This window comes from Pseudomonas sp. LBUM1658, assembly GCF_059716055.1.
The window spans coordinates 4251262-4301425 of sequence record NZ_CP166798.1 but is presented as its reverse complement, the minus strand read 5'-3'; the positions used below and the strand labels follow the sequence as shown (position 1 = coordinate 4301425).

Annotated in this window: 77 protein-coding genes, 1 tRNA gene and 2 pseudogenes (2 of these 80 running past the window's edge); 58 read left to right on the top strand and 22 right to left on the bottom strand. The window is 57.2% G+C overall.

The window, feature by feature from the left end; translation table 11 throughout:
* The 5 genes from ACA064_RS19840 to ACA064_RS19820 form a co-directional block, all read right to left on the bottom strand.
* Positions 1-416 carry the start of a hypothetical protein gene (locus ACA064_RS19840; protein WP_497669638.1) on the bottom strand. Its footprint begins 826 nt before the window's first position, so 416 of the gene's 1242 nt are visible here — the first part of the coding sequence; it begins with the start codon at positions 414-416; the stop codon falls past the left edge of the window.
* A gap of 157 nt (positions 417-573) precedes the next feature.
* Entirely contained in the window at positions 574-774 is a 201-nt protein-coding gene (locus tag ACA064_RS19835; RefSeq protein WP_497669637.1) for a DUF551 domain-containing protein, read from the bottom strand.
* Positions 771-965 (bottom strand): hypothetical protein, encoded by a 195-nt coding sequence (locus ACA064_RS19830; RefSeq protein WP_497669636.1) that lies wholly within the window; start codon positions 963-965, stop codon positions 771-773. The genes ACA064_RS19835 and ACA064_RS19830 overlap by 4 nt, the downstream gene beginning before the upstream one ends.
* Complete coding sequence (locus tag ACA064_RS19825; RefSeq protein WP_497669635.1) at positions 962-1165, bottom strand: hypothetical protein; 204 nt, start codon at positions 1163-1165, stop codon at positions 962-964. The genes ACA064_RS19830 and ACA064_RS19825 overlap by 4 nt, the downstream gene beginning before the upstream one ends.
* Positions 1153-1599 (bottom strand): hypothetical protein, encoded by a 447-nt coding sequence (locus ACA064_RS19820; RefSeq protein WP_497669634.1) that lies wholly within the window; start codon positions 1597-1599, stop codon positions 1153-1155. Before ACA064_RS19820 ends, ACA064_RS19825 begins: the two co-directional genes overlap by 13 nt.
* Before the next feature lie 183 nt (positions 1600-1782).
* On the opposite strand from ACA064_RS19820, the gene ACA064_RS19815 reads away from it, so the two are divergent.
* Positions 1783-2319: a hypothetical protein gene (locus tag ACA064_RS19815; RefSeq protein ID WP_497669633.1), complete on the top strand. Its 537-nt coding sequence runs from the start codon at positions 1783-1785 to the stop codon at positions 2317-2319.
* A 614-nt stretch (positions 2320-2933) separates the two neighbouring features.
* Here ACA064_RS19815 and ACA064_RS19810 read toward each other — a convergent pair.
* On the bottom strand, positions 2934-3236 hold the full coding sequence (locus ACA064_RS19810; RefSeq protein ID WP_497669632.1) for a hypothetical protein: 303 nt from the start codon (positions 3234-3236) through the stop codon (positions 2934-2936).
* Positions 3237-3683: 447 nt separating this feature from the next.
* Here ACA064_RS19810 and ACA064_RS19805 point away from each other — a divergent pair, with 447 nt between their 5' ends.
* The gene (locus ACA064_RS19805; protein ID WP_497674290.1) at positions 3684-4013 is read left to right on the top strand and encodes a DUF1654 domain-containing protein; all 330 of its coding nucleotides are present in this window, start codon (positions 3684-3686) and stop codon (positions 4011-4013) included.
* A gap of 55 nt (positions 4014-4068) precedes the next feature.
* On the opposite strand, the gene ACA064_RS19800 is transcribed toward ACA064_RS19805, so the two are convergent.
* From ACA064_RS19800 to ACA064_RS19790, 3 genes are all read right to left on the bottom strand, one after another.
* Positions 4069-5229: a hypothetical protein gene (locus tag ACA064_RS19800; RefSeq protein ID WP_497669631.1), complete on the bottom strand. Its 1161-nt coding sequence runs from the start codon at positions 5227-5229 to the stop codon at positions 4069-4071.
* Positions 5230-5386: 157 nt separating this feature from the next.
* A complete protein-coding gene (locus tag ACA064_RS19795) occupies positions 5387-5590 on the bottom strand; it encodes a hypothetical protein (RefSeq protein ID WP_497669630.1) in 204 nt (67 codons plus the stop codon).
* 112 nt (positions 5591-5702) lie between these two features.
* Positions 5703-6569: a S24 family peptidase gene (locus ACA064_RS19790; RefSeq protein WP_497669629.1), complete on the bottom strand. Its 867-nt coding sequence runs from the start codon at positions 6567-6569 to the stop codon at positions 5703-5705.
* Positions 6570-6677: 108 nt separating this feature from the next.
* Here ACA064_RS19790 and ACA064_RS19785 point away from each other — a divergent pair, with 108 nt between their 5' ends.
* The 13 genes from ACA064_RS19785 to ACA064_RS19725 all read left to right on the top strand — a co-directional run bounded on the left by ACA064_RS19785 (position 6678) and on the right by ACA064_RS19725 (position 13262).
* Positions 6678-6884, top strand: coding sequence for a Cro/CI family transcriptional regulator (locus ACA064_RS19785; protein ID WP_497669628.1), 207 nt, complete (start codon positions 6678-6680; stop codon positions 6882-6884).
* A gap of 35 nt (positions 6885-6919) precedes the next feature.
* Positions 6920-7123: a hypothetical protein gene (locus tag ACA064_RS19780; RefSeq protein WP_020799051.1), complete on the top strand. Its 204-nt coding sequence runs from the start codon at positions 6920-6922 to the stop codon at positions 7121-7123.
* 21 nt (positions 7124-7144) lie between these two features.
* Complete coding sequence (locus ACA064_RS19775; RefSeq protein WP_497669627.1) at positions 7145-7336, top strand: hypothetical protein; 192 nt, start codon at positions 7145-7147, stop codon at positions 7334-7336.
* Between the two features lie 169 nt (positions 7337-7505).
* Positions 7506-7976 carry a YmfL family putative regulatory protein gene (locus tag ACA064_RS19770; protein WP_497669626.1) on the top strand — a complete coding sequence of 157 codons (471 nt, stop codon included), beginning with the start codon at positions 7506-7508 and terminating at the stop codon, positions 7974-7976.
* 145 nt (positions 7977-8121) lie between these two features.
* The gene (locus tag ACA064_RS19765) at positions 8122-8844 is read left to right on the top strand and encodes a Rha family transcriptional regulator (RefSeq protein ID WP_497669625.1); all 723 of its coding nucleotides are present in this window, start codon (positions 8122-8124) and stop codon (positions 8842-8844) included.
* Position 8845: 1 nt separating this feature from the next.
* Positions 8846-9817: a phage replication protein gene (locus ACA064_RS19760; protein WP_497669624.1), complete on the top strand. Its 972-nt coding sequence runs from the start codon at positions 8846-8848 to the stop codon at positions 9815-9817.
* Positions 9804-10589, top strand: coding sequence for a hypothetical protein (locus ACA064_RS19755; RefSeq protein WP_497669623.1), 786 nt, complete (start codon positions 9804-9806; stop codon positions 10587-10589). Before ACA064_RS19760 ends, ACA064_RS19755 begins: the two co-directional genes overlap by 14 nt.
* A complete protein-coding gene (locus ACA064_RS19750; RefSeq protein WP_497669622.1) occupies positions 10586-11056 on the top strand; it encodes a hypothetical protein in 471 nt (156 codons plus the stop codon). The genes ACA064_RS19755 and ACA064_RS19750 overlap by 4 nt, the downstream gene beginning before the upstream one ends.
* Positions 11053-11628 (top strand): recombination protein NinG, encoded by a 576-nt coding sequence (locus ACA064_RS19745; RefSeq protein WP_497669621.1) that lies wholly within the window; start codon positions 11053-11055, stop codon positions 11626-11628. The genes ACA064_RS19750 and ACA064_RS19745 overlap by 4 nt, the downstream gene beginning before the upstream one ends.
* Positions 11625-12170 (top strand): hypothetical protein, encoded by a 546-nt coding sequence (locus ACA064_RS19740; RefSeq protein WP_497669620.1) that lies wholly within the window; start codon positions 11625-11627, stop codon positions 12168-12170. Before ACA064_RS19745 ends, ACA064_RS19740 begins: the two co-directional genes overlap by 4 nt.
* Before the next feature lie 204 nt (positions 12171-12374).
* A complete protein-coding gene (locus ACA064_RS19735; protein WP_497669619.1) occupies positions 12375-12575 on the top strand; it encodes a hypothetical protein in 201 nt (66 codons plus the stop codon).
* A gap of 26 nt (positions 12576-12601) precedes the next feature.
* Positions 12602-12943, top strand: a complete 342-nt coding sequence (locus tag ACA064_RS19730; protein WP_497669618.1) for a hypothetical protein — start codon at positions 12602-12604, stop codon at positions 12941-12943.
* Between the two features lie 139 nt (positions 12944-13082).
* Positions 13083-13262 carry a hypothetical protein gene (locus ACA064_RS19725; RefSeq protein ID WP_497669617.1) on the top strand — a complete coding sequence of 60 codons (180 nt, stop codon included), beginning with the start codon at positions 13083-13085 and terminating at the stop codon, positions 13260-13262.
* A 262-nt stretch (positions 13263-13524) separates the two neighbouring features.
* On the opposite strand, the gene ACA064_RS19720 is transcribed toward ACA064_RS19725, so the two are convergent.
* Positions 13525-13950, bottom strand: coding sequence for a type II toxin-antitoxin system HicB family antitoxin (locus ACA064_RS19720; RefSeq protein WP_497669616.1), 426 nt, complete (start codon positions 13948-13950; stop codon positions 13525-13527).
* A 49-nt stretch (positions 13951-13999) separates the two neighbouring features.
* Positions 14000-14182: a type II toxin-antitoxin system HicA family toxin gene (locus tag ACA064_RS19715; RefSeq protein ID WP_085637950.1), complete on the bottom strand. Its 183-nt coding sequence runs from the start codon at positions 14180-14182 to the stop codon at positions 14000-14002.
* A 168-nt stretch (positions 14183-14350) separates the two neighbouring features.
* Between ACA064_RS19715 and ACA064_RS19710 the strand changes: the two genes are divergently transcribed.
* The 27 genes from ACA064_RS19710 to ACA064_RS19580 all read left to right on the top strand — a co-directional run bounded on the left by ACA064_RS19710 (position 14351) and on the right by ACA064_RS19580 (position 32427).
* On the top strand, positions 14351-14722 hold the full coding sequence (locus ACA064_RS19710; protein ID WP_497669615.1) for a chemotaxis protein: 372 nt from the start codon (positions 14351-14353) through the stop codon (positions 14720-14722).
* Positions 14722-15039, top strand: a complete 318-nt coding sequence (locus ACA064_RS19705) for a hypothetical protein (protein WP_497669614.1) — start codon at positions 14722-14724, stop codon at positions 15037-15039. Before ACA064_RS19710 ends, ACA064_RS19705 begins: the two co-directional genes overlap by 1 nt.
* The gene (locus ACA064_RS19700) at positions 15036-15536 is read left to right on the top strand and encodes a DUF2514 family protein (RefSeq protein ID WP_497669613.1); all 501 of its coding nucleotides are present in this window, start codon (positions 15036-15038) and stop codon (positions 15534-15536) included. The genes ACA064_RS19705 and ACA064_RS19700 overlap by 4 nt, the downstream gene beginning before the upstream one ends.
* A 59-nt stretch (positions 15537-15595) precedes the next feature.
* Complete coding sequence (locus ACA064_RS19695) at positions 15596-15826, top strand: Acb2/Tad1 domain-containing protein (RefSeq protein ID WP_004573849.1); 231 nt, start codon at positions 15596-15598, stop codon at positions 15824-15826.
* Positions 15826-16014 carry a hypothetical protein gene (locus ACA064_RS19690; protein WP_497669612.1) on the top strand — a complete coding sequence of 63 codons (189 nt, stop codon included), beginning with the start codon at positions 15826-15828 and terminating at the stop codon, positions 16012-16014. The genes ACA064_RS19695 and ACA064_RS19690 overlap by 1 nt, the downstream gene beginning before the upstream one ends.
* 68 nt (positions 16015-16082) lie before the next feature.
* Positions 16083-16316 (top strand): hypothetical protein, encoded by a 234-nt coding sequence (locus tag ACA064_RS19685; protein ID WP_497669611.1) that lies wholly within the window; start codon positions 16083-16085, stop codon positions 16314-16316.
* A gap of 343 nt (positions 16317-16659) precedes the next feature.
* Positions 16660-17283, top strand: a complete 624-nt coding sequence (locus ACA064_RS19680; RefSeq protein WP_497669610.1) for a putative metallopeptidase — start codon at positions 16660-16662, stop codon at positions 17281-17283.
* Between the two features lie 31 nt (positions 17284-17314).
* Positions 17315-17776 (top strand): DUF2280 domain-containing protein, encoded by a 462-nt coding sequence (locus ACA064_RS19675; RefSeq protein ID WP_497669609.1) that lies wholly within the window; start codon positions 17315-17317, stop codon positions 17774-17776.
* Entirely contained in the window at positions 17763-19061 is a 1299-nt protein-coding gene (locus tag ACA064_RS19670) for a terminase large subunit domain-containing protein (RefSeq protein WP_497669608.1), read from the top strand. The genes ACA064_RS19675 and ACA064_RS19670 overlap by 14 nt, the downstream gene beginning before the upstream one ends.
* Entirely contained in the window at positions 19058-20476 is a 1419-nt protein-coding gene (locus ACA064_RS19665) for a DUF4055 domain-containing protein (RefSeq protein WP_497669607.1), read from the top strand. The genes ACA064_RS19670 and ACA064_RS19665 overlap by 4 nt, the downstream gene beginning before the upstream one ends.
* Positions 20451-21536, top strand: coding sequence for a minor capsid protein (locus ACA064_RS19660; protein WP_497669606.1), 1086 nt, complete (start codon positions 20451-20453; stop codon positions 21534-21536). Before ACA064_RS19665 ends, ACA064_RS19660 begins: the two co-directional genes overlap by 26 nt.
* An 81-nt stretch (positions 21537-21617) precedes the next feature.
* The gene (locus ACA064_RS19655) at positions 21618-22346 is read left to right on the top strand and encodes a hypothetical protein (protein WP_497669605.1); all 729 of its coding nucleotides are present in this window, start codon (positions 21618-21620) and stop codon (positions 22344-22346) included.
* Positions 22347-22357: 11 nt separating this feature from the next.
* On the top strand, positions 22358-23299 hold the full coding sequence (locus ACA064_RS19650; protein WP_083333948.1) for a major capsid protein: 942 nt from the start codon (positions 22358-22360) through the stop codon (positions 23297-23299).
* A gap of 51 nt (positions 23300-23350) precedes the next feature.
* A complete protein-coding gene (locus ACA064_RS19645) occupies positions 23351-23608 on the top strand; it encodes a hypothetical protein (protein ID WP_497669604.1) in 258 nt (85 codons plus the stop codon).
* Between the two features lie 3 nt (positions 23609-23611).
* Positions 23612-24112 carry a DnaT-like ssDNA-binding protein gene (locus ACA064_RS19640; protein WP_497669603.1) on the top strand — a complete coding sequence of 167 codons (501 nt, stop codon included), beginning with the start codon at positions 23612-23614 and terminating at the stop codon, positions 24110-24112.
* A 42-nt stretch (positions 24113-24154) separates the two neighbouring features.
* Positions 24155-24379 carry a hypothetical protein gene (locus tag ACA064_RS19635; protein ID WP_497669602.1) on the top strand — a complete coding sequence of 75 codons (225 nt, stop codon included), beginning with the start codon at positions 24155-24157 and terminating at the stop codon, positions 24377-24379.
* A 44-nt stretch (positions 24380-24423) separates the two neighbouring features.
* Complete coding sequence (locus ACA064_RS19630; protein WP_497669601.1) at positions 24424-24792, top strand: hypothetical protein; 369 nt, start codon at positions 24424-24426, stop codon at positions 24790-24792.
* Positions 24789-25445, top strand: coding sequence for a hypothetical protein (locus ACA064_RS19625; RefSeq protein ID WP_497669600.1), 657 nt, complete (start codon positions 24789-24791; stop codon positions 25443-25445). The genes ACA064_RS19630 and ACA064_RS19625 overlap by 4 nt, the downstream gene beginning before the upstream one ends.
* On the top strand, positions 25442-25858 hold the full coding sequence (locus ACA064_RS19620; RefSeq protein WP_497669599.1) for a phage tail terminator-like protein: 417 nt from the start codon (positions 25442-25444) through the stop codon (positions 25856-25858). Before ACA064_RS19625 ends, ACA064_RS19620 begins: the two co-directional genes overlap by 4 nt.
* A 70-nt stretch (positions 25859-25928) precedes the next feature.
* A complete protein-coding gene (locus tag ACA064_RS19615; protein WP_497669598.1) occupies positions 25929-26585 on the top strand; it encodes a phage tail protein in 657 nt (218 codons plus the stop codon).
* Positions 26586-26588: 3 nt separating this feature from the next.
* The gene (locus tag ACA064_RS19610) at positions 26589-26972 is read left to right on the top strand and encodes a phage tail assembly chaperone (protein ID WP_497669597.1); all 384 of its coding nucleotides are present in this window, start codon (positions 26589-26591) and stop codon (positions 26970-26972) included.
* Between the two features lie 62 nt (positions 26973-27034).
* Positions 27035-27295, top strand: coding sequence for a DUF1799 domain-containing protein (locus ACA064_RS19605; RefSeq protein WP_497669596.1), 261 nt, complete (start codon positions 27035-27037; stop codon positions 27293-27295).
* A 27-nt stretch (positions 27296-27322) separates the two neighbouring features.
* Positions 27323-30373, top strand: coding sequence for a phage tail tape measure protein (locus ACA064_RS19600; protein ID WP_497669595.1), 3051 nt, complete (start codon positions 27323-27325; stop codon positions 30371-30373).
* Positions 30374-30376: 3 nt separating this feature from the next.
* Positions 30377-30715 (top strand): phage tail protein, encoded by a 339-nt coding sequence (locus ACA064_RS19595; RefSeq protein ID WP_497669594.1) that lies wholly within the window; start codon positions 30377-30379, stop codon positions 30713-30715.
* 11 nt (positions 30716-30726) lie between these two features.
* The gene (locus ACA064_RS19590) at positions 30727-31479 is read left to right on the top strand and encodes a phage minor tail protein L (protein ID WP_497669593.1); all 753 of its coding nucleotides are present in this window, start codon (positions 30727-30729) and stop codon (positions 31477-31479) included.
* 2 nt (positions 31480-31481) lie between these two features.
* A complete protein-coding gene (locus ACA064_RS19585; protein WP_497669592.1) occupies positions 31482-32246 on the top strand; it encodes a C40 family peptidase in 765 nt (254 codons plus the stop codon).
* A 25-nt stretch (positions 32247-32271) separates the two neighbouring features.
* Positions 32272-32427 (top strand): hypothetical protein, encoded by a 156-nt coding sequence (locus ACA064_RS19580; protein ID WP_497669591.1) that lies wholly within the window; start codon positions 32272-32274, stop codon positions 32425-32427.
* Positions 32428-32748: 321 nt separating this feature from the next.
* Here ACA064_RS19580 and ACA064_RS19575 read toward each other — a convergent pair whose 3' ends face one another.
* Complete coding sequence (locus ACA064_RS19575; protein WP_497669590.1) at positions 32749-32991, bottom strand: hypothetical protein; 243 nt, start codon at positions 32989-32991, stop codon at positions 32749-32751.
* A gap of 128 nt (positions 32992-33119) precedes the next feature.
* Between ACA064_RS19575 and ACA064_RS19570 the strand changes: the two genes are divergently transcribed.
* The 12 genes and pseudogenes from ACA064_RS19570 to ACA064_RS19515 form a co-directional block, all read left to right on the top strand.
* Positions 33120-33470, top strand: a complete 351-nt coding sequence (locus tag ACA064_RS19570; RefSeq protein ID WP_497669589.1) for a hypothetical protein — start codon at positions 33120-33122, stop codon at positions 33468-33470.
* 57 nt (positions 33471-33527) lie between these two features.
* Entirely contained in the window at positions 33528-34139 is a 612-nt protein-coding gene (locus ACA064_RS19565) for a tail assembly protein (protein WP_497669588.1), read from the top strand.
* A gap of 59 nt (positions 34140-34198) precedes the next feature.
* Positions 34199-37822 (top strand): TipJ family phage tail tip protein, encoded by a 3624-nt coding sequence (locus tag ACA064_RS19560; RefSeq protein ID WP_497669587.1) that lies wholly within the window; start codon positions 34199-34201, stop codon positions 37820-37822.
* 8 nt (positions 37823-37830) lie between these two features.
* Positions 37831-38139, top strand: coding sequence for a hypothetical protein (locus ACA064_RS19555; protein ID WP_497674289.1), 309 nt, complete (start codon positions 37831-37833; stop codon positions 38137-38139).
* Positions 38139-38819 (top strand): hypothetical protein, encoded by a 681-nt coding sequence (locus tag ACA064_RS19550; RefSeq protein ID WP_497669586.1) that lies wholly within the window; start codon positions 38139-38141, stop codon positions 38817-38819. The genes ACA064_RS19555 and ACA064_RS19550 overlap by 1 nt, the downstream gene beginning before the upstream one ends.
* Before the next feature lie 65 nt (positions 38820-38884).
* Positions 38885-39367 (top strand): hypothetical protein, encoded by a 483-nt coding sequence (locus tag ACA064_RS19545; RefSeq protein ID WP_497669585.1) that lies wholly within the window; start codon positions 38885-38887, stop codon positions 39365-39367.
* Position 39368: 1 nt separating this feature from the next.
* The gene (locus tag ACA064_RS19540) at positions 39369-40022 is read left to right on the top strand and encodes a tail fiber assembly protein (RefSeq protein ID WP_497669584.1); all 654 of its coding nucleotides are present in this window, start codon (positions 39369-39371) and stop codon (positions 40020-40022) included.
* A gap of 59 nt (positions 40023-40081) precedes the next feature.
* Positions 40082-40507 (top strand): cell wall hydrolase, encoded by a 426-nt coding sequence (locus ACA064_RS19535; RefSeq protein ID WP_497669583.1) that lies wholly within the window; start codon positions 40082-40084, stop codon positions 40505-40507.
* Entirely contained in the window at positions 40504-40758 is a 255-nt protein-coding gene (locus ACA064_RS19530) for a DUF2514 family protein (protein ID WP_497669582.1), read from the top strand. The genes ACA064_RS19535 and ACA064_RS19530 overlap by 4 nt, the downstream gene beginning before the upstream one ends.
* Before the next feature lie 183 nt (positions 40759-40941).
* Positions 40942-41649, top strand: coding sequence for a hypothetical protein (locus ACA064_RS19525; protein WP_497669581.1), 708 nt, complete (start codon positions 40942-40944; stop codon positions 41647-41649).
* 237 nt (positions 41650-41886) lie between these two features.
* A complete protein-coding gene (locus ACA064_RS19520; RefSeq protein WP_497669580.1) occupies positions 41887-42090 on the top strand; it encodes a hypothetical protein in 204 nt (67 codons plus the stop codon).
* 25 nt (positions 42091-42115) lie between these two features.
* A pseudogene (locus tag ACA064_RS19515) lies at positions 42116-42250 on the top strand (lysis protein); the annotation flags it as partial.
* A gap of 16 nt (positions 42251-42266) precedes the next feature.
* Here the strand turns inward: ACA064_RS19515 and ACA064_RS19510 are convergent.
* Together ACA064_RS19510 and ACA064_RS19505 are read right to left on the bottom strand one after the other, a co-directional pair.
* On the bottom strand, positions 42267-43052 hold the full coding sequence (locus ACA064_RS19510; protein ID WP_497669579.1) for a hypothetical protein: 786 nt from the start codon (positions 43050-43052) through the stop codon (positions 42267-42269).
* 62 nt (positions 43053-43114) lie between these two features.
* A pseudogene (locus ACA064_RS19505) lies at positions 43115-43435 on the bottom strand (SOS response-associated peptidase family protein); the annotation flags it as partial.
* Between the two features lie 81 nt (positions 43436-43516).
* Here ACA064_RS19505 and ACA064_RS19500 point away from each other — a divergent pair.
* Entirely contained in the window at positions 43517-43720 is a 204-nt protein-coding gene (locus tag ACA064_RS19500; protein ID WP_497669578.1) for a hypothetical protein, read from the top strand.
* Between the two features lie 147 nt (positions 43721-43867).
* Here ACA064_RS19500 and ACA064_RS19495 read toward each other — a convergent pair whose 3' ends face one another.
* Positions 43868-44107 (bottom strand): hypothetical protein, encoded by a 240-nt coding sequence (locus tag ACA064_RS19495; protein ID WP_497669577.1) that lies wholly within the window; start codon positions 44105-44107, stop codon positions 43868-43870.
* A gap of 253 nt (positions 44108-44360) precedes the next feature.
* Between ACA064_RS19495 and ACA064_RS19490 the strand changes: the two genes are divergently transcribed.
* Complete coding sequence (locus tag ACA064_RS19490; RefSeq protein WP_497669576.1) at positions 44361-44588, top strand: hypothetical protein; 228 nt, start codon at positions 44361-44363, stop codon at positions 44586-44588.
* Positions 44589-44666: 78 nt separating this feature from the next.
* Here ACA064_RS19490 and ACA064_RS19485 read toward each other — a convergent pair whose 3' ends face one another.
* The 3 genes from ACA064_RS19485 to ACA064_RS19475 all read right to left on the bottom strand — a co-directional run bounded on the left by ACA064_RS19485 (position 44667) and on the right by ACA064_RS19475 (position 45761).
* Complete coding sequence (locus ACA064_RS19485) at positions 44667-44954, bottom strand: hypothetical protein (protein WP_497669575.1); 288 nt, start codon at positions 44952-44954, stop codon at positions 44667-44669.
* A 123-nt stretch (positions 44955-45077) separates the two neighbouring features.
* On the bottom strand, positions 45078-45428 hold the full coding sequence (locus ACA064_RS19480) for a hypothetical protein (protein ID WP_497669574.1): 351 nt from the start codon (positions 45426-45428) through the stop codon (positions 45078-45080).
* 245 nt (positions 45429-45673) lie between these two features.
* A tRNA-Ser gene (locus tag ACA064_RS19475) sits at positions 45674-45761 on the bottom strand.
* Positions 45762-45885: 124 nt separating this feature from the next.
* Between ACA064_RS19475 and ACA064_RS19470 the strand changes: the two genes are divergently transcribed.
* On the top strand, positions 45886-46557 hold the full coding sequence (locus ACA064_RS19470) for a Bax inhibitor-1/YccA family protein (RefSeq protein ID WP_489361097.1): 672 nt from the start codon (positions 45886-45888) through the stop codon (positions 46555-46557).
* A gap of 144 nt (positions 46558-46701) precedes the next feature.
* Here ACA064_RS19470 and ACA064_RS19465 read toward each other — a convergent pair whose 3' ends face one another.
* Together ACA064_RS19465 and ACA064_RS19460 are read right to left on the bottom strand one after the other, a co-directional pair.
* On the bottom strand, positions 46702-47094 hold the full coding sequence (locus tag ACA064_RS19465) for a GFA family protein (protein WP_497669573.1): 393 nt from the start codon (positions 47092-47094) through the stop codon (positions 46702-46704).
* Between the two features lie 130 nt (positions 47095-47224).
* Complete coding sequence (locus ACA064_RS19460) at positions 47225-47662, bottom strand: Lrp/AsnC family transcriptional regulator (RefSeq protein ID WP_497669572.1); 438 nt, start codon at positions 47660-47662, stop codon at positions 47225-47227.
* A 132-nt stretch (positions 47663-47794) separates the two neighbouring features.
* Between ACA064_RS19460 and ACA064_RS19455 the strand changes: the two genes are divergently transcribed.
* Complete coding sequence (locus ACA064_RS19455) at positions 47795-48688, top strand: DMT family transporter (protein ID WP_497674288.1); 894 nt, start codon at positions 47795-47797, stop codon at positions 48686-48688.
* 7 nt (positions 48689-48695) lie between these two features.
* On the opposite strand, the gene ACA064_RS19450 is transcribed toward ACA064_RS19455, so the two are convergent.
* Together ACA064_RS19450 and ACA064_RS19445 are read right to left on the bottom strand one after the other, a co-directional pair.
* Positions 48696-49742 (bottom strand): FUSC family protein, encoded by a 1047-nt coding sequence (locus ACA064_RS19450; RefSeq protein WP_497674287.1) that lies wholly within the window; start codon positions 49740-49742, stop codon positions 48696-48698.
* Between the two features lie 64 nt (positions 49743-49806).
* A protein-coding gene (locus tag ACA064_RS19445) for an NADP-dependent glyceraldehyde-3-phosphate dehydrogenase (protein WP_497669571.1) crosses the window boundary here: on the bottom strand, positions 49807-50164 show its 3' end. Its footprint extends 1268 nt past the window's final position; the window shows 358 of its 1626 coding nt (coding positions 1269-1626); the start codon falls outside the window, past its right edge; it ends in the stop codon at positions 49807-49809.

Here is a 50164-nt window from a genome sequence, read left to right as displayed (position 1 = left end):
GCCGGTGTCTCTGCGAATACGGCCAGATCCTTTATGCGCTGGATGCCATCGTTGTGGCCGTCTACGCGTTTGTCTTCGGCTGCCTGCCATTCATTCAGTGGACGGCGAACCTCTTCCTGCCAAGCTTCCAGGGTGTCCCGGACGCGCTTGCGCTCGGCGTCGATCTTCTTCGGGACTTCCTTCAGGTCGGCGACCAGCTTTTTGCCAACATCATCCAGCGCTGTCTTGGAGCGGGCGACCTTGTACGCCATCGAGGCGATCGCCTCGCGACCCTTGCGGGTACTACTGTCCGGCGTGAAGCCGTCGATCTCGGTGCGAATCTGCTGCAGCCAAGGCTCAAGGCCGTTGACTGCGCTGAACACGGCAAGTGCTGTTTCCTGCGGCGGCACGACGGCCAGTTCTGTTTGTGCGGACATGACGATTCCTTCGCCGCGACTCGCGCAGCCTTGAAAGGTGTGGGTTATTGACTGATCTGGCCGGAGTAGGCGCTGGCCAGCATCCAGAGGGTGCAGAGGAGCAAAGTGATGGCCGATCCTCGCCAGGTGTAAATGCGGCGGATGCGCTGGCGGTCAGTCATGCCGGCATTTCCGGGATCGGCAGCCAATGCGTGATCCTGGTGTGGCAGGTGTCGCCGTCGATGTATTCCCATTGCTTAAGCTCGCGATTCTTCCTCACTGCAAAGAATGGCTGGTGACTGGTCTTGCCTACGCGACAGACCAGAACCGTTTTGTTAGGCGCAGGGAGGCTTTCCTTGACGCTTACCCATCCGCTCATGCACGAGCCCTCACCGCGATCCTGCCGCCCTTCATAGTCGCCGCCAAGCGCTGGGGCAGGGCGGAGACCAGGAACTCACGGGGCCGGCCGATCACCTCGTTGAAGGGGAGGCCGAAGCGGATGATTGCGAGCGAACGGTCGATCTCTTCAACCATCTCGTCGATCAAACTTTTTACAGGCGCATTACTCATGCTGAAACTCCCTTCCGGCGCTCGCTGATCTCCAACCTGCGCTTGCAGTAGTGGTTGAACTCGTCGGTAGTAATCTCGCCGGCGGTGAAGAAGCGAACGATCAGGCCCTCGATCAGCACTTCGTTGAGCGCTGGTGAGTCGGGGCTTTCGAGGCCGTCGAGGGCTTCGTCGATGGCGATATGCGGGCTCAAAATCCGCACGTCCGAAGCGCATGATCAAATTCGCGCTTAGCCTCGATGTACTGCTCAACCTTGCTCTCGACCAGCGAATCAGCCAGGTCGTGAATGACCGTGCCTTCTCCGTCATGCGGCCCGAGCGCCGAGACTGCCCACTGGTATAGGTGGTCGTCCGTATGGCCGCGCCGGACGATCTCGATCAGTATCTTCTCGATACCGCACTCTTGGTCGAGCTGGGCTTCCATGTGGGTGACGACGGAGCGGACCAGATCCTTGTGCCTGACCAGTTCGCGCTCACGGCCCCAAGGGTTCGGCGCAAAGGCTGAGCCCTGGTGCATGACATCCTTGATCGCCGCTTGCTTCCACTCTGCGACGTCTTGCTCGTCAACCGGCGCCTCTTCGTCTTCCGGAGGCTGCATGTTGTCGTAGTGTTCTTGGCATTTGCGTAGTGCTGACATGGTCGCCTCCAGATTCGGCGGTTATTGATCCAACAAAACTCGGCTGCACTCATCCATTCCGCTGGTTGCCGCTGGGCGCGGAGGGGAGTGCATGCGGGTAGAGGCGGGGAAGGGTGTTAGATGTAATGAACCACTGACGCTCACGGGCTTCTAAATTAATTCATCCATATTTGGTGAGCGACTGTGTCTAAGATCATTACCGAGAAGGTCAGTACGCATGAGTCTCTCCCAACTGATGCATTACTATTCGGGTCTCCGAAAGACCGCCTCGATTTCTATCGTCGAGAAATTCAGTACGAAACCACTCTGCTATCGAATCGAACAAATGCGAATTTGACGGCGCAATCGTTTTTGGTGATTGCGTTCGCATCCTCAATGGCCAACGTCAACCCGGAATGGGGCAAAATCTTTACCTTGGTTGTACCTTTGTTGATGGCCTTACTCGGGATTGTGAGTTCGCTCAATGCGCGACCAGGGATTCGAGCTGCTTACGCAATAATTGATCACTGGCATTTCAAGCAAAGCCATCTTTTGCGCAGCGAGCCTGTAATGGGGTTCAACTATGATGATTCGCCCCTGTTCTGCGAAGCAGAGTCCAGTCACAAGGGGTATCGAAAATCCCTTCAGTTCTCTATGAGAACCCCGTGGCTTTTTGTGATTTTCTGGGTAGTTCTCGCAAATTTCGGTATTTATATCCAGTTCTCAAATCCCGGTTTTTAAGTCGGGCTCGACGCCTGGTTGATTACCCAGTCGCGAGACTGGCGCGGCACCTGCCAATGCGCTCTTTTCGGTTTGATAGGTAAGGATGCAGGCGCCCGGAGCTGCCCGGGATGCGTCGAGACTGGCCAGCTATGCCCTCGGACTCGCCTGCGGTACGTCGTCGTTTTGGTTGGGCCTACCGGTATTCCGGTTGATGCGCGGTCACATCGTCGGCCCTGCTGTCCGCTGCCTGTCAGGTATTGGGCGCAGCCTTCAGGCTTGCTGCGCCACGCGGGTGGATCGCTTATTGGTGCATGACTGCAAATCCTCCGTGCGGGGTTGATGAATGAGTGCTGGGGGCCGCATTGCGCGGTGCAGAATTCGTCCGCATGGGAGAGTGATCGAAACACCAGGGCGCTACTCCTGCTTGTTTCCCGCCGCGTTTCTGGTATTGGCCGGCAGATCCGGCTCAGGAAATTTACGGGGCTTTGCGATCCTAGCGCTGCAGCCCGCTTGGGCACGCTTCGATCACTCTCCGATGCGTCCTACTGCTGGGGAAGAGCAGGGCTTCGGGCAGTTAACGACAGGCTGTCGTGGCGCTGGTTGTTCAGTTGTTGCTGTGCCATTCAGCGAGATCAGATAACCGCCGTCATGGTCTTGGAACCGTCGCCATGTTCAGTGGTGATCATCATCGGGGCAGATCGGCCGCCGCGCCGAATGTGGGCATTCGCTTGCATAAACACCTGGTTGGGCTCGCCGTCGCCATCAGGCAGCAGGGTGCTGCATACAAGGCCGGAGCAGTCCTCACCATTCGGGCCTTCGCCGTCGTGCGCAATGTCAAAGTTGGCCATCATTGCGATGCCTTGATCCTTGCAGATGCCGATGATCTGCAGCATTAGCGGGCTGATCAAGCTGTCGTAAACCTGTTCTTTGTTCATGCTTTGCTCCTGATGTTGTTGGCCGGTTGTTTTCCCAATGCAGCCTGTCGCCAAGCTGCATCAGTGAAAATTCCGTCTCTCCACCACGCGCATCGCCCGATTCATATCTCTAGCCGTCGTCACACATTTCGTGTTCGGTGCTGGTACGGCTGGCTTGCGTGGTTTCGCGTACTCACATCTGGTGAGCACGGCCAGTTCCAGAGCTGGCGTGGCATCGACTATTTGTTGCTCGCCCTTACCGGGTGAAACCCGGGGTAGTCGATGGCGAGGATCCTGAGCTGTTAAAGAGCGGCGGATCTCTCGACCCTTCGCTGCCGGTCCCGATGTGGGGACTGGGTTGCGATGGAGCTAAGTTAACCGCCGGTTTATATTTCGTCAATACCGGCGGTTAATTTATTTTTCGTGGAGATGACGTATGCTTTGGCTAAACTGGATGGATATACAGTGATGGGGGCGAGAGTGGCAAAGGCGAAGAAACAGGGGAAACCACTAGAGCGACAGGAGGTCAGCGGGATAGAGCGGCTCGGCCTGCGAGTGTCGTCAATGATCAACCACCCGGTCGCGCAGGTTCAGCGCTGGGTGACGATCCACCGCCTGGATACCAATGGGGATAGGGAGTGGGATGAGGTGATGGGTTTGCTGTCCGAGACGGACGGCATAGACATGACATTCAACGACGATGAGTCGGTGACGCTGAGATGGGAGCCCCAGGCTGACGAAGACCGTGTGATCGAGGTCGACAGCATGGAAGAGGTGGAGGAGGTGGCTCCTTTCTAGTAGGCATCAAAAAGCCCGCTCGATGGCGGGCTATGGATGACGAGGTGATTGAGCATCAGCGGTTTCGTTGGCAGGGGGCAGAGAGGTTGCCGTTTGTGTTGGTTGTCTTTGCTCCAATAGCCCTGAATGGCAGCTTGCAAACAATCCACTTCATTGCCCTGTCGCCGCCTTCGGCGATATTGGTCTCACCAGCAGAAAGCTCAAAACTACCGAATATTCTCGCTGCGCAATTGTCGCGCCCATTTTTGTCGACACTGCAACGTAAGACGCTCACGCTGAAGGCGCATGTATTTCGAAATTGCTTATATGCTCGCAACGTGTCATGAGGGCCATATTGGACACACTGATTGTAAGTGCTGTCATAGACATACGGGTCACTGGTGGTAGTTTGTGCTTGGTTGTACTGGCCACTATTTGTGTTAGCACTGGCTACGTTATATTGGCTGGGCATTGCTTTTTGAGTGGTCACAACATCACTCCGCCTAGAAACATCTACGGTCGCATGGCTATTGGAATTGCTCACCTTCTTGTTACTCGAGTTTACGAGAGCTCCGCCAATAATTTGCATAGCTTGGCCCATAGTGATGTCATCATCCCCGCCACCATTATTATATTCCTCATCTTCGTCCCACTTGTCAGGTCGCGGCGTGTATTGAGCCACATTGCTCAGGACTGGAGCAGGAGCAGTAGAGGGGGCGTAAACCTTTTGACGGCGAGCACCTTCAAAACAGTCCGTACAAAGTTGCATATTGGCATTCATCCATTGGCCAAAGGCTGCTACATACTGACCTCGATGATTGGCAAGGCACTCAGCGACCTTAGCCTCTTTGTCTAAATAAGCTTTTTCAGGGTCACCTTTTGGCGTTTGGAGTGCCTGCTTTTTACTGCTTGCCGCATTGGCTTTGAAATTAATGGACGGGTAGATTGGCACCTGGGTATCGCCAGACTCATCCTGCAACGTACCGGTTAAATAATAGTTCGTATTCCAAGTGCCTTTCTGCACGGCGTCAAAGCTATCCATAGCTTCCACTCGGGGCATTCCGAAAGCAGCGCAAGGCCCTCCCGTCGAGGTAACTTTGACATGATCGCTATCGCTGACAGCTACGAAGTCGAAACCAGCAGCAGTACCTTCGGCAGAGCGATAACTAGTGCCTGCTGCTGCGAAGCCGGTAAGGCCGCAGATGATCAAAAATACTGCGGCTATTGTGATTTTCATTGGCTTAGACTGTAGGGGTGTAAGGAGGGAGTATAGGGGTTGAGGCTGTTAGCGCCAGATTTAAACCGACTGCTAGCTCAACTTGTCGATTGTCCCACAACCCTCCCCACCTTCACCTCATCCGTATAACCCGCCAGCCGCCAGCTGATTTGTCCTCTCAATGGAGAATCCTGCGACTCTCTCCAATCCTGATCCGGTCCAGCGCCCGGTTTAGAGAATCCAAGGCATCAAGGAGGGCTTTCGCCTCGGTCTCTCGACCATCTCCCCAAAGGCGTTCAGCCATTTTGTTCAGGGCTTGGATAGATCTTTCGATGTCTGCGGCGGTTGCCGCAACTTTACTTTCCGGTTGTTTCTTCGGCATTCGGTAACCCTTCTGCAGGGCATTGCTTTGTCTTAGCGCGAGTACATTGGCCACCAGAGCAAGGCCGCTACAAATCCCCGCCGCGCCAGATTATCCGACCTATAGCGAGATCTCAGACCAGATGAGCATTCCAAACCAGAAGCACCCGCGCCTGGATGAACGTCATATCTCGACGAATCATGCGGTCTTTGTGCCGGGTGTTGTCTGAGATCATCTCGAAGTGATCTTCATCGGCAACCTGCAGACGCTTGATATAGATGTGATCATCCCAAGAAAACAGATAGATCCCGTCACCGACGAACTCGCGAATGTTCACGTCGACGATCAGCGGGTCGCGGTGCTTGATCGTCGGTTCCATTGACTGGCCCCAGCCGGTGACCATCTTCAAGTGGAAGTGCTCTTCAAAGTCCAGGCCCAGCTCTCGCAGATGCTTTGGGCTTACCCGGACGTCCTGAAACATCTCTGGGTAGTCAGCTGCGATCTGCCCGCCACCCATCGCGGCTCGAATGTCGTAGTGAGCGATCCACACCTCATCACCGACCTGGCCGGGGCGCGAGAAATCAGCAGTGATGACATTGCTTGGCTCCTCGGCGGCAGCGAGAAGGCGGCTTCGCGCTTCAGCTGAAAGCCCCTTTCCCTGTTTCGCAAGCATTTGGCGAACCATGTCTGCAGCAGACGCGCTCTCTGATGAAGCGCTCATTTGCTCTGCAGCGCTTGTAAGTCCGCTGATTTCAGTCGCCAGTCTCTTGCTGAATTTCTCAATAGGTACGTCAAGTAGGCGCGACAACACGGCCGCAAACTTCACATTCAACGGATTGGTGCCGTTCAGGTACATCGCGACAGCGGCAGCAGAGATATCAGCTGCTTCTGCAAGGCTTGCTTGAGTGAGGCCGAGGGCGTTCTTTTTCGATACGAAAAGCGCCTTTGCGGCGTCGCACTCAGCTTTTAACTCTGGGGAAAGTTCTTTCTTTTTACTCATCCGTGAAATTTAACCGTTGGTTAATTTATTTGCGGCAACCGGCGGTATTGCTAGAAAGCTAACCGGCGGTTAATATTGATCTCGAAAACACCATTCGAGATTTCCAGAATGAAGCAGATCCCACTTACAGAGCTGGTTGCTACGAAAGGGCAGGCCTTTGCGGCCAAGGCTCTTGGGGTCAGCCCTGCCGCAATCAGCAAGGCCATCGCGGCCGAGCGAAATATTTCTGTCACCCGCAATCAGGATGGGACTTTTGAAGCGCATGAGCTCAAGTCCTTCCCGGCGCAGACGACCCCCAAAAAAACAGCCGCCTAACCCAGCCCTGTCACACCGAAAGCGGAAGTGAACCTATGGCCTACGACGATAAAGCGCACCGGCACGAGCACCAGGTGAAGGTGCGCCTCGATGACGAAGTCTTTCAGGAGCTGAAGGACGTTGCCCGCGACATGAAGCTGCAACACAGCGTGCTTAGCCGAGAAATCATCGAGGCCGCGCTTGAGGTCAAGCGAACGCTCGGAGAGCTGCCGTTTGAGTTGGAGAAAAGACGAGCCTGAGAAGGCCATAGAGGGGGATTCATGCCCAGTGCAGTAGTGGAACTCAGGAAGGGCGCAACAGAAGAACTGGCGCGATGGGCGTCGGAGATCGGAATCACCCCGGATGCCTTGGCTTCCGAGCTTTTACGACTGGCCATGCCAGGGCTCAAGAAAGCGATCTGCGACAGCGTCCCGCCCAATAGCAACGTGGTTGCCTTCCCACCCAAACGGTGATTAACGGCCCTTATTAGGGACCGCATAGCGGGAAGGGTAGGCCGGTAACAGCTTTCAAGATTGGCGCTGGTCCCTTGTTCGGGACTGGAAGAAAAGAAGGTCATGGATTCATCCCTGATCAGTTGATGAACGAATCATGAATGTTGTTGAGCAAAGGAAAAACTAGACGATGAAGTCGCCAGTGCTAGAAACCCGCAGAGCAGCAGTGATTGCAGCCGCCAATGCCGTCTCGGGCGGGCTTCCTTGCGCCGCTGCATTTCTTGGAGAAGAGAACTTCAAGCGCTTCAAGAACCGGATCTATGAGTCGGCAGGCGTCAAGCCGCTTACTGACGATGAAGTTTGCGTACTCGAAACCGAATCCAAGACTTCATTTCTTCCCGACTACATCTGCTCAATGTACGGCGGAGTGTTCGTTCGGCTCCCAGAGGCCGGTCAACTCGACAACGTCGATCTGTACCAGCGCGCACTGGCCGCGTCTTCGCAGCGTGGCGAGCTTGACCACATGGTCGCGATGGCATTGGAGGACGGCGAGATCGACGCCGCGGAAGCCAAGAAGATTCGCGCACTACACACCAAATACCTGTCGGCCAGCCTTGAGGCTGTGGCGGCAGTGATCGAGTTACACAAGGCGAAATCCTAAATCCCAGGCAATAAAAAGCCGGGGTAGTGACCCGGCTCTTTGTACAACGAAGTGGAGCCAGTATATGCAGACCCAACCACAAATCAATACCCCATCCAATGTCGCGACACGTTTTCTACAATCGCAAAACGTGTCGCGTACCACGATGTCCTCACGCGAAATCGCAAACGTCACCGGAAAGCGCCACGACAACGTGAAGCGCGACATCGTGGGGATGCTGAAAGACCTGAAAGTAGATGCACTCAGTTTTGAGGACATTTATCTGGATGGTCGGAACCGGGAGCAGGTCCAGTACTTGCTCGATCGCGACCACACCGACTGCTTGCTGACTGGATACAGCGCCGCGATGCGCCTCAAGGTCATCCGCCGCTGGCGTGAACTCGAACAGCAGGATGGCGCCCGTCAGGCGGTGGTCGCCAACGGCACCAAAGTCGTCGGCGAGCTGGCAATCCTTGAGTGCTTCACGCGCCTGCTGAAGCCGGCGCCGTCCAGCCAGATGCTTATGCTGGCCAAGATCGCCGCGAACAACGGCCTCGATGCACAGTTCCTTCCTGGCTATGCCATCGACGCCGCACCAGATGCCACTGGCGGCAGCTCCATGCCGACCAAGGCCATTACTGCCCTGATCAAAGATCACGGTATTGCCAGTACAGCAGCTGCCTTCAATCGCGCACTGGCCGCCAAGGGCTTCCTCAAGCAGCTCCAGCGCAAGAACTCCAAGCAGGTGATGGTCGACTTCTGGTGCGTGACCGACAAAGGCATGGCCTACGGCAAGAACCTCACCACCCCTCAATCCCCCCGCGAGACGCAGCCTCACTGGTACGTCGATCGTTTCCTCGAACTGGCCGCACTGGTCGGGAAGGTCTGACATGCAATACACCGTCACGATCAATCAGGTGAAGGCGCTTGAGTGGGGGCTGAACTCTCAGCAGGCCCTGCTGTTCGCCTTCGTCTACGAGAGCCCGAGTTGGGCTAATCCAATCAAGACGGATACCGGGATCTACTTCGCCTTGAGCAAGAGCAAGATCGTTGAAGAACTGCCGCTGCTCACTGATAAGCCGGACACCGCATACCGCCTGCTGAAGGCTCTGGCGGAGGCTGGACTGATCGAGCTTTCCAGCACTTCAAGCATCACTTTGATTCGCCTCACCGAGAAGGCGAAAGAGTGGAATCGCAAACTAGATGGGTCGGAAAAATATCCGACCTCAGCAACAACTCAAGGTCGGAAAAAAATCCGATCTACCTCGGAAAAATCTCCGAGCAAGGTCGGAAATAAATCCGAGCCAAGGTCGGAAAAATCTCCGACAAATCAGGGTACCAATAATCAGGGTACCAATCAGGTAACCAGTAATCAGGATTTGCAGGACGGCTCGGACAAGCCGAACCGGTCCGGCGGGTTGGTGCTGGTGGTTGACCGCACCGAGGCGCCACGGGTTGAAATCCCCGCCGACATGCCTGGCCCCAAAGACCAGTCCTGCAAAACCTTCAAGACCTGGGCGAACTACGCCATGTCCTACCGCAAGCGATACAAGGCCTGGCCAGTCTGGAATGCCAAGGTGGGAGGACAGGTCGGTTTGCTGATCGGCCGCCTCGGCATCGACATTGCTCACAGCGTTGCCGCGTACTACGTCGGGATCAGCGATGCACAACTCATCCGTAAGTGCCACAGCGTCAGCGAACTGCTGGCAAACGCTGAGAGCTACCACACCCAGTGGGTGACCCAGACTCAAATCAACGGCCGTACCGCACGCCAGCAGGAAGACACCCAGGCCAACATCAACGCCGCGCAGGAAGCCGCTCGGAACATCCGAGAGGGAGGGACACGCAATGCTTTCCTCTGAAGATCGTGCACAACTGGCCGGCGCGATTTGCGCGACCGCCGAAACCCTGGGCCAGACCATCAGCGCCACAGCTGCCGAGTTGATGGCTGAGGACTTGGCCGTGTTTGCCCCGACCGACATCCGTAAGGCGCTTCAGTCGTGCCGCCGGGAACTGACCGGGAAGTTGACCCTGGCCGCCGTGCTGCAACGCATCCAGGCCGAAGACGGACGTCCGGGCAAGGACGAAGCATGGGCGATCGCCATGACCACAAACGACGAGTTCGAAACCGTGGTTCTGACCTATGAAATTCAGCTCGCCCTGGCTGCGGCAAAGCCCGTCCTCGATGCTGGTGACAAGGTCGGTGCGCGCATGGCGTTCATCAGCACTTACGAGCGACTGGTCAATCAAGCTCGCGAAGACGTCAAGCCGGTGAACTGGCATGTCTCGGTGGGCTTCGATGTAAATCGCCGTGTCGAAGCCATCACCAAGGCCGTGCAGATGCAGCGTATTCCTCAGGAGCACGGGCAGAAGTACTTGGCTGATCTGCGGGTCGTGCCGATCAGTGAAGACGGGCGCGCCCTGGCTGGTTTGATCACCGGTGAAGTGACCCGACCAACACCCAAGGTTCGCGACAAGCTCAAAGCCGTGAAGGACTCAATGTTTGAAATGCGATTGGCGTCCGCCGAAAGGAAGACAGCAATGCGTATCGAAGCGGCCAATGAATTGGCTGACCGCCGGGCGCTGCTCATCAAGCAGGCCGAGGATCTGGAACTGAAGAGGGGAGCCCAATGACCGACAAGATCAGCGTCAACAGCCAGGCCAAGCTTTCCGAGGCAATCACCTGTCTCAACGCCATGTTCCGCGAGAAGAAGTTCGTCGTGGTCTCCCTGCGCCCGGGCAAGGACCGCACCTTGGATCAGAACGCTCTGTGGTTCGCCCTGTACCAGCGCATCGCCCAGATGACGCAGATCGGTGACGTCGACGATGCCCGCCGCTACTGCAAGTTGCACTTCGGGGTTCAGATCCTGCTGAACGAGGACGACGAATTCCGCAACGGTTGGTACCGGACCATGCGCCACCTGTCCTACGGGGAGAAGCTCGATCTGATGGGAGGGTGCCCACTGTTCGGCCCGGACGGCTTCCCAGTGACCCGGTTGTTCTCCCGGGGCCAGGGTATCGCCTACACCGACCGGATAGTGGCCGACTTCACTGAGCGCGGCGTGGTGTTCGTGGATCTGCTCGGGAAGGCGGCAGCATGATCGCCAAGCAACCCAAACCAAAGAAGTGCAAGAACCCCGCGTGCGGCATCAGCTTCCCGCCCCAGCGCTTGGGCCAGGCCGTATGCAGCCCCAAGTGCGGACTTGCCATCAGGGACGTGAATCAGGAGAAGGCGCGCAAGTCGCTAGCCCAGATCGAGCGCAAAGAGATCAAGGTCCGCAAGGAGAAGCTGAAGAGTCGGACTGACCATGTGCGGGAAACGCAGGTGGTGTTCAACGAGTGGATCCGCCTGCGAGACGCTGCACTGCCTTGCGTGAGCTGCGGTCGCTTCCATGAGGGTCAGTGGCACGCAGGCCACTACCGCACTGTAGGAGCGAACCCCGAGCTTCGGTTCGAGCCGCTCAATGTGGCAAAGCAGTGTGCCCCCTGTAACAACCACAAGTCCGGCGACATCGTGAATTACCGCATCAGCCTGGTGAAGCGTATCGGCCAGGAGCGCGTCGAGTGGCTGGAAGGGCCACACGAAGCCAAGCGTTACACCATCGAAGACTTGAAGGCCATGAAGGCCAGCTACCGGGTATTGATCAGAGAATTGAAGGGGAGAGCGGCATGACCTATCGCAACGTGGTATCTGCAGTAGTTCGGGCGCTGGCGGCCGAGACCATCAACTCTGCTGGCGGGTGTGATTTCGAGCCGAAGGTGCAATGCGCCAAGCAGAAGGGCGAGATCGTCGGCAAGGAGGCTGCATTCCTGACTGACTGCTGGGTGTTCGGCCGTCTGCACAAGGGGCTGACCCCGGCGCACTGGCGGGCACTGGTAGCGAAGTTCTCTACGCATGATGAGCGTAAGCATGCCGCGATCCTTGAATTGATCAGGGCGGTTCGCTCGCCAGCAACTGAGCGGTTCCGGGAATGCGCGGTGCTGACCTGGGCGATCCCACAGGTAGCGGGGGCACAGGGCAAGCGATCTGCCGCGGTACTGCCTGCTGCGTGGTACGACATTACAAATTGGGACAACGACGGCAAGCCAGAATCGACCCGCTACCGGTGGCGCTCAGGTATCCGTAAAGGGCTGGATGACCAGGTAAACGAGGCGCTCGCAGCCGCTCAAGAGATCATGGATGCAGAGGGCCTGATAGAAAGTTGCGCGGCATAGCAAATAGCCATTGCAATGAGTGAGAAAGTGAGAGAATATTCCCCCATCCTGTCGATCTTGCGCATAAGGGATTGATGACAATAAGCCCGGCCACCCGCTGGGCTTTTTTGTTTCCGCCGTTCGTCCAAAGCTCGGCACTTGCAATACTTTGCCATCTCTCATGTACAAGCACGGACATCCCGCGCATCAGAACGGAGAGCCAGCATGGACATTGACGAGAATGCCCCTGGAAACATATCTCAGCAGGTCGTAACGGGCGGCACTGATAACGAAACAGGCCATGATCCTAAGGGGAATGAACCTGAGGTTCCGCTGCCTGCGGACGACGAAGCGCCTGTCGATGAAGAAATGGCAGATGTGGATACCAACAATTCGGCGTCAGGTGACCATCCCGACCCCCAATGATTACTTCTAGTTAATGAGCCCGGCCAATGCGCCGGGTTTTTCATTTGCGCCGCTCGTCAACTCGAATGCACGCTGCCTATGCGCAAACCTCAAATCTGTACGGCCCGGAAAATCTGGACCTCTGTTGTGAGGTGCGCATGTCTACCGATTCGAGCTTCCAAGACAAGAAGATGCAAGGTACTGTCCCTTCCAAGCCTGAGCCAGGTACAGATGAGCCGACGCTGGATCCTGAAGACCCTGGAAAATTCGATCCTCTGGCGCGCCCGGATGTTTTAAAGAAGGAGCGTCTAGGAGATTGGGAGGACCCAGCTAACAAGGACCTGCCAGAGGCGGATGAAGATACACCACCATCTGACGACAGGCGATAAGTAGAAAAGCCCGGCCATTGAGTCGGGTTTTTTATTGCTTATGATTCGCACTCGTCGGCAACTGCATAATCCCATTGAACCCTTTTCCGGCAGCTATCTCCCAGTTGTATGCCCATATCGCGCGGCAAAGGGAGACATCATGAACGAGAAGACGATTCAACAGAGTGGCGGAGATCCCGAAGACGAAGTGGTTACTGATATCCCTGACAGAAACGATAAAGCGGATGACCCGGATACCGACCCGCAACTGAACGATGACGGCGACGAGAATGAAAGATCTCCCGGCGTGCCGGCAAGTGATCCAGAGTCGGGAGCTTGATCAGTTTTTTTAGTTTTCTATTAGCCCGCTTAGCGCGGGCTTTTTTATGTCTTGAATTCACCCGCAGCCAGGGCGGCCTCACTGAAGGTCTGGACATCGATAGCCGGACAGTGCGACGTACGGAATCAACACCGGCAGCCCGCGCACCCCGACCTCACAATGCTATCGGGGTGGCGCGAGACTGGATCCGCGAGATCGATGTAATAGGGCGTCGACGCAGTGAAAGTCTTTGGAGGACAGGAGGGGAAAGACCCTCACATATTCAGGCCGCCTCGACAGACACCGTAAGGCGTTTGCCGAGAGCAGCCAGGGCTTTCTCAATCGCTTCCATCTTTGAGGTGTGCAGGAAGTCGACCAGGCGATCGCCTTGGGTCTGAGCAAGGCCAAGAAGGCGGCACAGGTCGGCCTTGCGCATATCCCGCGCCATCATCTCGTTCCACAGAACGATCTTCGCCACTGTCACTGCTGGTAGCCGAACAACATGCTGACCTGGCTCAGGCTGAGACGCTGGTGGGATTGATCGGCGCTGATCGACATAGATGGAGAGGGCGGTCTCGATGCCGTCCACAGACTCACGCAGTGCATCGGCGACATCGTCCCCGGCACTGTTGAACTCTGGGAGATCCGGCGCAGTCACTGCAACCCCTGGGTTTTCATCTTCGTGAATGATCACGGGATAGTCGTACATGGTGCAGCCCTCTCTTCTGGCGAGATGATCTAAGCGAGTGAGCTGGGGCTCATTCAAGCCCCAACTGTTTGATGATTCCTTTGCGGGTTGGCTCTTTCATTTCCTTTGAGCCGTGATCTGCAAAGACCGTTTGCTTGCCGTTGTAGTAGATCTTGAAGTGGCTACCGCCTTTGCCTGCTTCGAAGATCACCCCTCGGGCCTTCAACCATCGTCTGAACTCGCTGTATTTCATCACCTCGCCTCGTTGTTTGGATGAGTCCAGCATACCAATATTTTGTGGTAGTACAACGTTTTTGTGGTATTTGTTTTAGCGCTATTCAGGGCCTCAGCATTTGCTGGGGGTTCTTCGTTTTGGGCTACGCCCAAGCCAACGCGGGCCATTTTTATACATGGAGTGACGATGGATCCTACTGACCTCGGACCAGGCACAGCTACCTGGCTGGGCGGTAGCGCCACCGTCATCCTCGGCGGCCTGCTCTGGTTGCGAAAATTCTTGTCGAAGGATGCAACTGACCGGGCGATGGATAACGCCGATATCGGTACGCTCCGCCGGCTGAACGAATTGCTGAACCAAGAGCGAGCCGCCCGTAAAGAAGCCGAGGCCCGCGCTGATCAGTTCGCGAAAGAGCGCAACGATCTGGCTGCCGCTGTCGGTCGCATGGAAGGAAAGATCGAAGCGCTGACCAGTCAGGTCGCCCAGCTCACTGAACGTGTGACCCTGCAAAGCGACGAGATCACCCGCCTGCGCACCAAGTTGGGAGGAATCGCCTGATGGACAGATGCGCATTGGAATTCATTGCACGACGCTGGTGGCGCCGGACTGAGGTCTGGGCCATTGCGATTGTATTGGTCGGTGGTGGCGCAGTGCTCGGCTACCAGGCCGGTTACTGGTCACTCGCCGACAAACAGAACAAACAGGTCGAGGATATCCGCCGCGCATATGACACCGCCATGACCGAGCGGGACATGCGACTGGACGAACTAACCCGCAAGACTGGCTCCGCCGCCGATAAGGCATCGAAGGCCGCGACTACCGCAACGCAGGCTGCCGACAAAGTCAGCGAGGCAGTAGAGAGGCAGAGTCCATGATGGTCATTCTTCGGATGGTTCCGGTCTGGATGTGGGTTGTCCTGGCGGGGCTGGCATCCATCGGCTATCTCTCATGGCGCCTGGATAGCGTTAAGGCTGATCGCGAGCTTGTAACGACTGAGCGCGACACGGCTAACGCCAAGGTGACGTCGCTCGGCAACACGCTGCGTCTTCAACGCCAAATCACTGATGACATCAACCGAGTCTCCGACGATGCGAAAGCCAAGGCTGAACATGTTACGGCTGCCGTTGCTATTTCTGATGGCCGCGCTCGCAGCCTGCAGCAGCAAATTACCAACCTGCTTGCCTCCCGAAAGTCCTGTACTGCCGAGGTTGCCAGCGGAGGCAAGACAAGAAACGACCTTGCCGCTCTGCTCGCCGACCTGCGTAGAAGCGCTGACGAAAGAGCGGGAAGCCTGGCAGCAGCGCTTGACCGAAGCCGAATAGCTGGTTTTGCGTGTGAGGCGGCATATACGGCCGCCCAGAACATCAAGTAGTGCGCGACACGTTTCGCGAATCGGCAAATTGTGTCGCGACCTGCGACGAGGTAATCACCATGGACAATCAGCACAAGAAAATCACCGGTTACCGCGACCTGACTCAATCGGAAATTGACGGCATGAACTCCATCAAGGCTCTGGAAGCCGACGCCGGCGAGCTGTTCAAGCAGATCGGCCAGATAGAGGGTGTTGACCCACGCCTGCTGGCACTGGCCAAGACCAACCTGCAGCAGGGCTTCATGTGGTTCGTGCGCTCGATCGCCAAGCCCGCTGATCCATTCAGCTGATGAGAAACGTCACTCGCCTGCGCCACGCTCTACCCATGAGCCCAGACATCAACAAGGCCGTCACCGATCTGGATAGCGCCATCGCCAAGGCAGTAGGCGCTGCCAAGGATGCTGGTCTTCCTCAAGGTCTGGTCGTATCTCTCTTGCACGGGCATGCCCAAGTGCAGACCAACATCATGGTGAGCTGAACTGTTCAATACTCTGGATTGATCTGTCAGTACCAGCTACTTTGAGATTTCACGCAAGGAGTTCGGACATGGCAGATAAATATGTTGGAAAAATAGTTGGGGTTGGCACGGATAACATGGACTACGTGATTAACATCTATCAGGACGAGACCGTTGAGCGCTCGCCAAACGGCATGGTTCGACATGAAGGCCTGAAGCATTTCGAAATGCAATTTGGTGGTGCCGTGAATAAGATTTCCGAAACTGAGTACGAGATTGTGGCTACGGGGATGAGGGTCACTGTGCATGATGGTCAACGCTAAGAGGGTCGGCTTTTCATGCGAGCACTTGGATTAGGGGGCGCATGGCAGGCCAGATTAATCACTGAGCATGCATGTCGTTCAGACGCTTGCACTCTTTGTATGCGGTATCTTCATCGTCGTACGGTTCTCCGAAGTAATCTCCCGTTCGCGTATCCGCTATCCGAAAGCAAACTGCCAACAGAGAGCGGGTCTAAAGGTTCGCCGGGGCGCCTACCTTGAACCTCTGCGTTCATCCTTGGCTTGCGCGGAACTGCATAATTTTCCGGCATAGCTCTGTCTCCAGCATTGAGTTAACTCCTGCCAGTGCTAGCAAGGCGCCATCATTTCAAGCGCAAGGTGACCCATGGATAGGCCGTACCCTCCATTGTCACTGCTTGAGCTGTCCGAGCTATCCGACTTCGGCATCCGCCTGACTCCAGCCCCTGAAGTGTGGGAATGGCTCCAAGCCGAGATCCTTGTCGACACCGGCAGCATTCACAACGAAGACCATGCCCATCTGTTGGATGCAGACATCCGCGTCATGTGGGCGTCCTCACACTTCGAGAAGCAGGGGCGGACAGTTCTTGGCCAGGCCGAACAAGTAGCTTTCCGCACTGGCGGTTGGCAGAAGGCCCGGATGGAACAACAGATGCGTGATTGGTTCGGCGATGTGCCGGCTTTCATCATCACTCTGGCTGCTGACTACTGCTCTCAGTGCAGCGACACCGACTTCTGTGCCTTGGTTGAGCATGAGCTGTATCACCTGGCTCACGCCAAAGACAAATACGGTCAGCCAGCCTTCACCAAGGAAGGCGCACCCAAGATCGAGATGCGCGGCCACGACGTCGAAGAGTTTGTCGGAGTGGTCCGTCGCTACGGTGCGAGCCCTGACGTTCAGGCGTTGGTGGATGCTGCAAACAAACCTGCCGAGGTAGGGAAATTGAACATATCGAGGGCCTGCGGAACCTGTCTGCTCAAGTCGGCCTGATTTTTGACAGGCATTAGACGGAATCCCACATATGGCAGCGCTGAATAGTGAGGTGAAAGGCTTCATCGTTCAGGCGTTGGCGTGCTTTAACACACCGTCGCAGGTGGTAGAAGCCGTCAAACAAGAATTTGGCATCGAGATATCCCGTCAGCTTTGCGAATCGCACGACCCGACCAAGCGTTCAGGAGTCAATCTGGCGAAGAAGTGGGTGACTCTGTTTCACGACACCCGCAAGCGTTTCCGCGAAGAGACAGCAGAAATCCCGATCGCTAACAGGGCTTATCGACTCCGGACGCTCGGGCGCATGGCTGAGAAAGCCGAGAACATGCGAAACATGGCGCTGACTGCTCAGTTGTTGGAGCAGGCGGCCAAGGAAGTAGGTGACATCTACGTCAACCGCAATCGGAAGGACGAGCCTGACGACGAGCCAGCAATCCCGACTCGCATTCAGGTCGATGTAGTAGATGCGAGGAAGCCGAATGCCGAGCCTTAATGTTCCGCAGGCTCACTTCCTCACGCTGCCTCACAAATTCCGCGCATTCGTTGCAGGGTTCGGTTCAGGCAAGACCTGGGTGGGATGCTCGGCGCTGTGCAAACACTTCATGGAGTGGCCCGGCGTGAACGCTGGCTACTTCGCCCCGACTTACCCACAGATCCGGGACATCTTCTATCCGACAGTGGAAGAGGTGGCCCATGACTGGGGGCTGAAGACCAAGATCAACCAGGCGAACCATGAGGTTCACATCTACAGCGGCCGCCAGTATCGCGGCACTGTGATTTGCCGGTCGATGGAGAAGCCGCAGACGATTGTCGGCTTCAAGATCGGCCATGCCCTGGTGGATGAGTTGGACGTGCTGACGTCAATCAAGGCGCAGCAGGCCTGGCGCAAGATCATTGCCCGGATGCGTTACAACCTGCCTGGGCTGAAGAACGGCGTCGACGTGACCACTACGCCGGAGGGCTTCAAGTTCGTCTTCCTGCAGTTCGTGAAGCAACTGCGCGATAAGCCGAAGCTGAATGAGATGTACGGCCTAGTCCAGGCCAGTACGTTCGACAACGAGCTCAACCTGCCTGATGACTACATCGAATCACTGATGGAGTCGTACCCGCCGCAACTGATCCTCGCGTATCTCAACGGCCAGTTCGTCAACCTGACATCTGGATCGATCTACCACACATATGACCGCAAGCTGAACAGCTGCTTCGACACCGTTCAGTCGGGTGAACCCCTGTTCATCGGCATGGATTTCAACGTCGGCAAGATGGCTGCGGTCACTCACGTCAAGCGCGAGGGATTGCCCAGGGCGGTCGACGAGTTGATAGATGGCTACGACACGCCGGACATGATTCGACGCATCAAGGAGCGCTACTGGCGCTTCGACGGGAACGATTACATCAAGGATCGCGAGATCAGGATCTACCCGGACGCATCAGGCGACTCACGAAAGTCGGTCAACGCCAGCGTCACCGATATTGCCATGCTTAAGCAGGCAGGCTTCGCAGTCATCGCGCCTGCAGCCAACCCGCCAGTGAAAGACCGGATCAATGCCATGAACGCCATGTTCTGCAACGCGCAGGGCGAGCGACGCTACCTGGTCAACCCATTCACATGCCCGACGTATGCCGACGGCCTTGAACAGCAGATCTGGGCGCCCAACGGCGAGCCGGACAAGAGCCAAGGCAATGACCACGCCAACGACGGCGGCGGTTACTTCATCCACCGTGAGTACCCGATCGTTAAGCCGGTCACCACCATCAAAATGGGATACGCCCGATGAGCAACGACGTTTCTTTCAAGCGGCCCGAGTACATCGAAGTACTGGATCGCTGGGCGTCAGTGCGCGACGTGTGTGCCGGCCAGCATCAAGTTGTATGCCGATTGCCCGAGCTGAATGCTCACGACAAGTCGGAAGAGAACAAGGGCCGCAACAAGTCATACCGCGAACGCGCTGTGTTCAAGAACGCAACCGGTCACACGCGCAACGGCTTGCTCGGCCTGGCATTCCATAAAGACCCGACCCTGCAAGTGCCAAAGCAGCTCGAATACCTTCAGGACAATGCCAACGGCTCGGGCGTGAGCATCTACCAGCAGTCTCAGGGCTCACTGGAAAAGGTGCTCGAGGCTGGACGGCATGGCCTTTATGTCGACTACCACCAGGACGCAGCGGCAGGCGGCCATGCGGTAATCCTCACCTACTGCGCAGAGGACATCATCAACTGGCGCACTGGCATGGTCGGCGGTCACAACGTCCTGATCATGGTCGTACTGCGCGAGTGCCCTGAAATCGAAGACGGCTTCGGCTTCAAGACGATTGAGCAGTATCGAGAGCTTGCGCTGGATGACGACGGCTTCATCTGTCGCGTTTGGCGCAGAAGCGGCCCGAGAGGCGGCGGCCCCCTTGAGGTTTTCTCCGAGTTCAAGCCGGACGGCGTCAAAGGCCGGATAAAGGAGATCCCGTTCACGTTCATCGGCGCACAGAACAACGACCCCAGCATTGATGAGTCGCCGCTGTACGACATCGCCATGATCAACCTCGGTCACTACCGCAATAGTGCTGACTACGAAGATAGCGTGTTCTGGTGCGGCCAGGCACAGCCTTGGATTTCAGGGCTTGATGAGCAGTGGCGCGACCACTTGGAAGGGAACGGCATTTATGTCGGATCGCGGGCGCCGATGATGCTGCCAGCAGGTGGATCATTTGGGTACGCCCAGCCTTTGCCGAACACGCTCGTCAAAGAGGCGATGGACGACAAGAACCAGATGATGATCGAGTTGGGGGCTCGCATGGTTGTTGCGTCCCTGGCTGCCAAGACGGCTACCGAGTCGCGGGGCGATCAATCGGCATCGACTTCGGTCCTTGCTGGATGCGTTGCCAACGTAAGCGAGGCCTACACCCGGGCGATCATGTGGTGCTGCGATTACCTGGGGATTGCCAACGACAAAGTGTCGTACGTGATCAATCAGGATTTCGTCGAGCTGACGGCTGATCCGCAGATGATCACCGCCCTGGTCGGTCTCTGGCAGAACGGCGGCTTCGCGAAAGCGGACCTGCGCGTCTACCTGCGCAAGCTTGGGCTGATTGCTCCAGAGCGGACTGACGCCCAGATCGACGGCGAACTGCAGGAGCAGACCGACAACCTGGGTCTGGACGACGAGGTACCAACAAATGGCGGCCAATCAGGCAATCCTTGATGCCACGATCCGGCACGCAGTCTTCCTCGAAAAGCTGAAAGCGGGCGAGGTCGGCAAGTTCGCTCCGTTCCTCAAGGAGATCGATCGCTCGATCCGTGACCGACTCACCCAGTCTGATTTGACCGAGTACAACGTCAAGCGACTGGAAGCGCTGCTGAAGGAAGTCGACAGCTTGCTGCTGGGGATCTTCGACCGCTACAGCATTCAGCTGAATCTCGACCTGGTCGACATCGCGAACTACGAAGCAGAGTTTGAAGCAACCAGCTTGACCAGATCCGTACCGGTCGGCGTGTCGTTCGATGCCGTCATGCCGACGGCGGCGGCCATCAGGACCGCGGTGCTGACGAATCCGCTCAGCGTGCGCGGCACTGGTGGCGGAAAGCTGCTCAAGTCCTTCATCAAGGGATGGACAACGGCAGAGCGGGATCGCGTCACCGGAACCATTCGGCAGGGCTTCTTCGAAGGTCAGACGAACTTCCAGATCATTCGCAACATCCGTGGCACAAAGGCTGCCGGCTACAGCGACGGCATCCTGGCTACGACCAACCGCAACGCCAGTACGGTGGTGCATACCGCCATTCAGCATGTGTCATCCCAGGCGCGGATGGAGGTGGCCAAGGCCAACATCGATGTGGTGACCCAGATTGAAATGGTCGCCACCCTGGACAGCAAGACCAGCCAAACCTGCAGGTCGATGGATAAGCGTCGGTTCCCAGTCGATTCAGGACCGCGCCCACCATTCCATCCGAACTGCCGGACGACTTTCATCCTGCTCACTAAGCTGAGCGAGATGTTCGCCAAGGGTGCTACGCGTGCTTCGGTTGGCGCAGATGGTGGCGCACAGGTCAGTGCTAGCCTCGACTATTACCACTGGCTACAGCAACAGCCTGCATCGTTCCAGGACGTGGCCATCGGTCCTGTCCGGGCAAAGTTGTTTCGCGAGGGCGGCCTGAGTGTTCAGCGATTCACGGAGCTGCAGCTTGATCGCAACTTCTCGCCCATCAACCTTGCATCCATGCGGACTCTGGAGCCTCTGGCCTTCGAGCGAGCGGGAATCTGACGAAAAGCATTCATATCACCGCCTACGGGCGGTTTTTTATTGCCTGCAAAGCGGGCAGACCAAACCCAAGGGGTGCATCAAGTGGCAGACGAAAACGAAATCGACCTGGAAAACCCGGCAATCAAGGCCGCTATCGCGTCCGCCGCCGAAGCATCCGTTACCGGGCTGAGCAACAAAAACAAGGAACTGCTGGGAAAGCTGAAGGATGCCACCGGCCGCATCACTCAGTTCGAAAGCCAGTTCGAAGGCCTGAACATCGATGCAGTGAAGAGCCTGCTGGCCAAGGCCGGGCAGGACGAAGAAACCAAGCTGCTGACCGAAGGCAAGATCGACGAGGTCTTCGGCAAGCGCACGGAGCGCCTGCGCGGTGACTTCGAAAAACAACTGGCAGGCGAGAAAGCTCGTGCGGACAAGTCCGACGCCTTCGCCAGCAAGTTCCGAGACAAGGTGCTCGGTGACTCTATCCGCGCTGCCGCACTCAAGGCTGGTGCGCTGCCTGAGGCGACGGACGATCTGATCCTTCGCGCCAAAGGCCAGTTTTCGCTGAATGAAGAAGGCGAAGCAGTCGCTGTCGACAAAGATGGCCAGGCCATCCTCGGCAAAGACGGCAAAACCCCACTGTCTCCTCTGGAGTGGGCTGAATCCTTGCGTGAAAGCGCACCTCATCTGTGGCCAAGGGCTTCAGGGACCAATGCCCCGGGCGGGGGTGGCGGTAATGCCGCATTGAAGCGCTCCGAAATGTCCTCCGTTCAGAAACGTGAATTCCTCACGAAGAACGGGCAGGACGCATACCTGAAATTGCCCAAATAACGGAGTAACACATGGCGACTACCGTCAACTCGGACATGATCGTTTATAACGACCTTGCCCAAACCGCCTATCTGGAGCGCATCCAGGACGTCATCGACGTATTCAACGGCTCGTCCGGCGGCGCAATCGTGCTGGACAACGAACTGATTGAAGGCGACCTGCGCAAGCGTGCTTTCTACAAGCTCGGCGGCGCGATCGCTCACCGTGATGTGAACTCGGTCGCGGCCGTCGTCGGTCAAAAGATCGGCGCAGGCGAAGTGGTCGGCGTTAAGGTGCCGTTCAAATACGGCCCTTACGAAACTACCGAAGAAGCGTTCAAGCGCCGCGCTCGCTCCCCGGAAGAGTTTTCCGAGCTGGTCGGCATGGATTACGCCGACGCGGTGCTGGAAGGCTACATCCAGTACGCCATGGCCGCCCTGAAGGCAGCTATCGGTGCGAACGCCAACATGGTCGCGGCTGCCAGCTTTGCCACTGACGGCAAGAAGGCGCTGACCAAAGGCATGCGCAAGTTCGGTGATCGCTTCGGCCGCATTGCGATGTGGACCATGGACTCGGCGACCTATTTCGATATGGTCGACCAAGCCATCACCGACAAGATCTACGAAGAAGCGGGCGTCGTGATCTACGGCGGCCAGCCAGGCACCATGGGCAAGCCGGTACTGGTGTCCGACACCATTCCAGCCGACACCATCTTCGGTCTGCAGGCGGGCGCGATCAAAATCACCGAGTCCCAAGCTCCGGGGTTCCGGTCGTACCCGATCAACAACCAGGAAAACTTGGCGATGGGCTTCCGCGCCGAGGGTACTTTCAACCTTGACCTGCTCGGCTACAGCTGGGCTGACGCGGTTGGCGGCATCAACCCAAGCCTGGCAGCTATCGGCACCGGTGCGAACTGGACCAAGTACGCGACCAGCGACAAGGTTACCGCCGGCGTACTGATCAATCTGACCTAACGGTCAATCCGAAATCCGGCAGCTCAGCGATGGGCTGCCTTGGAGGAACGCATGGAACTGACTTATTCTGCGCAGAGTACGGACTTCGATCCGGACAAGCGCTACCGAAATCCCGAATACTTCGACCGGCCAGAATCGGGCGTGACCAAGGTCACCCTGGTAGGCGAGTGGCCTGCGGTGGCTGATGCTTACAAGGCCGCCGACGTCGAAGTGGTCGAGACCAAGGCGCCAAAGGAAAAGAAATCTGCCAAGCCCGAAACCAAAGAGCTTGCGGGTGCTGGGTCTGAACGACTGACCGATACGGAGTAACACATGCTCATCATCGAGGACGGCACCGGCAAGACAGACGCCGAGAGCTACGCGAGCGCCGCGGACCTGGTCATGTACGCCGGCAAGTTCGGCGTGATCATCCCTGCGGACGCGCCTGCGCAAGAGGCATTGCTTCGCCGGTCCGCCTTGGCGATGGATGGCATGACCTGGAAGGGCCGCAAGACGGATGGCGAGCAGGCGCTGTCCTGGCCGCGCCGCGGGGTTGAGCTGGACTGCCAGATCAAGCCCGACAACTACCTTCCTGCGCGGATCCAGTACGGCCAGATGGCTTTGGCCGCCGAGATCTACACCGACGACATTGACCCGATCGACAAACGCAAAGGCGCTGTGACGCTGGAGCGTGTCGAGGGTGCGGTGACTCGCGAGTACGCGACGATATCCAACACCAGCGGCCGACTGCTGCCGGCGGCGCCGGATCGGCCGAGCGCTACTCAGTTTGCGGACTATTTGCAGCGGCGCGGGTTACTTGCAGTGAGGGCTTGAGCGGATGTAGTCTCGTTTCTCCCCGAATAGTGGAGTGGCACTATGGCTACGGAAAACCGATCTGTTTCAAAGCTTAAAATGCAAGACCAGAAGGATGCGTGGGACACGTACGCCTCTGCAGCGCTCTCGGTGCTACTGGCAAACGGCTTTACGGGTGCCGTGGCAACGGGCCTAGCTGCTGAGTACGCAACTAACCTGCTAGCGGAGCGCAATAAGCTATTCCTTCCGAAGCCGGGCGTTGCCAAAAGTGATCAACTGAAGCTGTAATCGAGCCCCGCGAACTGCGGGGCTTATCACATCTGGAGCCCCTCATGGCCTTCTACGACGAAATGGCCGTGATGGCTCTCGACATGATCACGGAGTTCGGCCAACCCGTGACCATCCAGGACATCAAAGTCGGCGAGTACGACCCTGAGACCGGATCAACACCACCAGATACTGTCATTGAGCAAGCCGCTCAAGGCATTCTGGTCGACTTCACCGGCCAAGAGTTCCAAACCAACAGCCTGATCAGGCGGGGCGACAAGAAGCTCAAGATCGCCGCTCAGAGTCTTGAGTGGGCGCCGGGGCTGCTGAATAAGGTCATCGCCCAAGGCCGCACCTGGTCAATCGTCCCTCCGCTGAAAGAGATCAATCCCGCCGGCACGCCGATTCTGTATGAGCTGCAGGTGCGGTCATGAGCCGCGCCGTGGCAGGTCAGACTGGCAGCTTCGCCCTGAGCCTGGTCGAGTTCGCAGCCCAGGCCACTGAAGCCATCGACGCGAGCCTTCGCGAGATCATCATCGAACTCGGCAGTAGCGTTATCCGTATGTCGCCAGTGGGCAACCCTGAAATCTGGGCGGCGAACGTCACTCACCGCCAAGCGACCACCCGGGCCGCCGATGACTACGATTTCAAGGTCGCCATTCGCAACACAGTCATCAACCTGACCGATACCAACTTCACCAAGTCTGGCAAGCTCAAGCGCGGCGTGAAGTACGCCAAGCCGCTGACCAAGACCGAGCGCGACCAGAACTTCAATGTGAACGGGCTGGTCGCTGGCAAGGACTACGTAGGTGGCAGGTTCCGGGCCAACTGGCACCTATCGCTGGACACCATTGAAAGCGTCACGTTTGACGAGGTTGATCCGAGTGGACAAGAGACGATCGCCGCGTTGGTATCAGCAGTCAGCGACTTCACCGCAGGGCAAGTTGCCTACCTCATCAACAACCTGCCGTACGCTATCCCGCTGGAGTTCGGGCATTCGACCCAAGCGCCCGGCGGCATGGTCCGCATCACTGTGGCCCGCTTCCAGCAGATCGTCGATGAAGCCATCAGGAACAACCAGATATGAGCCACAAGATCATCCGGTCCTTGCTCGAGGCGCGTCTCTTGGACTGGTCGAAGACGAAAGCCCCAGTCCTGCGCATCTCCTACCAGAACGTGAGCTTCACGCCGGCGGCAAACGAGACCTTCATTCGAGCGTTCACGCTCCCGGCCGGTACCGCCAGCAATGACCTTGCTGGCGAGCATCGGCTCTATACCGGCGTGTTTCAGATCACGATAGTGACGCCTGTTGGCACAGGTCCCGGCGCCGCAGAGACGCTGGCCGACGAACTTGCCGCGCTGTATCCCCTAAACGATCGGCTGACCAAGACTGGATTCACCGTCCAGGTGATGACCCCGGTAGAGCCTGGGCCAGAGCAGCAAGAAGACACCGCATTCGCTTTGCCGGTCTCGTTCCAGTACCGAGCCGACACCTTCTAACTCGCCCGCTGGGCAACCCCTGAACCCGCCATTGAGCGGGTTTTGTCATTTCTGCAAAGAGGAAAAACCCATGGCTGGCATTCAAATGCCTAACGGCGCGACATTCGAAATTGCTTCTGCCTACGGCGCTGCGATCCCCTTCACCCTGCTGACCAATGCGAATCCGGCCATTGCTACGGCGGTGGCACACGGCTTGGCCGAGGGAGACATCATCGCAGTCAGTTCCGGGTGGACCCGACTGGATGGTCGAGCGGTTCAGGTGGGCGAAATCGCCAGCGGCACCTTCGCACTTGGTGGCATCAAAACCACGAATGTTCAGCAGTATCCTGCTGGCTCTGGCGTTGGATCGGTGCGCGAAGTCACTTCCTTCGCCGAGATTTCGCAGATTACAGGTCTGAATTCGGCCGGTGGTGATCAGCAGTTTTTCACCTTCGGTTTTTTGGCTGACGACGATGATCGGCAGATGCCTACCACCAAAAACCCTATCACTCTCACCATCACGGTCGCAGATGATCCGTCCAAGCCATACGTAGATGTCTGCGAAGCGGCTGATGAGGACAAGCAGGTTCGAGTCCTGCGCCTCAACCTCCCGGGCGGCAGCTCCATTGTCTATAACGGGTATGTTTCGATTACTTCGACACCGACCATGGACCGGAACAGCCTGATGGCCCGGACCATCAGTATCGCCCTGACCGGTCGCCCAACTCGCTACGCGGCAGCGGTGTAACCCATGGCCAAGTTCTCAATCGCTCCAAAGCCGACGTTCACAGTCGACGTGGCCATCCCTCAAGTCGGCGATAAGCCGGCCAACGTGCCGCTCACCTTCAAATACCGAGATCGCACCGCGCTGGCCGAGCTCTTCGACTCCTGGAAGGAAAAGGCAGAGGCGCTGGGCGAGCGCTTCAAGGGCATTGAGCCAACGCTCGCGGAAATCACCGCGGCAGAGGTGGAGCAGGGTGTCGACCAGATCAAGGACCTGGTTGTTTCCTGGGGTTTTGGCGACAAGCTCGGCGATGAGTCGATAACCGCCCTTGTGAAGAGTTGCGTCGGTGTATCGGAAGCGGTGGTGAAGGCTTACAGCGACGCCTTCGGTAAGGCTCGCCTGGGAAACTGACCGCGGCGGCTCGCGCTCTGTATGAGCCCGGGCCGTCGGACTCCGATCTGGCCGCGTTCGGCTTGTCGCGTGCAGATATACCCGATGCCGCAATCGAGGTATGGGCAGACAACTGGAGCGCCTTTCTCGTCATGGACTCGATGGGAACCCAGTGGCGCGCCGGATCCTACGGCGCTACCGGCCTCGACTATGGCGTGCTGCCCTTAGTGATGCGCCTTCTCAGCATTCCGGCAAAAGACCGCCCCCAGATATTCCGTGACGTGCAGTTGATGGAGGCGGAAGCCCTCAGCGTCATGGCGGAGGCGCGCGCAAACAGCCCGTGAGAGCGGGCACTTATTCAAGGTGAGTCGATGAACATTGCAGAACTCGGCATTAAAGTCGACTCGGCTGATGCTGCCCAGGCTGCAACCGATCTCGATAAGCTAACCAAGGCTGGCGATCGGGCTGAGCAGTCTGCCTTTGGCCTGATGAAGGAAATGGAGGCGCTTGAGAAGTCGCTCTCCACCGGCGCCAAGACCACACAGGAGCTGGCGAAACAGCGCGAGAATCTGACGAAGCTGACCAAGACCGGCGCCTACGGTGAGGCGGAGTTCACCAAGATCACCGCGCAGCTCGATAAGCAGCAGGCCGCACTGGTCAAGTCCAACCTGGATGAACAGAAAGCACTCAACAGCCTGCTCGGCGCGCTTGACCCGGCCCGAGCATCGATGGCCAAGCTGGACAAGCAGGTCGAGGACCTGGGTAGGCATCTGGACGCCGGCCGCATTAGTCAGGACCAGTACAACTCGGCACTGAGTAAGATCGACGGCAACTACGCGGCACTGGAGAAGACTGCTACCGGCTTCGACAAGCTGCGGCTCGGCACCCGCCAGGCGCAGGAGAACGTCGTTCAACTGGGTAATGCTCTATCCTCTGGCGACTGGGGCAGTGGCGTTCGCGCTGTTACTCAGTTGGGTGCAGGCGCTGGTGCGTCGGCTACCGGGCTGCTCGCGATCCTTGGACCGATTGCCCTAGCCACTGCTGCCGTCGGTGCGCTTGGAGTGGCCTATTACAAAGGCAGCGTAGAGCAGGATGCCTACAGCAAGTCCCTGGTACTCACCGGCAACTTTGCAGGCGTGAGCGCCGGACAGCTTGGCGACATGGCGCGCCAGGTGAGCGCAACTGTCGGGACCACCGGTGCCGCCGCTGAGGTGCTAGCAACCCTGGCTGGCAATGGCAAGATCGCCGGCGAGAGCTTTGCAGGCATCACACTGGCCGCGGTTTCCATGAAGGAAGTCACGGGCAAGGCAGTCAGCGAGACGGTTGCCGAGTTCTCGAAGCTGGCGGATGACCCGGTCAAGGCGTCGGCAGCGCTGAACGAGCAGTACCACTACCTGACAGCCTCGGTGTACGCCCAGATCGTCGCGCTCGAGGAACAGGGCGACCACGCTGGAGCGGTGAAGCTTGCGACCGAGCAGTACGCCGACGCGATCAATGAGCGCACGCCGAAGATCCTGGAGAACCTGAGTTTTTGGGAGAAGGGCTATAATGCAGTTGCGCGCGCCGCGGACAGCCTCAAGAATATCGGGCGCCAGGACATCGGCGCCGACATCGAACAGGCTCGATTGGATCTGGCTAAGGCCCAGTCGGGGGATGTTGGCGCATTCCAGAACAAGCAGGAGATGATTGACTTCTACACCAACCGGCTGAACATGCTGGAGGATCAGAAGGCGGCCGAAGCTGACATAGCCAAATACGAAGGCGAGCAGGCAAAGGCACAGCAGTCTGCAGTGACCGCCATGAGCAAGGTCGACACGCTGACCAAATCGTCACTGACCAACGAGCAGAAGCGCGCCGAGGCGATCAAGGACTACAAGGAAAGCCTGGACGATATCCGGAAGGTCAGCCCGAACGACTCCAGGCTTGACCCAGCAGTGGTCGCCAAGAACATGGCTAACCTCAATGACAAGTTCAAGGATCCGAAAGGATCTGCGGGCAACGTCAATCTGACCGGCTTCAACGATGCGAAGAACGTCCTCGCAGAGACCCTGGCCTACTACCAAAACGCCGACAAGGAACTCGAAGCCTCCCAGCGTGCCGGGGTTATCTCCCAGGCCAGCTTCACGGAACAGCGGGTTAGCCTGTTGAAACAGCAGTCGGACGAGATTGCTCAAGGCTATGAGGCTGAAATCTCGGCGCTTGAGGCAGCCAAAACCAAGAAGGGCGCGAGTGCTGCGCAAATCATCCAGATCGACCAGAAGATCGCCGACGCACGCACGGCAATGGTCAAGGCTCAGCAGGACACAGACAGCCAGCTCTCGATCATCGCCACCAATGAAGACGGTCGACTGCGTAAGCAGACTCTGGCCGTTCAGACCTACACCAGCGCCCTACAGCAGCAAGTCGACACTCTGCGTCAGCAGGGCATGCGCGCTGCATCAGGACTTGGGCAGGGTGACCGGCAGCGCGGCCTGACGGACCAGCAGAACGCCATCGACGATCGCTTCAACTCGCAGAAGCTGGACCTGGCCAACCAGTACGGCGATGGCTCGCGCGGGATGAGTCTCGACGAGTACACCGCCAAGCTGGGCGCCCTCAAAGCCACCCAGCAGGATCTGCACGACACGACGCTCAGCAACTACGACCAGATGACGGCAGCCCAAGGTGACTGGAGCTCAGGCGCTTCTTCGGCCTGGCAGAACTACCTGGAGTCGGCGCGGGATGCGGCCGGGCAGACCAAAAGCCTGTTCAGCAACGCCTTCGGCTCGATGGAAGACGCGGTCGTCAACTTCGCCATGACGGGGAAGGGGTCGTTCGCTGATTTCACGAAGTCGATCCTGGCCGATATGGCGAGGATTGCCGCGCGCCAGGCCAGTTCAGCCTTACTGAGCAGCTTGGTTGGTGCTGCGACCAGCTATTTCGCGGGCGGCAGTGGTAATGGATTGCCTGCTGGCTCTGCCGGTGCGGCCTCGTCGAATGCCGGGGCAACCCAGGCGGGATACTCCTCGACATATTTTCCGCAGGCCGACGGCGGTGCTTGGAGCTCGGGCGTGCAGATGTTTGCCGATGGCGGTGCGTTCACAAACAGCATTGTCAGTAAGCCAACGGCTTTTGGTATGGCTAACGGCAAAACCGGGGTAATGGGCGAGGCGGGGGAAGAGGCAATCATGCCTCTCACCCGGACTGCCAATGGCAAGCTTGGCGTTATGGCGATGGGTGGCGGAGGTGGCGGCACAAGCATCAGCCTCAGCATGCCGATCACGGTGATTACCGATGAGGAATCGGGCCGGCCGGATGGTGCAGAGCTCGACACTGAACTGCTCCAGCGAAATATGGCAGAGCGGATGCGCTCCGTCGCCAAAGAGGAAATCGCCAAGTCTTGGCGCCAGGGCGGAGCAAGCCACCGACAAGTGAAGGGATGATCTATGGCACTTGAAACATTTACCTGGCAGATCGAGAAGGGCGCCGCTGGCGATATCACCCAGCGGGCGCGCTCCAAGCAGTTTGGCGACGGTTACAGCCAGACTGTTTCGGATGGCATCAACAGCAAGCAACAATCCTGGCCTTATAGCCACACCGGGGCCAAGGATCGGATCAAGGACATCATTGCCTTCCTCGATCGCCACAAGGGTGCGAAGGGGTTCCTCTGGACGCCTCCGCTTGGCGAGCTCGGCCTGTACAAATGCAACGGCTATAAGCCAACCCATAAGGGCGGCAATGTCTACACCCTGACCGCCACCTTCGAACAAACCTTCGCCCCCTAAGGAAAACCCTGATGGCATTAATCGCGGACATCCAGAAACTGGAGCCCGGCGGGGAAGTGCGGCTGTTCGAGATTGACGGTAGCGAGTACGGCGCCGACATCCTGCGCTTCCATGCCCACGCAATCCCGCACACACCCACTGAGTTACTGGCTTACGAGGGGTCGGAGGAAGAGCTTCCAGCCAAATCAATCTGGTGGCAGGGCAACGAATACGCGGCCTGGCCGGTGCAAATTGAAGGTATTGCCGCCGACAGTAACGGCACCGCGACACGACCAGTGTTCAGTGCTGGCAACGTCAGCGGGCGAATCACCGCCCTGTGCCTGGCCTTCGAGGATCTGCTGAAGTTTCAGCTGACGGTTCGCGAGACCCTGGCCCAGTACCTGGATGAGGTGAACTTCCCCGACGGCAACCCGACCGCTGACCCGACTCAGGAAGCGCTGGAAATCTGGTACATCGACCAGAAGACCGGCGAAGACGGTGAGGCTGTGCAGTGGGAGCTGTCCTCCCCGGGCGAGATCGACAATCACGGACTGCCTGGCCGCCAGATGACGACCTTCTGCCACTGGGCAATGACTGGTGGTTACCGCGGCCCGAACTGCGGTTACACCGGTTCAGCCATGTTTGACGACGACGATGCCCCAACTGGTGATCCGAGCATGGACGAGTGCAAGGGCGGGCTGAAGTCCTGCAAGTTGCGCTTCGGCGAGAACAACGAACTCAACCACGGCGGGTTCCCAGCCGTCTCCCTGATTGCCCGGAGTTGACCATGCGCAAGTACATCCTGAGCGCGATGCACGCGCACGCGGCGGCCGAGTACCCGAAAGAGGCCTGCGGCCTGCTACTGGCTATCGGGCGGAAGCAGCAGTACTTTCCGTGCCGTAACACTTCGACCGAGCCGAGCGAAGAGTTCCGGATTGATCCGGAGGACTACGCCGCAGCGGAAGACGTAGGCGATGTCATCGGCATCTTTCATTCGCATCCTGACGCCACTAGCCGGCCGTCACCGCGGGACCTGGCCATGTGCGAGGCGACGGCATTGCCATGGCACATCCTCAGCTGGCCCGAGGCGGACCTCAGGACGGTCGTACCTACCGGCGACACGCCGCTGCTGAGGCGACCATTCGTGCACGGCGCCTGGGACTGCTGGCAGGTCTGCGCGGATTGGTACAAGCGTCAATGGGGGCTGGAGTTCGAGGCCTTCCAGCGCGCCGATGGCTGGTGGGAGAGCGCTGACAACGCCAGTCTGTACGAGGCCAACTACGAGGCCGCCGGTTTTGTGAAGGTCGATCAGCCACAGCGAGGCGACATGATCGTCATGGCTGTCGGCCGGACGGCTCACCCGAACCATGCAGGGATCTACCTTGGTACAGATCCGGCACTGCCGGGCGAAGAGTCGGATACGTTCGGCCCCGGGCCTTTCCTATTGCACCATCTATATGGGCGCCCATCGGAGGTCATCGTCTTTGGCGGTCCATGGCTGGATAGGGCGCGCCTGGTTCTCAGGCACAAAGATGCACAACCAACCACATGATGCGGCATGGCCGCAGGAGACGGGTATGAGCCAGCCATTCGAAGTAACTCAAGATGGGCAGGTGCGCATTGTCGATGCAGAAATTGATGACAATGCGCAGAAGCTACTACTGTGGTTCAGTGAGCAGATTCAAGACTCCAGGCTTATTCCTTCGGTTGTGCAGCCTTTATCTGCTCAATGATTTTCAGCGCACCATCAATTGGTGCCCTATAGAACCCAAGCAGATCGCCAGACAAGCCCGTTGCGGAACCTTCAAGATACGTACGCAATTGTTCTTCAAGCTTGGCTCGCTCCGGAGCATCCCGATATACAACTGCCGTGAGAGCTTGGATTGTCCGAACGAGACCTAGAGCGAAGGCATCGTGTCGGTTGAAACTATCTGGCGTTTGACTCATTTTCACTTTCCTTGCGTAACCGCGCCGAGATTGGCGCTATCCCAGTCCTTGGGCTTACAGGCAAAGGACTGGGGAATCCCGTCTTTGGATACAGCTATTCGACTGCGTTACTTTGGAAGGAGATTTTCCAGATGTTGCTTTCCAAGAGGAGTAATTGGAGAGGTAGCTGTCCAGCGAAACCGGTATCGGCCACTTGCAAACTGCACCACTTGGCACGCTGCTAGCCCTTGACGCGCTAAAGCATCAGCGGCCTCGTAGTCGATTGCAGCTAATAATTCGGCGTGGGTCATGTTCCCTTTGGAGAAGTCGTAGATTTGAATTAGCGTTGAATTCAAACGTTTCTGATCCATGAATTAGCTCCTGATTCCATAAGGCGTGAGGCTTCGACGATATCAAAGTGATATCCAGGCTGATACGTGTGGATTCGTACAGGCGCCACCTGGTGATACAGTCGCCACTTTCAGGATGAGGAAGAATCATGCGGATTTTGATAGGGGCGGTGGCGGTGCTGTTGTTGGCGGGGTGTATGGCTCCGACTATGAACGAAGCTCGTCAGGAAGGGCCGCACAAGATTTTGTATTCGAAAAAGACTGATGCAGCTCTCGCAAAATGCGTCCAGTACGAGTGGCAGAATCAGCCGATATTTGGAGGCGAGCCTGGCGCGACACAGCAGCCAGGCAGAGATAGCGGATACACGGTGTTCACGGCAGGCTCAGCATATTTCGTTGACATTCAGCCGGGCGCCTCAGGCTCAGTCGCTAAATACTATGTGGTCCTTGATAACTGGATTGCAAGGAAGCGGCTGACCGCGCTGGAAAGTTGTCTGTAAATTTATTATCGAATTCAAGGCCCGCTCTGGCGGGTTTTTTAATGTCTGGAGAAAAGAATGGCTGCGCTGGCGATCAACTATCAACCCATGACCACGATCCTGCTTTACGGTCAGCTTCGGCAGTTTGGGCGCTCGTTCAGGCTATCTGTCCGCTCGCCGGCTGAGGCTATAAAAGCTCTGTGCGTCCAGATTCCAGGCTTCGAACGATTCCTTTCCAATGCCAAATCGAGAGGTTTGGAGTTTGCTGTCTTTCGAGGAAAGACGAACATCAGTGAAGACGAGCTTGGTTTTGGCGGCGATGGTGATATCCGGATTGCGCCTGTTATCACTGGCAGCAAGCGTGGCGGCGTCTTGCAAACTATCGTCGGGGTGGTGCTGATTGTGGCTGGGCTGATCATCACCGGAGGTACGTTTGGGGCTGGTGCGCCCTTCGGGTCCGCGCTGATCATGATGGGCGCCTCAATGGTTGCCGGCGGCGTAATTCAGATGCTCAGCCCTCAACCCAAGGGGCTGAAGACTAGCGCCGCGCCCGAGAACACCTCGGGCTATGCGTTCGGTAGCGCGAAGAACACCACGGCGTCTGGCAATCCAGTGCCGCTCTGCATCGGCAAGCGCCGGGTGGGTGGGGCGATCATCAGTGCCGCCATCTACGCCGAAGACCAGATGTAGCTCGCCCATCGAATACCGCAACCGCCCATGAGGCGGCTTTTTATTGCCTGGAGAAAAGCATGGGCGCAGCACAACAGCTCGACATTCACGGCGCCAAGGGCGGATCCGACAAGCCAAAGTCTCCGACAGAAGCCCCGGACAGCCTTCGCTCGGTGGCTGTAGCCAAGATCCTGATTGCTATTGGTGAGGGCGAGTTTGCCGGAGAGCCGACTGCGCAAGACATCTATCTCGACAACACGCCACTGCAGGATCCGCAAGGCAACATGAACTTCCCTAACGTGAAGTGGGAGTTCCGCAACGGCTCGGTAGATCAGAGCTACATCCAAGGCATTCCCTCAGTCGAGAACGAAACGTCTCTGGGTATCGAGCTGCGCAGCGGCACGCCATGGGTTCGCGCGATCAGCAACATCGAGCTGTCGGCCGTGCGCCTGCGCTTCGCCTGGCCGGCGCTGCAGTCAGTAGATGACAGCAACAACATCAAGGGCTATCGGATCGAGTACAAAATCGAACTAGCCACTGATGGCGGCCCCTACCAACAGGTGCTGAGCGAAGCTGTAGATGGCAAGACCACCAGTCCCTACGAGCGCAGCCGCCGTATCGATCTGCCGTCGGCTACCAGTGGTTGGTTGCTCCGAGTGACGCGCATCACCGCAAACCAGAACAACAATAAAATCGCCGACACAATGCAGATCGCTGGCTTCACCGAGGTGATCGACGCCAAGCTGCGGTATCCGAACACGGCGCTGCTGTATGTCGAATTCTCTGCCGAACAGTTCCGCAACATCCCGGCTGTTACGCTTGAGTGCAAGCTGCGCAAGTTCCAGGTGCCAACCAGCTACGACCCAGAAACCCGCACTTACAGCGGGATTTGGGACGGCACATTTAAGCTTGCGTGGACCGACAACCCTGCCTGGGTCACCTACGGCATTACCACCAACGACCGCTTCGGCCTCGGCCGGCGCATCAAGCCATGGCAAGTGGATAAGTGGGAACTGTACCGGATCGCCCAGTACTGCGATCAGTTGGTGCCGGACGGGAAGGGCGCGCAAGAACCGCGCTTCATCTGCAACCTGAACCTGCAGGGCAAGGCTGATGCCTGGGCACTGCTGCGCGACATCTCGGCGATCTACCGGGGCATGACCTATTGGGCCCAGGGCCAGGTCTTCTCTCTGGCCGACATGCCGCGCGCGACCGACTTCGACTTCGCCTATACCCGAGCGAACGTCATCGGCGGCAAGTTCAGCTACTCGAGCGCATCGGAGCGCACCCGGTACAGCCGCGCCCTGATCAGCTACGACGACCCGGCGAACAACTACGACACTGATGTCACGTCGGTGACCGATCCGAAACTGCAGCGCCGCTATGGCGATAATCCGCTGGAGCTCAGCGCGATCGGCTGCACCCGGGAGTCCGAAGCCCAGCGCCGCGGCAAGTGGGCGCTGCTGACGAACTCCCGAGACCGGGGCATTTCCTTCAAGGTGGGACTCGATGGCCGTATCCCGCTGCCTGGCTACGTCATCCCGGTGGCGGATGAGCTGCTGGCGGGCCGCGCAGTCGGCGGCCGGATCTCGGCGGTGGCCGGACGCGTCGTCACCCTGGACCGCGACACCCAGGCCAAGGCCGGTGACCGACTGATCCTGAACCTGCCAAGCGGCAAGTGCGAAGCGCGAACCGTGCAATCGGTCAGTGGCCGCGCCGTGACAGTGACCACCACTTACTCTGTCGCGCCCGAGCCTCAGCTGGTCTGGGCATTGGATGCTGACGACCTAGCTATTCCGCTGTATCGCGTCACCAGCGTTTCGCGGCCTGAGCCTGGCGTCTTCGAAATCACTGCGATTCAGTACGACCCGAGCAAATTCGCGCACATCGACACCGGCGCGCGCTTGGAAGAGCGCCCAATCAGCGTGATTCCGATCAGCGTCGTTCCGGCGCCGGCCAGCGTGGCGATCACCGCGAACACCATCGTCTCCCAGGGCATTGCCGTCACCACGATGACTATTGCCTGGCCGTCCGTACCGGGCGCAGTGGCGTATGACGTGGAATGGCGTAAGGACAATGGCAACTGGATCAAGGTCCAGCGTACGGGCGCGCTCGGCGTCGACGTCGTCGGCATCTACTCTGGCGCGTACTTGGCTCGGGTCCGAGCGGTGAGCTCCTTCGAGATCTCGTCCATCTGGAAAAGCTCGAACCTGACTCAACTAAACGGCAAGGAAGGTTTGCCGCCATCGGTTTCATTCCTGACTACTACCGCGCTGCTGTTCGGCATTGGCCTCAAGTGGGGTTTTCCTGCAGGGGCCGAGGATACCCAGCGCACAGAGATCTGGTACGGCCCGACCACCAGTCTGGGAGCTGCAACCAAGCTGGCCGACCTGGCATACCCACAAAGCGATTACTCGATGCAGAGTCTGCTGGCGGGCGCGACGTTCTTCTTCTGGGCGCGCCTGGTGGATCGGACCGGCAACATCGGGCCTTGGTACCCGCCCGGGATGGGTGTCATGGGTCAGTCCAGCTCGGAGGCTGGTCAGATTCTGGAACTGATCGAGGATCAGATCAACGAAAGCCACCTCGGCCCGCACTTGTTGGGCCGCATCGATCTTATCGACGGAGCGTCGACGCTGCCGGGCTCGGTGAATGCGCGTATTAGTGCAGTCGCTGGAACGATTGGCGATGTATCAGCCGCAGTTGTTCAGGAGAAAACTGAGCGCGTTGCCGGGGATACAGCGCTTGGCCAACGGATTGATACCGTTTCAGCTACCGCCAGCGGCGCAGCTTCAGCCGTTCAAACGGAGGTCACTGCACGGGCGGCCGGGGATAGTGCCCTTGGTGCGCGGATTGATTCTGTCGTCGCGACCTCCGGCAGTAACTCTGCCGCAATACTTGCGGAGGCAAACGCCAGGATAAGTGCGGATAGCGTGCTTGCAACCCAGATCAGCGGCGTTTACGCACAGGTAAATCCAGCTCTTGCTGGCGATACAGCCGGGTTCGCTGGTTCGGAGCAGATCTATGTCGGCGTCTGGTCTGAGCAATCGGCGCGAATCGAAGACGGTGTTGCGCTGGGTCAGCGGATCGATGTCGTCACCGCTTCTGTTGGCGCTAACAGCGCTGCGATCCAGACGGAAACCACCGCGAGGGTAACTGCTGACAGCGCCTTGGCAAGCCAGATCACAACGGTGCAGGCCGTTGCCAATGGTGCCTCGGCGGCCGTTCAGACAGTGTCTCAGGCTCAGGTGTCCACGGATGGAAAGCTTGGCACGATGTGGTCTGTGAAGATGCAGTACAACTCCGGAACTGGGCAGTACATCGCCGCCGGTATTGGTCTCGGCATCGAGAACACAGGTGCCGGCCTGCAAAGCCAGTTCCTGGTTAGCGCGGACCGGTTCGCCATCGTCAACACCATTGCCGGCGGCGCCATCTCGGTTCCGTTTGCGGTGCAGGGCGGACAGGTGTTCATGAACTCAGCCTTCATTCAGGACGGCACCATCACCAACGCCAAGATCGGCAGCTACATCAGCTCGACTAATTACATTGCGGGCTACTCCGGCTGGATTTTGAGCAAGGACGGCACGCTTGAAATAAACGGCGTGGTCGCGGGTGGTGGCCGCCTGACGATCACCAATCGAGCCGTGAAGGTTTACGACGCGAACGGTGTTTTGCGGGTGCAGCTTGGAGATCTCTCGGTATGAGTTATGGGCTGCAGATAAGGGGTGCTGACGGGGCACTCCAGATTGACGAGAACTCTTTCACCATTCGCGTGGTGCTTTCCACGCTGGTCTCGTTTACCAATGCCGCGAAGACCAGTCAGGACTTCGCGGTTCCAGGCGTAGGGCCGGGGAATGGTTCGGCAATCGTCGTACCCAATGGTGCTTACGCCGCAAACGCACTGCAGTTTGAAACCGAGCTGCTCGACGGCGTGGCCAGGGTCTACAACCACACGCGCGGATTCGCCGCGAGTACCATTTCAAGCGGAACGATGCGATTGATTGTGATGAGGTTCAACTAATGACATACGGGCTTCAGTTCACGAACAACAGCAACGCGGTGGTGCTTGATTCCGAATACTCCAGGCTGGTCGTGATTGCTTCGGGTCGGTTCGCTCCGACAGAAGAGTCTGGAATGGGCTCAACCACTTACTTTGCCACGCCCGTGACTTCGCAAGAGCCACCCTTGGTTTTTGTCAGGCCGGATACTGTGGCTGGGGTGGCCGGGCTGTGCTTGATGCGGCTTATCGGATCTGCGGGCAATTGGACAGGGTTCTATGTTCGAGCGTACAGCGCCACTACAGCGCAGCCAAACGGCCGGTATTTCGTTGCGGCGTTTACTGCCCAGCCAGTCGCCGCTTTCGGCATGAGGTTATGGGATGGCGCATCCAAGTTGATATTTGACTCAGGCACGCCGTGCGCGACCTTCACACGAACATTCCAGAACTGGAATTATGTCAAGTACGACACTGACGCTCAGGGATTGACGCGCATTTACTACAGCGTGCCTTTCAACTTTCCTCAGAATGAATACATGCTGATTAATACCTTCGGCATGGATATGACTTCGGGGAGTGCGATTGGTCGCCGGCTGTACTGTTGGTGGGATTTCCCCAACTCAACCCTGTACGCGATCACGGCGGCGGCATCAAACCCGTTTGCCTTCTTTCTCCCGGCGGTATTCGCCAAGATGAACTCGTAAGTAATTGATCTTCAGGCCCGCCCGCCAAGTGTGGGCTTTTTATTGACTGAATTAAGGAAGGGCAAATGGCTAAGCAGACTATTGCACTCGGCACCCCGCCAAGTGGAGTTGGCGGCGATACGCCGCGAAGTGCAAGCGTAAAGACTAACGCCAACTTCGACGAGCTTTACTATACTCAGTCGATTTTAGGAACCTCCGCTTTTAAGAACGTAGGTGGTGAAGTTGGGCAAGTCGTTGGGGTAGGGACATACGGTATAGGTATTAAAGATACGCCGATGGCCACCAGCATGAACGAGTGGCGGTCTGGCTTCTATGCGATTCAGGACGGAAACACGCAATACATCGGAACCACGGGAATCTCCTCGGGCAACATGGTCGCCATGGGCTTTCCTTTCGGTACTTGGGGGGGGCAGCTCTACATGGGCCAAGGGACGACGGGAAGCATTATAGGTTTCAGGGCGGGGAGCTATACAGACGCGCCTTTCCTAAAAATCTACCACACCGGCAACACCACCCGCGCCGCTGACGGCACACTGAAGGCAATCTGAAATGACCACCCGCGCAGCAATAAATATTCTTGGTTCAACCGGCGAACTTATCGACGTTACTTCGCTTGGGATTGACATTGTAACTACCAAACATCCGTCATCCGGAAAGTATCTTGTTTTCGGAACACTCGGCATGGCCCCGCCGCCGTTGGGTTGGGGATACGTCGTCAACCAAATGGACTTAGGGGCGGTCGTTGCTATCAGCTACGCAGACCAAGTGTTGACCGTTACTGTTACTGTTGACGGCCAACCTGCTGACCTACAGCACAGCATTACCTTACACGTTGAGGTTGAGGAACTTGAACTCCCCCCTGTATTTATTCCGCCTGTTGTCGAACCTCCCGTTGTTGATCCGCTAGTTGCCGCCAAAGCAGAGCTTGCCGCCCGTAACGCCAAAGCGGTAACGCAGATTGCCCGCATTCAGGATCGAGTGGACACCCTCGGTTACGGCATCGATGCTGGCGAAGCGACCGAAGAGGACGAAGCCGAGCAGGCCGCGCTGCTGCTCAACCTCAAAGCCTGGAAGGCGTACAAGTTCGCGCTGGGCAAGGTGACCGCCAAAGCGACATGGCCTGCCAATCCCGAGTGGCCGGTCGAGCCAGTAACCCCCGTGATCGCTGCCGATCCAATGGCTCGCGCTACCCAAGCGCTGTAGCCGACAGCCATACCCCCCATACCCGCCAAGCGCGGGCTTTTTTTCGCCTGGAGAAAAGTATGACTGCCACTGAGAAAGACCGGGATATCTTTGCACGCACGCTATGGGGCGAGTCGCGTGGCGAAGGCCTGGCCGGGCAGATCGCCGTAGCCTGGACCATCCGTAACCGCGTGAACGACGGCAAGACCAAGTCATGGTGGGGCGAGGGCTATGCGGGTGTGTGCCAGAAGCCGTACCAGTTCAGCTGCTGGAACAAGAACGACCCGAACTATGCCTACCTGAGCGGCGCGAAGCCGATCCCGTTCCGCGAGTTTGCTCAGGCGCAGATCGCCGCTGAGCACGTCATGTCCGGTAAAGCGCCAGATCCAACTGGCGGCGCCACGCACTACTACGCGACCACTATGCCGAAGGCTCCCGCTTGGTCAACCGGTGCCAAGCAGACGTTGAGGCTCGGACATCACGTCTTTTTCAAGGATGTGCCGTGAGTGTGCCGTGGCGCCTAGTCGGTCTCGGCGTGCTCGCACTGCTGATAGGCGCTGCACTTTATGGTGTCTACCAGCACCGGTACGACTCGGCGGACAAGGACTGGAAAGCAAAGTGGCCGGACCAGCAGGTGCTCCAAGCGAAAGGCCTGGCCGCCACGACCACCACCAACCGAAAGGAAGAACAGCGCTGGCGGACCGCCGTGAACGAGGTTTCAAATGACGCAAGAAAACAGGTCACCTTTGATGGCTAGGGATTCACGAGCTCTGTTAGTAACCGTCTGGAGGACGCCTATATGAGCAAGTTCGACAACGTCGATGGCGTTAGGGGCTGGCGATCCCTCGGCTTCTAGCTTTTAGGATTTTTCAGCTATCCTCACCCTGCTGATTATCAGCCAACGTATCCAAGTAACAAGCCAGAATTTTATGGAGAGAAAATGAAAATGAAAATGGAAAGTGCTTTGGTGGTTTTTGCAATTTGTTTAAGTGGGTGTGCGACAGTGGTTGATAATCCTAGTACTGATGACAGAAGTGTTCAGCCGCCAGATTTTGTATCTGTATCTCCGATGAGTTCAGAATGGATTGACGAGACAGGATCAAAAGGGAAGAAAAGGATTTTCTGGAGAGAGCTTACAAATTCTGAAGTTAATAGAAGGCTTCCACTTGAGATGCAAACTATTTCTGTTTTGAAGATAGACAGTGAGACGACTGTAGGTTTTGCTTCTTCTAAAATGTCTGCGAGTGCTGGTAATTATCAGGTTGTTATGGATTATGCTAAATATACGGATAGTATGGGCAGTAATAATCGTATGACAAGAGTTGGTGTTGGGGTTAGGATTGTTGCGGATGTAAAAACGGTTAAGGCCAATATTGACCTCGGTAGTCTATTCGCGATTTCTGCAGCTGCCAAGGCTGGCCTACTTTCTGGTAAAATAACTGTTTTAAAGATTGGAATGGATTCTCCAAAACTTAGTATCACGCTGCCTACTTTGGTTGATATTAGTGATGCAACACTTCAAAACTCATTGCTTGCAGTAGGCGCTATTAAGGCTAGAGTTTTTGAGCCGGATACCGTTCTTACCCCTTTCATACTTGCAGAGAGGTATTCTGGTGAGAAATTAAAAACGGTTTCGACGTCAAAATGATAGATCGAACAGCCTAAACGCTCGTACTGATTTCGTGCCATTTTTTGTATCAATCATGTTTCCTGAAGAGGCATTTAGGGGCGTTTAGCGCCCCTGAAAGCTTGTATAACCCCCAGAAACATTCCTCCAGCTAATTCGCAAGCACCCACGGTGCTCTCCGACTTGTTTTAGCGGATGGGGCTGGCGTGCGAGACCGCCTATACTGCCCTGATCAGATGATCGGGAATGGAGGCCAGCATGGGAGATCTTGACGAGAAGATAGCTGCAGGGGATCCGCTAATGCAGCGGGCTCTGCAGGCATTGCGCCGGTACAACGAAGCGAAAGGTGTGAAGCCTGCCGAGGAGGTCGAATGTCTGCGCCTCGAGGTAGAGACGCTCATGACCGCAGTGTCGAAGTATCAGCTTTGGGCGTTGGGTGGGCCGGTGCCATTACTTCACTGAGTTGGTCGACACCGCCGCCGACAGCGTGGCTTATGGAGGAGCGCGCGCCAGACTTGACCCTGCGTATGCTCAACGAATTGTCGCCATCACCGACGCCGGAGATCAAGGACTAATAGCGCTCGCTGCCTGCCAAGCCTACGTGAGGGAAATAACGCGCTGAGAGTCAGCTGCGAGGTTTATTTGTCTGCTTCAACTTTTGCCTCTTGGATTAACTCCATTAGAGGATCAAGTAAGGTTGCTTCGCGCGTTCTGTCGGCCGATTCGACAAGTATTTTTAAATCGCAATTAACAGGTGGTCCAAAATTACTTATGATTGCTTTCATTTCTTCTCCAATATTACCTAGGATCATTTGCTTTCCATGCTCGCCCAATGCATATTGGGTGCTTCCTACAGATAATATTAGCCTTGATGACTTGGTTGGGTTTGCAGTTCTATATAACGTATCGCTTGATTCGCTGCAAAATACGTTGTAGTCGATAAAATCACCGCCGTAGAGCACTAACGGTTTATTGGTCTTTCCTGAGATGATTTCTGTTTGAGTGTTTCTTGGTATGTGCGGTGTAGCAAAGTCAGCCTCTCGTCTTATTCCTTTGGTAGTTGTAATTATTGCCTGTAGTATTCTTGGTTCGAGGGATGACAGTTTTAGCCTGGTACTTCGCAGGTCGGATGTCACGTTGTCTAGTTGTTCTCTTGCTGTTCTGAGATTTTCGGCAGTGGCAAGAAGTTTGCTTTCAAGTTCTTTTTTTGCTAACTCTGATCTTGCGCTGGATTCAGAGTTGATTCGCTCCTTTAATATACCAAGTCCTAGCGTTGAAAGGATGCAGATTAGTGCCAGCCACCCTCGAAGGGTGATTCGCTGTAAAAGTTGGTCACTGTTTTTTTTCCAAGTCTCTCCGCCAAATGCCGCAAGAGTGCCCACTGTTCCGAGTATGAGAAGAGTAAGATTGATAGCGAATGTCATGTTACCTTCCCTGTGGGTTTTGTTTTTATAGGGGCATACAACATATTATGGTGTCATAGATTCTAGCCGATATTTTTCAGCGTCAAATGAGATCCCAGGTTGCGCACGTTACCCACGGCCCGATCTACCTGGTACCACTCGAACTCCTCTGTCGGCTCACCCTGAAGCAGCACCATTTGCTCGGCCCGCTCCCTGGGCGTTGCAGGGTCGAGCCATTCCCGGGCCAGTTCGGGATTCAGGACGACTGGCCGGCGATCATGGATGTCGACCATGCCGCCGGCGCTGTCTGCTGTGATAATCACAAAGCCGTCATGCTCACCCGGCTCACGTCTTTCGATGGGGTATTGTCCGATTGCCGCACACATGATTGGCGCACCATCCCTGCCGCCGTCTTCCTCCCGGCTGGGGCGGCGTGCGAATCTGCCTATACTATCCGCATCAAATAGTTGGCAATGGAGGCTGACATGGGAGCTCTTGACGAGAAAATCGCGGCAGGGCAGCCGCTAGTGCAGAAAGCGCTGCAAGCATTGCGTCGGTACAACGAAGCGAAAGGCGTGGTGTCGGCCGAAGAATTCGAGCGCCTGCGACTCGAAGCGGAAGCGCTCATGACTGCGGTGTCGGACTATCAGCTGCGGGTTTTGGGAGGTCCGCCGCGGACCCTGCATTGAGCTCAAGATGAAGCACTGAAGAACTCAGTGCAGGTTACCGGCAAGAAGTTATTTCAGCAGCCCGCTCACCACCCCGAAGGCCGTTGCCAGCCACACTCCACCTATGACGAAAAGCAGCGCAAAAAAGCGTTTTAAGTTCATTTTGGCTTACCGATTGATCTTGTCTTTGGCCTTCAGCCATTCCTCACGGGCTTCCAGGTACTTTTGGTCCGCGCGCCTTTTGAGCTCCGAAAACTCATCAAGGGTCTGAGCCGTAATAGGTTGGTTGTTTAGGAGCGCATAGGCTGCGTTGCTTAGCTGGTCCGCTTCAACAAAGAGCTGATTACTGATGTCGATGGATTCAGGCGGTGGGGAGTTTTGCGCTTTTTTCGAAGTGATTGGGGTCATAGCGGCATTTCCTTTTGGCAGGACTCGAAGGTGAAAACGCTCTCCTGGCATTCCTTCTAGTCAGGCGCCGAGCGATGTAAAATCGCTTGGCGTGTGGTCATCGTTCCTGACCATTAACGGCATATGGCATTCCAACGAGTCTGGACCGAGTTGAACTGTTTTGCACTGTTGGTGCTGACGGGTGGTGGTTATTTCGAACGGCTCACGCCTTGGCTGGTCTATCGCGATATGGATCACAAGCAGGATGGCAATTGTGGAAGACGTCGTATTGGGGCCGAGTACCAAGCGCGAAGCTGACCGGTTGCTGGCGCAGATCGGGCGGGCGGATACCATGATTGTCGCAGTGAAGGCCGGTGCGCGAGCCGAAGGGTTTGTGCTGGGTCTTGAGACGGCTGGCGCACTGAGGGCTGGCGACGCCGAAAACCTCTATCTGGTGTTCGAGTCGGCGCTTCAGCAGCGACTGAAGATTCTGATTGCCTGAACGTTAGCGCTGAGTTCATGAGGGGTGGAAACGAGCAAGCACGATCGCTGAGACTTTATCCCTGACCAACTTTCTTCATCAGTGATAGATAGAAAACTCAAGGTCAGACATTAATTGCAGACGGCCAACTTTAATTCCTTGCCATGCCAGGACCATCTCTTCCAAAATTTCCCGGGCAAGCCTGGCGATTGAATCGCTCCCAGAGTAGTTCGATCTGACTATGCCAGTGATCGCGAAATGATCCGAGCCAGGTCCGGTCAAAACCGCTGAAAGAGTACCGTCTGGATGAAGGCTGCATTCAACCAGGTAGCTGGGAAGCCGTGCCGCTAGGGCTGCTTGTATTTCGCCCTTATTGAGCGTGTCCATTTGGACGTTGATCCTGCGAGAAGAGGAGAGATCTTGATCGTAGGCTCTATTCTGTCTCTGTAAATGATGGCTTTCTACTATCTGAACATAACACCTTCCCCAAAGAGCCTTCGTTGAAAAACCTTAGCTGAGCCGCTTGCCTTGGCGTGGTTCTACGCTTCGGAGCTTGGTCACTTGATCACGTAATTCCTCTATTTCTCGCACCTGGACATTGCACGCACTCTTGAGGTCGCGCAGCTGCTCGCGCAGTTGTGCAAGCGTCGCCGCTTTCTCTTTAAGGTATTCCCTGGCTTGGTCACGCTCCCTTGTGGTCTGCGCATGCATCTCGACCAGCTTGAAGATATTTTCCCGAGCCGCACGAAGCTGCCGGTTGAGGTCATCGATCTCGTTTTCGAGCAGGCTTGTATGCTGGATGCAGGTTTCGAGTGGCGTGGGGATGCCCAGCCACTCGCAGGTGTCTTCATCGGGGTTCACGTGATGTTTTCCGAAATACTGTTTGCATATACAGTAATCGAGGCGGACCGATCAGGCGAGGGTGGAGCGACGAGCTGTAGGATTTGGAGTTGGTGTTCGGTCGGCAGGACGCCGGAGGGCGGGCAAAAGCGAATAGTTTTGTAACGGCTACCAAATAGTTTTGTAACGATCCCAAAAAACAGTGCCGCCACCCAAACCCCAGAAACGAAAAAGCCCTGAATAATCAGGGCTCTAACGTACAAATATGGCGGAGGCGATGGGATTCGAACTCATGGACCTGTTACAGTCGACGGTTTTCAAGACCGTTGCCTTAAACCACTCGGCCACACCTCCGTATTGCGTTGCGGGCGCCATAATACCTGAATGAAACACACTGTCAAACTCTCTGCGTAGCTTGTTGCAGGGGGTCTGTTATGATCTTTGCGACTGAACGTTTCAAACCAACAGGAGTGTCGCCATGCGCGAACAGGATTACGCAGTTAATAACAGCGTGCAGGCTGAGCAGCTAGAGGTTAGCCGCGTCCTGCGCAACACTTACGGCCTACTCGCTCTCACCCTCGCATTCAGCGGCGTGATGGCGTTCGTGGCGCAGCAGATGCGCGTTGGCTACCCGAACATTTTCGTGGTGTTGATCGGCTTCTACGGGCTGTTCTTCCTCACCAACAAGCTCCGCGATTCGGCATGGGGCCTGGTATCGGCATTCGCCCTGACCGGATTCATGGGCTTCCTGCTGGGCCCGATCCTCAATCGTTACCTGGGCATGCAGGGCGGCGCTGAAGTCGTCAGTTCGGCCTTTGCGATGACTGCGCTGGTGTTTGGCGGGCTGTCGGCCTATGTGCTGATCACCCGCAAGGACATGAGCTTCCTCGGTGGTTTCATCACCGCCGGTTTCTTCGTCCTGATGGGCGCGGTGCTGGCCAGCCTGTTCTTCCAGATCAGCGGCCTGCAACTGGCGATCAGCGCGGGCTTCGTGCTGTTCTCCTCGGTCTGCATCCTGTTCCAGACCAGCGCCATCATCCATGGCGGCGAGCGTAACTACATCATGGCGACCATCAGCCTGTATGTATCGATCTACAACCTGTTCATCAGCCTGTTGCAATTGTTCGGCATCATGAGCCGCGATGATTGATCACCAGCCGTGAATAAAAAAACCCGCTTCGGCGGGTTTTTTATTGTCTGAAAATCGGCTGGCCGATCATCAAGTGGTGCCCGGCAGGGCACAAGGCATACATCCCGGTCACTCGTAACGGCGCCTTCGCACCGTTCGTGCGACCTACTCGTCAAAGCGACCCGTGGCGTCACGATCGCGCTCGTATCGTCTCGTGAGCGGAAACGGCGGCAACCACAACTCGCGACGGACGATCCAGCTTTCGTAGGTCGGCATCAGTTGGTCAGGGGCATCCAGGGATCCCAGGTTCACTTCGATTTCGTCGGCGGTGCGTGCGAAAACGGAGGAGCCGCAGCGGGGACAGAAAAACCGCCCGGCGTAGTCGCGTGTTTCACCATCGATCGTCACTGCATTCTGAGGGAACACCGCGCTAGCGTGAAAAAGGGCCCCATGATGCTTGCGGCAGTCGAGGCAGTGACAAAGGCCGACCCGGTATGGGAGTCCAGTCGCCTCAATTCGGACGTTGCCGCACAGGCAACCGCCGGTGAATCTGTCCATGCTGCGTCTCCTCTGAAATCAAGCGGTCGGAATGTTAAAAACCTCGTAAAAATCGGATCTTGCATGGATTACTAAAGTTCCGGGATAGCCCTGGGGTAACCTTTCCGTATGACAATGCTGCAAACCGCATTCACACCATCGGTGGCAACCGACGCTTGACCGGGGTTTTCTTGACGATCGCGGTGTTGGTTTCGGCGTGGCTGTTGAGCCGGTCGAGCAGGGTGTCCAGTTGTTCCATCGAGCGTACGTGCAGGCGGGCGATGAAGCAGTCATCGCCGGTGACCTTGTCGCATTCGGTGAATTCGGGGATGGCCTGGATCTGCCGTTCGACTTCCTGCAACTGGCCAGGCAGTGGGCGGATGCGGACGATGGCCTGGAGTTGATAACCGAAACATTTCGGGTCTATCTCGACCGTGTAGCCCTTGAGCACGCCGCGCTCTTCGAGGCGGCGCAGCCGTTCGGCGACGCTCGGTGACGACAGGCCGCTGATTTGGGCCAATGCTTTAAGGGAACGCCGCGAGTCTGCCATCAGCGCGGCGATCAACACTTGGTCAATGTCGTCGGTCATATAAACCTCGTTAGGCAAATGGTTCGATATGCCTTGATAAGAAAGGTAGAAATAGATTTTAGCCGGCTTTTGACGCTGGAGGTGCCCTGCTGAGGATTGGCATAATTCAGGCACTTGCTGAGGAGATTGATGATGGATAAGTCGATACGTCGTGGGTCGTTTGAAATGACCGCCGCCATGCTGATTTCAGGGACCATTGGCTGGTTTGTGCTGGTGTCCGGGCAGCCAGTGCTGGACGTGGTGTTCTGGCGTTGCGTGTTCGGCGCTGCAACCTTGTTGGTAATCTGCGCGGTGCTGGGTTTCCTGCGTCCGGGCATTTTGAGTCGCACCACCTTTTTGCTGGCGGTGCTCAGCGGTGTGGCGATCGTTGGTAACTGGGTGTTGTTGTTCGCGTCCTATTCTCGAGCCTCGATTGCCATCGGTACGGCGGTTTATAACGTCCAGCCCTTTATGTTGGTGGGGCTGGCCGCGTTGTTTCTCGGAGAGAAGATCACCGCGCAAAAGCTGTTCTGGCTGAGTATTTCGTTTGCCGGGATGCTGGCGATCGTCAGCGCCCATGGCGAGCAGGGTGCCGGTGGCAATGAGTACTTAGTGGGTATCGCCCTGGCGCTGGGGGCGGCGCTGCTCTATGCCATTGCTGCGCTGATCATCAAGCGTCTGACCGGCACTCCACCGCATTTGATCGCGCTGATTCAGGTCTGCACCGGCGTGCTGTTGCTGGCGCCGTGGGCGAATATCGCCGTGTTGCCACAGGAGTCCGCGGCATGGGCCAGCCTGCTGACACTGGGGGTGGTGCATACCGGGGTGATGTATGTATTGCTTTACGGGGCCATTCAGAAACTGCCGACCGCATTGACCGGTGCGCTGTCATTTATCTACCCGATTGCGGCGATCTTCGTCGACTGGTTCGCCTTCGGTCATAGCCTTGAACTGCTGCAGTGGGTTGGCGTGATCACGATCCTGCTGGCGGCGGCAGGCATGCAGCAGGGTTGGGGTTTTGGTATGCGCCGTACGGCGGTGCAGTAACTGGCTTTCAGATCTTCCAGTGCGCCGCGGTCTTCGCCAGCCGCTGGCGCATTTCGGCGATATTGGCCGCCAGTTGGCGGGTCAACAGCCGGTAGCCATCCAGCGCGGAATAGACCGGGGTATTGAGTGACGGATCGTCCTGAGCGCCATCTAGCGGACGTTCGAGCCGTTGCGTAGCGCCGGATTTCAGGGCGCGGGCCATGCCGATCAGTTGCACGCGGATTTGCCGATGTTCGGTTTTCAGCGCTGACTGCATCTGGGCCATGGCCTGGTCGTCGCTGGCATCCGGTCGGGTGTTGGCGAGGATTTCCAGGGTGCTGACACACATCCGCAGATTGCGTTGCAAGGCATCCAGTTCGGTCATCGAGATCCGCACTTCCTTGGACACCGATGGCATCAACGAACGCAGTTGCAGCATTACGCCGTTCAACCGGTTCATCAGTTTGTGATGTTCATCGTCGGTGACCGACTGGCCATTGATGATTCGGCTGTAGATCGCAGCGCAGTCGCGCAATGCGCTGGCCAGGTTGTACCGCCAGGAGTAAACCGCGTACAGCGGCAAGGCAAAGGAGAACGCCAGGGCCAGGGCGATGCCGATCAAAATATCGACCGTGCGCCAGAGGCCGTCGGTCACCGGGTTGTCGCCGTGACCGGCGACGATGAACACCGTGATCGCCGACAGTAGCGCGGTATAGCCGCCCTTGCCGATTGCGTGGTAGGAGAAGAAACCGCAGACCGCCGACATACCCAGATAGGTCAGCCATGGCATCCCCAGCCAGGCATGTTGGGCCACCAGCAACAGGCCGACCCCGGCACCGATCAAGGTGCCGTAGGCTCGTTCCTTGGCTTTCTTGCCGATATTGCCGTGATGTTGCAGCCCGCCGATCACCACCAGCATGGTCACCGAGGCCCACTCGCCATGGGGCAGGTTGATCCCGCTGGTCAGCAGGATCGTCGCCAGCAGCCCCAGCGAGACCCGCACCGCGTGGATCAGCCTGGCATGGCGATAGCGCCGATAAGGGTCCAGCAACGGACGCAGGAATCGGCGCAACAGCGCGGGCAGTCGAATCGATTGCAGGTGGCTTATCGGGCTCAGGTGCTGTCCTCCAAAGGCGCTCTCAGAATATGTAATCGGTGGTCAAGAAGCTCGACTCACGATTACGGATGATCTCGCTGATGAGTTCCTTGTTGCTCTCCTGGAACTTGGTCGCGACCAGGGTGCGGATCGAAAACACCCTGAGTGCATCATGGACCGAGAGGGTGCCTTCCGCCGAGTTTTTCCGGCCATTGAACGGGTAGGTGTCCGGGCCGCGTTGGCACTGGGCGTTGATGTTGATGCGGCCGACCTGATTGGCGAAGGTGTCGACCAGGCGTCCGACCTCGGCGGGATTGGTGCCGAAGATGCTCAGCTGTTGGCCGAAGTCGGATTCCAGTACGTAGTCGATCACGGTTTCCAGATCACGGTAAGGAACGATC

Bases quoted from the DNA above. Each gene is read 5' to 3' on its own strand.
- ACA064_RS19835 (WP_497669637.1), bottom strand. From the start codon at position 774: ATGAGCGGATGGGTAAGCGTCAAGGAAAGCCTCCCTGCGCCTAACAAA.
- ACA064_RS19830 (WP_497669636.1), bottom strand. From the start codon at position 965: ATGAGTAATGCGCCTGTAAAAAGTTTGATCGACGAGATGGTTGAAGAG.
- ACA064_RS19820 (WP_497669634.1), bottom strand. From the start codon at position 1,599: ATGTCAGCACTACGCAAATGCCAAGAACACTACGACAACATGCAGCCT.
- ACA064_RS19810 (WP_497669632.1), bottom strand. From the start codon at position 3,236: ATGAACAAAGAACAGGTTTACGACAGCTTGATCAGCCCGCTAATGCTG.
- ACA064_RS19805 (WP_497674290.1), top strand. From the start codon at position 3,684: ATGGGGGCGAGAGTGGCAAAGGCGAAGAAACAGGGGAAACCACTAGAG.
- ACA064_RS19800 (WP_497669631.1), bottom strand. From the start codon at position 5,229: ATGAAAATCACAATAGCCGCAGTATTTTTGATCATCTGCGGCCTTACC.
- ACA064_RS19795 (WP_497669630.1), bottom strand. From the start codon at position 5,590: ATGCCGAAGAAACAACCGGAAAGTAAAGTTGCGGCAACCGCCGCAGAC.
- ACA064_RS19790 (WP_497669629.1), bottom strand. From the start codon at position 6,569: ATGAGTAAAAAGAAAGAACTTTCCCCAGAGTTAAAAGCTGAGTGCGAC.
- ACA064_RS19785 (WP_497669628.1), top strand. From the start codon at position 6,678: ATGAAGCAGATCCCACTTACAGAGCTGGTTGCTACGAAAGGGCAGGCC.
- ACA064_RS19780 (WP_020799051.1), top strand. From the start codon at position 6,920: ATGGCCTACGACGATAAAGCGCACCGGCACGAGCACCAGGTGAAGGTG.
- ACA064_RS19775 (WP_497669627.1), top strand. From the start codon at position 7,145: ATGCCCAGTGCAGTAGTGGAACTCAGGAAGGGCGCAACAGAAGAACTG.
- ACA064_RS19770 (WP_497669626.1), top strand. From the start codon at position 7,506: ATGAAGTCGCCAGTGCTAGAAACCCGCAGAGCAGCAGTGATTGCAGCC.
- ACA064_RS19765 (WP_497669625.1), top strand. From the start codon at position 8,122: ATGTCCTCACGCGAAATCGCAAACGTCACCGGAAAGCGCCACGACAAC.
- ACA064_RS19760 (WP_497669624.1), top strand. From the start codon at position 8,846: ATGCAATACACCGTCACGATCAATCAGGTGAAGGCGCTTGAGTGGGGG.
- ACA064_RS19755 (WP_497669623.1), top strand. From the start codon at position 9,804: ATGCTTTCCTCTGAAGATCGTGCACAACTGGCCGGCGCGATTTGCGCG.
- ACA064_RS19750 (WP_497669622.1), top strand. From the start codon at position 10,586: ATGACCGACAAGATCAGCGTCAACAGCCAGGCCAAGCTTTCCGAGGCA.
- ACA064_RS19745 (WP_497669621.1), top strand. From the start codon at position 11,053: ATGATCGCCAAGCAACCCAAACCAAAGAAGTGCAAGAACCCCGCGTGC.
- ACA064_RS19740 (WP_497669620.1), top strand. From the start codon at position 11,625: ATGACCTATCGCAACGTGGTATCTGCAGTAGTTCGGGCGCTGGCGGCC.
- ACA064_RS19735 (WP_497669619.1), top strand. From the start codon at position 12,375: ATGGACATTGACGAGAATGCCCCTGGAAACATATCTCAGCAGGTCGTA.
- ACA064_RS19730 (WP_497669618.1), top strand. From the start codon at position 12,602: ATGCGCCGGGTTTTTCATTTGCGCCGCTCGTCAACTCGAATGCACGCT.
- ACA064_RS19725 (WP_497669617.1), top strand. From the start codon at position 13,083: ATGAACGAGAAGACGATTCAACAGAGTGGCGGAGATCCCGAAGACGAA.
- ACA064_RS19720 (WP_497669616.1), bottom strand. From the start codon at position 13,950: ATGTACGACTATCCCGTGATCATTCACGAAGATGAAAACCCAGGGGTT.
- ACA064_RS19715 (WP_085637950.1), bottom strand. From the start codon at position 14,182: ATGAAATACAGCGAGTTCAGACGATGGTTGAAGGCCCGAGGGGTGATC.
- ACA064_RS19710 (WP_497669615.1), top strand. From the start codon at position 14,351: ATGGATCCTACTGACCTCGGACCAGGCACAGCTACCTGGCTGGGCGGT.
- ACA064_RS19705 (WP_497669614.1), top strand. From the start codon at position 14,722: ATGGACAGATGCGCATTGGAATTCATTGCACGACGCTGGTGGCGCCGG.
- ACA064_RS19700 (WP_497669613.1), top strand. From the start codon at position 15,036: ATGATGGTCATTCTTCGGATGGTTCCGGTCTGGATGTGGGTTGTCCTG.
- ACA064_RS19695 (WP_004573849.1), top strand. From the start codon at position 15,596: ATGGACAATCAGCACAAGAAAATCACCGGTTACCGCGACCTGACTCAA.
- ACA064_RS19690 (WP_497669612.1), top strand. From the start codon at position 15,826: ATGAGAAACGTCACTCGCCTGCGCCACGCTCTACCCATGAGCCCAGAC.
- ACA064_RS19685 (WP_497669611.1), top strand. From the start codon at position 16,083: ATGGCAGATAAATATGTTGGAAAAATAGTTGGGGTTGGCACGGATAAC.
- ACA064_RS19680 (WP_497669610.1), top strand. From the start codon at position 16,660: ATGGATAGGCCGTACCCTCCATTGTCACTGCTTGAGCTGTCCGAGCTA.
- ACA064_RS19675 (WP_497669609.1), top strand. From the start codon at position 17,315: ATGGCAGCGCTGAATAGTGAGGTGAAAGGCTTCATCGTTCAGGCGTTG.
- ACA064_RS19670 (WP_497669608.1), top strand. From the start codon at position 17,763: ATGCCGAGCCTTAATGTTCCGCAGGCTCACTTCCTCACGCTGCCTCAC.
- ACA064_RS19665 (WP_497669607.1), top strand. From the start codon at position 19,058: ATGAGCAACGACGTTTCTTTCAAGCGGCCCGAGTACATCGAAGTACTG.
- ACA064_RS19660 (WP_497669606.1), top strand. From the start codon at position 20,451: ATGGCGGCCAATCAGGCAATCCTTGATGCCACGATCCGGCACGCAGTC.
- ACA064_RS19650 (WP_083333948.1), top strand. From the start codon at position 22,358: ATGGCGACTACCGTCAACTCGGACATGATCGTTTATAACGACCTTGCC.
- ACA064_RS19645 (WP_497669604.1), top strand. From the start codon at position 23,351: ATGGAACTGACTTATTCTGCGCAGAGTACGGACTTCGATCCGGACAAG.
- ACA064_RS19640 (WP_497669603.1), top strand. From the start codon at position 23,612: ATGCTCATCATCGAGGACGGCACCGGCAAGACAGACGCCGAGAGCTAC.
- ACA064_RS19635 (WP_497669602.1), top strand. From the start codon at position 24,155: ATGGCTACGGAAAACCGATCTGTTTCAAAGCTTAAAATGCAAGACCAG.
- ACA064_RS19630 (WP_497669601.1), top strand. From the start codon at position 24,424: ATGGCCTTCTACGACGAAATGGCCGTGATGGCTCTCGACATGATCACG.
- ACA064_RS19625 (WP_497669600.1), top strand. From the start codon at position 24,789: ATGAGCCGCGCCGTGGCAGGTCAGACTGGCAGCTTCGCCCTGAGCCTG.
- ACA064_RS19620 (WP_497669599.1), top strand. From the start codon at position 25,442: ATGAGCCACAAGATCATCCGGTCCTTGCTCGAGGCGCGTCTCTTGGAC.
- ACA064_RS19615 (WP_497669598.1), top strand. From the start codon at position 25,929: ATGGCTGGCATTCAAATGCCTAACGGCGCGACATTCGAAATTGCTTCT.
- ACA064_RS19610 (WP_497669597.1), top strand. From the start codon at position 26,589: ATGGCCAAGTTCTCAATCGCTCCAAAGCCGACGTTCACAGTCGACGTG.
- ACA064_RS19600 (WP_497669595.1), top strand. From the start codon at position 27,323: ATGAACATTGCAGAACTCGGCATTAAAGTCGACTCGGCTGATGCTGCC.
- ACA064_RS19595 (WP_497669594.1), top strand. From the start codon at position 30,377: ATGGCACTTGAAACATTTACCTGGCAGATCGAGAAGGGCGCCGCTGGC.
- ACA064_RS19590 (WP_497669593.1), top strand. From the start codon at position 30,727: ATGGCATTAATCGCGGACATCCAGAAACTGGAGCCCGGCGGGGAAGTG.
- ACA064_RS19585 (WP_497669592.1), top strand. From the start codon at position 31,482: ATGCGCAAGTACATCCTGAGCGCGATGCACGCGCACGCGGCGGCCGAG.
- ACA064_RS19580 (WP_497669591.1), top strand. From the start codon at position 32,272: ATGAGCCAGCCATTCGAAGTAACTCAAGATGGGCAGGTGCGCATTGTC.
- ACA064_RS19575 (WP_497669590.1), bottom strand. From the start codon at position 32,991: ATGGATCAGAAACGTTTGAATTCAACGCTAATTCAAATCTACGACTTC.
- ACA064_RS19570 (WP_497669589.1), top strand. From the start codon at position 33,120: ATGCGGATTTTGATAGGGGCGGTGGCGGTGCTGTTGTTGGCGGGGTGT.
- ACA064_RS19565 (WP_497669588.1), top strand. From the start codon at position 33,528: ATGGCTGCGCTGGCGATCAACTATCAACCCATGACCACGATCCTGCTT.
- ACA064_RS19560 (WP_497669587.1), top strand. From the start codon at position 34,199: ATGGGCGCAGCACAACAGCTCGACATTCACGGCGCCAAGGGCGGATCC.
- ACA064_RS19550 (WP_497669586.1), top strand. From the start codon at position 38,139: ATGACATACGGGCTTCAGTTCACGAACAACAGCAACGCGGTGGTGCTT.
- ACA064_RS19545 (WP_497669585.1), top strand. From the start codon at position 38,885: ATGGCTAAGCAGACTATTGCACTCGGCACCCCGCCAAGTGGAGTTGGC.
- ACA064_RS19540 (WP_497669584.1), top strand. From the start codon at position 39,369: ATGACCACCCGCGCAGCAATAAATATTCTTGGTTCAACCGGCGAACTT.
- ACA064_RS19535 (WP_497669583.1), top strand. From the start codon at position 40,082: ATGACTGCCACTGAGAAAGACCGGGATATCTTTGCACGCACGCTATGG.
- ACA064_RS19525 (WP_497669581.1), top strand. From the start codon at position 40,942: ATGAAAATGAAAATGGAAAGTGCTTTGGTGGTTTTTGCAATTTGTTTA.
- ACA064_RS19520 (WP_497669580.1), top strand. From the start codon at position 41,887: ATGGGAGATCTTGACGAGAAGATAGCTGCAGGGGATCCGCTAATGCAG.
- ACA064_RS19510 (WP_497669579.1), bottom strand. From the start codon at position 43,052: ATGACATTCGCTATCAATCTTACTCTTCTCATACTCGGAACAGTGGGC.
- ACA064_RS19500 (WP_497669578.1), top strand. From the start codon at position 43,517: ATGGGAGCTCTTGACGAGAAAATCGCGGCAGGGCAGCCGCTAGTGCAG.
- ACA064_RS19495 (WP_497669577.1), bottom strand. From the start codon at position 44,107: ATGACCCCAATCACTTCGAAAAAAGCGCAAAACTCCCCACCGCCTGAA.
- ACA064_RS19485 (WP_497669575.1), bottom strand. From the start codon at position 44,954: ATGGACACGCTCAATAAGGGCGAAATACAAGCAGCCCTAGCGGCACGG.
- ACA064_RS19470 (WP_489361097.1), top strand. From the start codon at position 45,886: ATGCGCGAACAGGATTACGCAGTTAATAACAGCGTGCAGGCTGAGCAG.
- ACA064_RS19465 (WP_497669573.1), bottom strand. From the start codon at position 47,094: ATGGACAGATTCACCGGCGGTTGCCTGTGCGGCAACGTCCGAATTGAG.
- ACA064_RS19460 (WP_497669572.1), bottom strand. From the start codon at position 47,662: ATGACCGACGACATTGACCAAGTGTTGATCGCCGCGCTGATGGCAGAC.
- ACA064_RS19455 (WP_497674288.1), top strand. From the start codon at position 47,795: ATGGATAAGTCGATACGTCGTGGGTCGTTTGAAATGACCGCCGCCATG.